Source organism: Bradyrhizobium sp. T-12, from assembly GCF_058314695.1.
In genome coordinates this window covers 171,505-229,175 of sequence record NZ_JBZFQJ010000002.1, presented here as the reverse complement: position 1 = coordinate 229,175, position 57,671 = coordinate 171,505, and the positions used below count along the sequence as shown (strand labels likewise).

The 57,671-nt window shown below is 58.7% G+C and carries 50 protein-coding genes and 5 pseudogenes (1 of these 55 running past the window's edge); 17 read left to right on the top strand and 38 right to left on the bottom strand.

The features are described from left to right. On the bottom strand, positions 1–630 hold the 5' portion of the coding sequence (locus AC0WRY_RS35340; RefSeq protein ID WP_128929664.1) for a LysR substrate-binding domain-containing protein. The gene continues 306 nt to the left of window position 1, outside the view; only the first 630 of its 936 coding nucleotides appear in the window; the start codon lies at positions 628–630; its stop codon lies off the left edge, out of view. Positions 631–722: 92 nt separating this feature from the next. Between AC0WRY_RS35340 and AC0WRY_RS35335 the strand changes: the two genes are divergently transcribed. Beyond that, complete coding sequence (locus AC0WRY_RS35335) at positions 723–1,571, top strand: HTD2 family dehydratase (RefSeq protein WP_128929665.1); 849 nt, start codon at positions 723–725, stop codon at positions 1,569–1,571. Between the two features lie 13 nt (positions 1,572–1,584). Beyond that, entirely contained in the window at positions 1,585–2,736 is a 1,152-nt protein-coding gene (locus AC0WRY_RS35330) for a CaiB/BaiF CoA transferase family protein (protein WP_128929666.1), read from the top strand. 137 nt (positions 2,737–2,873) lie between these two features. Here AC0WRY_RS35330 and AC0WRY_RS35325 read toward each other — a convergent pair whose 3' ends face one another. The 21 genes from AC0WRY_RS35325 to AC0WRY_RS35225 form a co-directional block, all read right to left on the bottom strand. Next, on the bottom strand, positions 2,874–4,238 hold the full coding sequence (locus AC0WRY_RS35325) for an acetyl-CoA carboxylase biotin carboxylase subunit (protein WP_128929667.1): 1,365 nt from the start codon (positions 4,236–4,238) through the stop codon (positions 2,874–2,876). Continuing rightward, positions 4,238–5,005, bottom strand: a complete 768-nt coding sequence (locus AC0WRY_RS35320; RefSeq protein WP_128929668.1) for a LamB/YcsF family protein — start codon at positions 5,003–5,005, stop codon at positions 4,238–4,240. The genes AC0WRY_RS35325 and AC0WRY_RS35320 overlap by 1 nt, the downstream gene beginning before the upstream one ends. Positions 5,006–5,033: 28 nt before the next feature. Then, entirely contained in the window at positions 5,034–5,447 is a 414-nt protein-coding gene (locus tag AC0WRY_RS35315) for an acetyl-CoA carboxylase biotin carboxyl carrier protein (protein WP_128929669.1), read from the bottom strand. After that, on the bottom strand, positions 5,444–6,448 hold the full coding sequence (locus AC0WRY_RS35310; protein ID WP_128929670.1) for a 5-oxoprolinase subunit C family protein: 1,005 nt from the start codon (positions 6,446–6,448) through the stop codon (positions 5,444–5,446). The genes AC0WRY_RS35315 and AC0WRY_RS35310 overlap by 4 nt, the downstream gene beginning before the upstream one ends. Next, positions 6,445–7,149, bottom strand: coding sequence for a 5-oxoprolinase subunit B family protein (locus AC0WRY_RS35305; protein ID WP_128929671.1), 705 nt, complete (start codon positions 7,147–7,149; stop codon positions 6,445–6,447). The genes AC0WRY_RS35310 and AC0WRY_RS35305 overlap by 4 nt, the downstream gene beginning before the upstream one ends. Beyond that, entirely contained in the window at positions 7,146–7,622 is a 477-nt protein-coding gene (locus tag AC0WRY_RS35300; RefSeq protein ID WP_164933834.1) for an acetyl-CoA carboxylase biotin carboxyl carrier protein, read from the bottom strand. The genes AC0WRY_RS35305 and AC0WRY_RS35300 overlap by 4 nt, the downstream gene beginning before the upstream one ends. Positions 7,623–7,879: 257 nt before the next feature. Then, positions 7,880–8,680 carry an ABC transporter permease gene (locus AC0WRY_RS35295; RefSeq protein ID WP_128929673.1) on the bottom strand — a complete coding sequence of 267 codons (801 nt, stop codon included), beginning with the start codon at positions 8,678–8,680 and terminating at the stop codon, positions 7,880–7,882. Between the two features lie 9 nt (positions 8,681–8,689). After that, entirely contained in the window at positions 8,690–9,586 is an 897-nt protein-coding gene (locus AC0WRY_RS35290) for an ABC transporter permease (RefSeq protein WP_206733165.1), read from the bottom strand. A 26-nt stretch (positions 9,587–9,612) separates the two neighbouring features. Then, complete coding sequence (locus AC0WRY_RS35285; RefSeq protein WP_164933833.1) at positions 9,613–10,659, bottom strand: extracellular solute-binding protein; 1,047 nt, start codon at positions 10,657–10,659, stop codon at positions 9,613–9,615. After that, a complete protein-coding gene (locus AC0WRY_RS35280; RefSeq protein WP_128929675.1) occupies positions 10,656–11,813 on the bottom strand; it encodes an ABC transporter ATP-binding protein in 1,158 nt (385 codons plus the stop codon). The genes AC0WRY_RS35285 and AC0WRY_RS35280 overlap by 4 nt, the downstream gene beginning before the upstream one ends. Further along, positions 11,806–12,567, bottom strand: a complete 762-nt coding sequence (locus AC0WRY_RS35275) for a maleate cis-trans isomerase family protein (protein WP_128929676.1) — start codon at positions 12,565–12,567, stop codon at positions 11,806–11,808. The genes AC0WRY_RS35280 and AC0WRY_RS35275 overlap by 8 nt, the downstream gene beginning before the upstream one ends. A gap of 317 nt (positions 12,568–12,884) precedes the next feature. Continuing rightward, on the bottom strand, positions 12,885–14,120 hold the full coding sequence (locus AC0WRY_RS35270; RefSeq protein WP_128929677.1) for a pyridoxal phosphate-dependent aminotransferase: 1,236 nt from the start codon (positions 14,118–14,120) through the stop codon (positions 12,885–12,887). Positions 14,121–14,365: 245 nt separating this feature from the next. After that, positions 14,366–14,869, bottom strand: coding sequence for a hypothetical protein (locus AC0WRY_RS35265; protein ID WP_283814997.1), 504 nt, complete (start codon positions 14,867–14,869; stop codon positions 14,366–14,368). A 292-nt stretch (positions 14,870–15,161) separates the two neighbouring features. Beyond that, positions 15,162–16,028: an urea carboxylase-associated family protein gene (locus AC0WRY_RS35260; protein WP_128929678.1), complete on the bottom strand. Its 867-nt coding sequence runs from the start codon at positions 16,026–16,028 to the stop codon at positions 15,162–15,164. A 44-nt stretch (positions 16,029–16,072) separates the two neighbouring features. After that, on the bottom strand, positions 16,073–16,852 hold the full coding sequence (gene ehuA, locus AC0WRY_RS35255; protein ID WP_188637407.1) for an ectoine/hydroxyectoine ABC transporter ATP-binding protein EhuA: 780 nt from the start codon (positions 16,850–16,852) through the stop codon (positions 16,073–16,075). Continuing rightward, positions 16,852–17,511, bottom strand: a complete 660-nt coding sequence (gene ehuD, locus AC0WRY_RS35250) for an ectoine/hydroxyectoine ABC transporter permease subunit EhuD (protein WP_128955088.1) — start codon at positions 17,509–17,511, stop codon at positions 16,852–16,854. Before ehuD ends, ehuA begins: the two co-directional genes overlap by 1 nt. After that, positions 17,508–18,191, bottom strand: coding sequence for an amino acid ABC transporter permease (locus AC0WRY_RS35245; RefSeq protein WP_128929681.1), 684 nt, complete (start codon positions 18,189–18,191; stop codon positions 17,508–17,510). Before AC0WRY_RS35245 ends, ehuD begins: the two co-directional genes overlap by 4 nt. Before the next feature lie 28 nt (positions 18,192–18,219). Then, positions 18,220–19,065, bottom strand: a complete 846-nt coding sequence (gene ehuB / locus AC0WRY_RS35240; RefSeq protein ID WP_164933832.1) for an ectoine/hydroxyectoine ABC transporter substrate-binding protein EhuB — start codon at positions 19,063–19,065, stop codon at positions 18,220–18,222. Positions 19,066–19,342: 277 nt separating this feature from the next. Then, positions 19,343–20,266, bottom strand: a complete 924-nt coding sequence (locus AC0WRY_RS35235; RefSeq protein WP_128929683.1) for a LysR family transcriptional regulator — start codon at positions 20,264–20,266, stop codon at positions 19,343–19,345. Between the two features lie 83 nt (positions 20,267–20,349). Further along, a complete protein-coding gene (locus AC0WRY_RS35230; protein ID WP_206733164.1) occupies positions 20,350–21,255 on the bottom strand; it encodes a TrmB family transcriptional regulator in 906 nt (301 codons plus the stop codon). Between the two features lie 782 nt (positions 21,256–22,037). After that, positions 22,038–22,922, bottom strand: a complete 885-nt coding sequence (locus tag AC0WRY_RS35225; protein WP_232995588.1) for a LysR family transcriptional regulator — start codon at positions 22,920–22,922, stop codon at positions 22,038–22,040. Positions 22,923–23,014: 92 nt separating this feature from the next. On the opposite strand from AC0WRY_RS35225, the gene AC0WRY_RS35220 reads away from it, so the two are divergent. From AC0WRY_RS35220 to AC0WRY_RS35210, 3 genes are all read left to right on the top strand, one after another. After that, positions 23,015–24,073: a YeiH family protein gene (locus AC0WRY_RS35220; RefSeq protein WP_128929685.1), complete on the top strand. Its 1,059-nt coding sequence runs from the start codon at positions 23,015–23,017 to the stop codon at positions 24,071–24,073. 185 nt (positions 24,074–24,258) lie between these two features. Next, positions 24,259–25,500 carry a CaiB/BaiF CoA transferase family protein gene (locus tag AC0WRY_RS35215; protein WP_128929686.1) on the top strand — a complete coding sequence of 414 codons (1,242 nt, stop codon included), beginning with the start codon at positions 24,259–24,261 and terminating at the stop codon, positions 25,498–25,500. Positions 25,501–25,524: 24 nt separating this feature from the next. Then, positions 25,525–26,394, top strand: a complete 870-nt coding sequence (locus tag AC0WRY_RS35210) for an HpcH/HpaI aldolase/citrate lyase family protein (RefSeq protein WP_237866327.1) — start codon at positions 25,525–25,527, stop codon at positions 26,392–26,394. Between the two features lie 54 nt (positions 26,395–26,448). Here the strand turns inward: AC0WRY_RS35210 and AC0WRY_RS35205 are convergent, their stop codons facing one another. The 5 genes from AC0WRY_RS35205 to tcuA form a co-directional block, all read right to left on the bottom strand. Then, positions 26,449–27,282: an ABC transporter ATP-binding protein gene (locus AC0WRY_RS35205; protein WP_128929688.1), complete on the bottom strand. Its 834-nt coding sequence runs from the start codon at positions 27,280–27,282 to the stop codon at positions 26,449–26,451. Further along, entirely contained in the window at positions 27,272–28,039 is a 768-nt protein-coding gene (locus AC0WRY_RS35200; protein WP_128929689.1) for an ABC transporter permease, read from the bottom strand. The genes AC0WRY_RS35205 and AC0WRY_RS35200 overlap by 11 nt, the downstream gene beginning before the upstream one ends. A 71-nt stretch (positions 28,040–28,110) precedes the next feature. Then, complete coding sequence (locus AC0WRY_RS35195; RefSeq protein ID WP_128955089.1) at positions 28,111–28,980, bottom strand: ABC transporter permease; 870 nt, start codon at positions 28,978–28,980, stop codon at positions 28,111–28,113. A gap of 10 nt (positions 28,981–28,990) precedes the next feature. Continuing rightward, positions 28,991–29,986 carry an ABC transporter substrate-binding protein gene (locus tag AC0WRY_RS35190; protein ID WP_206733163.1) on the bottom strand — a complete coding sequence of 332 codons (996 nt, stop codon included), beginning with the start codon at positions 29,984–29,986 and terminating at the stop codon, positions 28,991–28,993. A gap of 54 nt (positions 29,987–30,040) precedes the next feature. Continuing rightward, positions 30,041–31,549, bottom strand: coding sequence for an FAD-dependent tricarballylate dehydrogenase TcuA (gene tcuA, locus AC0WRY_RS35185; RefSeq protein WP_128929691.1), 1,509 nt, complete (start codon positions 31,547–31,549; stop codon positions 30,041–30,043). Between the two features lie 130 nt (positions 31,550–31,679). Between tcuA and AC0WRY_RS35180 the strand changes: the two genes are divergently transcribed. From AC0WRY_RS35180 to AC0WRY_RS35160, 5 genes and pseudogenes are all read left to right on the top strand, one after another. Next, on the top strand, positions 31,680–32,429 hold the full coding sequence (locus AC0WRY_RS35180; protein ID WP_128929692.1) for an electron transfer flavoprotein subunit beta/FixA family protein: 750 nt from the start codon (positions 31,680–31,682) through the stop codon (positions 32,427–32,429). Further along, entirely contained in the window at positions 32,429–33,367 is a 939-nt protein-coding gene (locus AC0WRY_RS35175; protein WP_128955090.1) for an electron transfer flavoprotein subunit alpha/FixB family protein, read from the top strand. The genes AC0WRY_RS35180 and AC0WRY_RS35175 overlap by 1 nt, the downstream gene beginning before the upstream one ends. Before the next feature lie 296 nt (positions 33,368–33,663). Then, positions 33,664–34,524, top strand: a complete 861-nt coding sequence (locus AC0WRY_RS35170) for a tyrosine-type recombinase/integrase (RefSeq protein WP_128929693.1) — start codon at positions 33,664–33,666, stop codon at positions 34,522–34,524. 9 nt (positions 34,525–34,533) lie between these two features. After that, on the top strand, positions 34,534–35,712 hold the full coding sequence (locus AC0WRY_RS35165) for an IS91 family transposase (protein ID WP_128955091.1): 1,179 nt from the start codon (positions 34,534–34,536) through the stop codon (positions 35,710–35,712). Positions 35,713–36,086: 374 nt separating this feature from the next. After that, positions 36,087–37,099 (top strand): annotated as a pseudogene (locus AC0WRY_RS35160) (IS701 family transposase); the annotation flags it as partial. A 50-nt stretch (positions 37,100–37,149) separates the two neighbouring features. Here the strand turns inward: AC0WRY_RS35160 and AC0WRY_RS35155 are convergent. Further along, on the bottom strand, positions 37,150–37,386 hold the full coding sequence (locus tag AC0WRY_RS35155) for a response regulator transcription factor (protein ID WP_128929695.1): 237 nt from the start codon (positions 37,384–37,386) through the stop codon (positions 37,150–37,152). Between the two features lie 2,008 nt (positions 37,387–39,394). Between AC0WRY_RS35155 and AC0WRY_RS35150 the strand changes: the two are divergent. After that, positions 39,395–40,509, top strand: a pseudogene (locus AC0WRY_RS35150) (IS630 family transposase). Between the two features lie 411 nt (positions 40,510–40,920). On the opposite strand, the gene AC0WRY_RS35145 reads toward AC0WRY_RS35150, so the two are convergent. The 4 genes from AC0WRY_RS35145 to AC0WRY_RS35130 all read right to left on the bottom strand — a co-directional run bounded on the left by AC0WRY_RS35145 (position 40,921) and on the right by AC0WRY_RS35130 (position 45,100). Further along, the gene (locus AC0WRY_RS35145) at positions 40,921–41,715 is read right to left on the bottom strand and encodes a phosphosulfolactate synthase (RefSeq protein WP_206733162.1); all 795 of its coding nucleotides are present in this window, start codon (positions 41,713–41,715) and stop codon (positions 40,921–40,923) included. Then, a complete protein-coding gene (locus AC0WRY_RS35140; protein WP_206733161.1) occupies positions 41,715–42,992 on the bottom strand; it encodes a 2-methylaconitate cis-trans isomerase PrpF family protein in 1,278 nt (425 codons plus the stop codon). The genes AC0WRY_RS35145 and AC0WRY_RS35140 overlap by 1 nt, the downstream gene beginning before the upstream one ends. Continuing rightward, entirely contained in the window at positions 42,937–44,349 is a 1,413-nt protein-coding gene (locus AC0WRY_RS35135; protein WP_128929697.1) for an MmgE/PrpD family protein, read from the bottom strand. The genes AC0WRY_RS35140 and AC0WRY_RS35135 overlap by 56 nt, the downstream gene beginning before the upstream one ends. Before the next feature lie 574 nt (positions 44,350–44,923). Beyond that, on the bottom strand, positions 44,924–45,100 hold the full coding sequence (locus AC0WRY_RS35130; RefSeq protein WP_164933831.1) for a hypothetical protein: 177 nt from the start codon (positions 45,098–45,100) through the stop codon (positions 44,924–44,926). A gap of 355 nt (positions 45,101–45,455) precedes the next feature. Here AC0WRY_RS35130 and AC0WRY_RS35125 point away from each other — a divergent pair, with 355 nt between their 5' ends. The 6 genes and pseudogenes from AC0WRY_RS35125 (at position 45,456) to AC0WRY_RS35100 (ending at position 54,702) form a co-directional block, all read left to right on the top strand. Further along, positions 45,456–46,382, top strand: coding sequence for a Bug family tripartite tricarboxylate transporter substrate binding protein (locus AC0WRY_RS35125; protein ID WP_164933830.1), 927 nt, complete (start codon positions 45,456–45,458; stop codon positions 46,380–46,382). A 189-nt stretch (positions 46,383–46,571) separates the two neighbouring features. Further along, positions 46,572–47,372 (top strand): IclR family transcriptional regulator domain-containing protein, encoded by an 801-nt coding sequence (locus tag AC0WRY_RS35120; RefSeq protein ID WP_164933829.1) that lies wholly within the window; start codon positions 46,572–46,574, stop codon positions 47,370–47,372. A 25-nt stretch (positions 47,373–47,397) separates the two neighbouring features. Continuing rightward, positions 47,398–51,153, top strand: coding sequence for a hydantoinase B/oxoprolinase family protein (locus tag AC0WRY_RS35115; protein ID WP_128958244.1), 3,756 nt, complete (start codon positions 47,398–47,400; stop codon positions 51,151–51,153). Positions 51,154–51,169: 16 nt separating this feature from the next. After that, on the top strand, positions 51,170–51,871 hold the full coding sequence (locus AC0WRY_RS35110) for an RraA family protein (protein ID WP_128929700.1): 702 nt from the start codon (positions 51,170–51,172) through the stop codon (positions 51,869–51,871). 46 nt (positions 51,872–51,917) lie between these two features. Continuing rightward, positions 51,918–53,119, top strand: a pseudogene (locus tag AC0WRY_RS35105) (pyridoxal phosphate-dependent aminotransferase). Positions 53,120–53,355: 236 nt separating this feature from the next. Continuing rightward, positions 53,356–54,702 carry an IS5 family transposase gene (locus AC0WRY_RS35100; RefSeq protein ID WP_128929701.1) on the top strand — a complete coding sequence of 449 codons (1,347 nt, stop codon included), beginning with the start codon at positions 53,356–53,358 and terminating at the stop codon, positions 54,700–54,702. A gap of 174 nt (positions 54,703–54,876) precedes the next feature. Here the strand turns inward: AC0WRY_RS35100 and AC0WRY_RS35095 are convergent, their stop codons facing one another. From AC0WRY_RS35095 to AC0WRY_RS35070, 6 genes and pseudogenes are all read right to left on the bottom strand, one after another. Then, positions 54,877–56,286, bottom strand: a complete 1,410-nt coding sequence (locus AC0WRY_RS35095; RefSeq protein ID WP_128929702.1) for a DUF2130 domain-containing protein — start codon at positions 56,284–56,286, stop codon at positions 54,877–54,879. Positions 56,287–56,393: 107 nt separating this feature from the next. Next, positions 56,394–56,714, bottom strand: a complete 321-nt coding sequence (locus AC0WRY_RS35090) for a hypothetical protein (protein ID WP_128929703.1) — start codon at positions 56,712–56,714, stop codon at positions 56,394–56,396. Positions 56,715–56,881: 167 nt separating this feature from the next. Continuing rightward, entirely contained in the window at positions 56,882–57,061 is a 180-nt protein-coding gene (gene tnpB / locus AC0WRY_RS35085; RefSeq protein WP_128929704.1) for an IS66 family insertion sequence element accessory protein TnpB, read from the bottom strand. Next, positions 57,039–57,227, bottom strand: a complete 189-nt coding sequence (locus tag AC0WRY_RS35080) for a hypothetical protein (RefSeq protein WP_232995589.1) — start codon at positions 57,225–57,227, stop codon at positions 57,039–57,041. The genes tnpB and AC0WRY_RS35080 overlap by 23 nt, the downstream gene beginning before the upstream one ends. 65 nt (positions 57,228–57,292) lie before the next feature. Further along, positions 57,293–57,391: pseudogene (locus AC0WRY_RS35075) on the bottom strand (hypothetical protein); the annotation flags it as partial. Then, positions 57,370–57,638: pseudogene (locus AC0WRY_RS35070) on the bottom strand (IS110 family transposase); the annotation flags it as partial. The pseudogenes AC0WRY_RS35075 and AC0WRY_RS35070, both read right to left, overlap by 22 nt. Positions 57,639–57,671 lie beyond the last annotated feature (33 nt).

Here is a 57,671-nt window from a genome sequence, read left to right as displayed (position 1 = left end):
CGCATGATCGGCGAGATATGTCTGAATGGATGCCTGCTCATCTAGGCCGATGAAGTGCTCGTTCAACACCTCGGCGAACCCTATTGAGGTGTAGTCGGCGAGCCAATGCCCCGGAGGAACCAGTACGACAAGGCGGTCCACTCCGAATGGCTCCGTTCGCAGCCCTTCAAACTGCGCATTCTCGGCGGCAATTCCGAGGTCTGCTTCACCCGCTCTTACCGCCACCGCGATGAGATCCGACGTCTGCTCCTGGAGATCGACCGTCACGTCGGGATGCCGGGCGAGATAGCTCGCCAAGACATCCGGAAGGAAGCTTGCGATGGCATTCGAATTGGCCCGCATCCGTATCAGGCCCCGTTCGCGCTTTCTCCACGATCGGACCGCCCCGCTCAGCCGCTCTGCCTGCATAAGTATGCTGCGGGCGTGCCCGGCGAACTCCAGTCCCGCTGAGGTCGGTCGTGTCCCTTTGACCGTACGCTCGAACAACTGCAGGCCAGCCCGCTCCTCTAGCGATTTCATGCGTTCGGACAGCGCAGAAACAGAGAGGTTGGCATGTCTGGCTGCCGCGGCAAGCCCACCTCTGTCCACGACGAGCACAAGCAGCCGCAGATCCACCAGATCGAAATGCATGCCTTTCTCCAACTCCGAATGCTGTTGCTGGATAATACGACTGTTGGTCCACCAGCGATATCCAATAGGTTCGACCAGAACGAGAGGTCTAGATGGTTGACGGACACGACTACCAGGAATGGATCGGGCGCACAGTAACCCAGGAAGACATGGTGACAGCCAGTCCGATTGAGCGTCTGGATGCGACCCTCGAAACCGACCACCAGCTCTATTCAACGGGGGTTGCGCTGCCTCCGCTGGCCCACTGGTTGTATTTTCTACCTAACGAACGGCAATCGACATTAGGGCCTGACGGGCATCCCAAGCGCGGGGGCTTTCTTCCTCCCATCCATGACCTTCCCCGGCGGATGTGGGCGGGCAGCAGGCTCACCTTTAAGAGCCCGCTGCGCGTGGGCATGCATGTCAAGCGGACATCGACGATCGAAAGCGTGACGTCCAAACAAGGTACGACCGGCCCTCTGGTGTTCGTCACGGTAGGGCACGCCGTCCACGACGAGAACGGCCATCTACTTCTGACGGACCATCACGACATTGTCTATCGAGATGTCACAGCGCCCGCCGACAGAGCGAGATCAACTGCACCGAAAGGACCATGGCATCGCAGCATCGTGCCGGATACCGTCATGCTGTTTCGCTATTCGGCTCTCACGTTCAACGGCCATCGTATTCACTATGACCGAACGTACGTCTTTGCGGTGGAAGGTTATCCAGGCCTGATCGTCCATGGTCCGCTCATTGCTACTCTCCTGATCGATCTCGTTAGGCGCAGTCTCCCTTCCTCAGTGGTGGTGAAGGCATATTCCTTCCGCGCGGTGTCGCCGCTTTTCGACGGCAGCGAACTTCATCTGAATGGCAGTCCGCCGGACGAAACCGGAAAAATCCTGCTGTGGGCCACGAACGATCGGGACGAGCTTATCATGAAGGCGGAAGCTACAATCTAAGGTCGGAGGTGTCGTGACGCGGCCACTGGACGGGGTATTGGTCATCGCAATCGAGCAGGCAATCGCGGCTCCCTATTGCACGCGTCAGCTTGCCGACCTCGGCGCCCGAGTCATAAAGATCGAACGGCCCGATGGTGGCGACTTTGCTCGGGCCTATGATACGCGTGCGCGTGGTCTTGCCAGTCATTTCGTCTGGACCAATCGGTCGAAAGAGAGCGTCACCTTCGACCTGAAACGGCCGGGAGCGTTGGAAGCCGTGCAACGGCTCATCGCGCACGCAGACGTGTTTGTGCAAAATCTTGCTCCAGGGGCAGCTGCCCGCCTAGGGCTCGCCGATGGCGTGCTGCGCTCCACATACAAGCAGCTGATTACTTGCAACATATCTGGATACGGTCCGAATGGGCCGTGGGAGAAGCGCAAAGCATACGATCTACTGATTCAGGCGGAGGCCGGCTTTTTGTCAACGACCGGCACGCCGGACGCCGTTGCAAAGGCCGGCATCTCGATTGCTGACATCGCTGCGGGCACAATGGCTTTTCAGGGCATTTTGGCCTGCTTGCTGCGTCGAGCCAAAAGCGGACAGGGCGATCATGTCGAAGTCTCGATGCTGGAGGCCATGGTGGAATGGATGGGATATCCGCTTTACTATGCGATGGACGGAGCACAACCTCCGGCTCGGGCGGGAGCTGGCCATGCCACGATCTTCCCATATGGGCCCTACGAAACTGCTGATGGCATGGTACTTTTCGGACTTCAAAATGATCGCGAGTGGGCCGCGTTCACGACGATCGTCTTACAACGGCCCGAGTGGGCCAGCGAAGCACGCTTTAAGGGCAATGCGGGCCGGATGAAAGAGCGAGCTGAGATCGATGCCGTCATCTGTGACACGTTCCGCAAGCTGCCGTCGAACGAAGCCATCTCGCGCCTCGAGACCGCCGGGATCGGTACGGCTCGCGTGAATGACATGTCCGCCGTGTGGGATCATCCGCAACTGCGCAGCCGCAAGCGCTGGGCTTATATCGAAACCCCGGCGGGCCCGATGCCATCTTTGCGACCAATTAGCGGTGAGTCCTGGCAGCCGCGTATGGACCCGGTGCCGTCCCTCGGACAACATACCGAGGCCGTCTTGAAGGAATTCGGTCTGACCGAGTTCCGCGAGAGCTGATATCTTCCTGGGACCCGAGCCCGAAGTCATCGACTCGATCGGACGCGATCTCGCACTGCACGAATTCGCCCAAGGCTGCCCGCCTTTGATGCGTGCTCGATTGCACATTAGGTTCGACGGGCCGTCGCCTATCACGCTCACCGTCGATCGGACGAGGCGCGCCGTCGAAGGATGTCTTCCAAGGAGTGGATGCTAAGGCGCGCGTCCCGAAAGGACGCGTCCTTCAATACCACCGAGTGAAGCTCGGTGTTCAACCGGATACCCTCTGCGCGCAGGTCTGCCAAGGCCGAAAGCATGCGCTCGATACACTCCGAACGATCCTCGCCCCTAGCGATCACCTTGGCTATCAAGGAGTCGTAGTGTGAAGGGACTTCCGAACCTGCCACGATATGGGTATCGACCCGAATTCCCGGTCCGCCCGGAGCCAGCCAGCTCTCAACACGACCAGGAGAAGGAATGCCGTCGAAAGGATGTTCCGCATTGATCCGGCACTCAATAGCATGGCCTCTGCAGGTGACCTCGGATTGACGAAGTCCGAGCGGCTCGCCCAATGCCACCCGAATCTGCTCGCGCACGATATCGATGCCGCTGGTTTCCTCGGTTATTGGATGTTCGACCTGTATGCGCGTATTCATCTCGATGAAAGCGAATATCCCGTCCTGGTAGAGAAATTCGAAGGTGCCTACGCCGCGATAGCCGATCGCCCGGCAAGCGGCTACACAGCGCTCCCCAAGTTCGGCGATATTGGCCTCAGGCACGCCTGGCGGCGGCGCCTCTTCAATTAATTTCTGGTGGCGGCGCTGCATCGAGCAGTCGCGGGCGCCGAGCCATACTCCCTCGCCTCCCCCATCGCAGATGACCTGGATCTCGACGTGCCTCGGGTGCTCCAAAAATTTCTCCAGGTAGATCGTCGGATTGGCAAATGCCCGCCTCGCCTCCTCCCGCGTGGCTCCGATCGCTTGGTGGAGACTTGCGCTGTCTCGTACGATCCGCATGCCGCGACCGCCGCCGCCGCCCGCCGCCTTAATGATAAGAGGGTACCCAACCTCGGTCGCACACGCTTGGCAGAGCTGCGGATCATCGGGAAGCGCGCCATGACTTCCCGCAACGCAAGGCACGCCGAGCTCGCGCATTTTCGCCTTCGCGGCGATCTTATCCCCCATTAGCCGGACAACATCGGAGGTCGGACCAATGAAGATGAGCCCAGCGCCTTCGACCGCTTCCGCGAAGTCTCCGTTCTCCGACAAGAACCCGTATCCGGGGTGAATTGCGTCGGCACCAACGGCGGCTGCTGCGAGCATCACCGCCCCAATATCCAGATAGCTCGTATCTGCCGCCGCGCCGCCGATGCAGACCGCTCGATCGGCAAGAGCAAGGTAAGCCGCCCCTCGATCTGCCTCGGAGCAGACAGCGATTGTTCGCAGCCCCAGCGTCCGACACGCGCGAATGATCCGGAGCGCTATCTCGCCTCGATTAGCGATCAATATGGACCGCACCGACATTACGCCGCAAGCTCCGTTAGCGGAACGATACGTCCTCCGCCGTCTTCGACCACCGTCCTTACGGCTCTCGCGATTTCCACAGCGCCCGGAGTATCGCTATGGACCAGGACACATTTTGCGTCGACCTTGATCCGCTTTCCCGACACGGACGTGATAGTCCCGTCATCGAGGAACTGGCTCATTCTCCTCGCAACCTCGGTCAGATCGGTGATAAGTGCGCCCGGATGTCGCCGATTAACCAAGCGAGCCTCGTCGTCGTATGCCCGGTCAGCAAAGATCTTGCCTACCACCCGCAATCCGAGCGACTTCGCGAATGTGCCTGCGTGACTCTTGACCGAAGCCGCGATGATCAGATCCCTGTCGAACGCCGCGAACACTTCGAGAATCTTCTCGATATATTCCTTGTTTTCCTGTGCCATCTGGCCCAGGGCGCCATGGGTCCCCGCGTGGGTAACCTTGTAGCCATTGACCTTCGCGATAGCAGAAAGCGCACCCAGTTGATAAAGCGCATGCTTCTGCATGTCACGCGGATCGATCTTCATCGGGATACGCCCGAAACCGAGTATGTCCGGCAGCCCGACATGTGCGCCGAGAGCTACGCCGTTCTCTTTCGCTGCCTCGACCATGCGCGTCATGATGACCGCATCGCCCGCGTGAAAGCCGCAAGCGACGTTCGCTGATGAGACCAGCTTCATCAGCGCCTCGTCGTCTCCCATCCTCCAACGGCCAAGGCCTTCGCCAAGATCAGAATTGAGATCAATCTCCATGGGTGCTCCTTTCGGCAGGACCTTCGTTTCAGCCCGATGCCATTATGCGGTATAGCGTCGTTCCGTATTCGACGTCGCTCTCACTGCGGCAGACCTGCTCGATCACACGACCGGCGACGGGCGCGATCACCGGCCTGAAGATTGGTCCGATAGCGATCACCCCGAGCAAGTCACCTTCTTGAACGTGATCTCCTACGGTCGTCGCCTCTCCCAACGGGTGTCTATTCGAGAACCTACCCACAGCAGGAGCCCGAACGAACGTGGCTGCGTCGGTCCGCTCGACGCCAGCCAGCTCTAGCGCTCTCGTCCCCACCATTTTGCGGTTGTGCCGGCCCAGAGAGAGGCGGATCGAACTCTCTCCGCGTTGCGCCTCCAACTCTTTCACGCCTGCCCGTTTCATTTGGGCGATCAACTCCGCTAATTCCCAAGACTCGATGCTCATGGGAGCTTCGCTCGCGGGGAACACCTACAAAACTTTGCCAACCGTCGGATCTCCTCGATGTAGCTGCGCGTCACCCTCTCGACATCGCGAGCTTCGGCGAAGCTGCACCGAACGAAGTGAAGACACTGGCCTGGCCTTGCTTGCCCAATCCGCCAAAGATCGGGCTCGATGACGACACCAATCTTCGGGTAACCGCCCGCAGAGTTACCGTCCGCCAGTTGTATCACCGGATCACCGGAAGGCGGCACCTGAATGACGCCAGGTACGATCGGGTGCGACCTCATTTCCACGTCATGCGTCCGGCACAGTGTCGCGCCCGTAAGATGATAGCCCATCCGGCTGCTTTTCGTGGAAATCGTCCAAGGTGTGGTCCAAAAGGCGGTTTTGGAGGATTCGTCGAACAGGTCGTACTCCGATGCCGTAATGACGCGGAGGATGACTCCCCCCGGGCTGCTGCCCGCCCACGTCGCCGACGGCAGCTCAGACAAGGCTGGACTGGCGCCATATCCTCCTAAATCCCGCAGAGTGACCGGAGCGGCGTGCCCTACCTCCAATTGGTCTCCGGCCTTAAGCGAGCGCCCTTCAAAGCCGCCGAAGCCATCGCGCAGCTGCGTACTGCGAGATCCGAGTATTACGGGAACTTCGACGCCACCGGCGATCGCCAAATACGTCCGCAAACCGTCCACCGGCTCGGACACCACAAGCTTTTGGCCGCCGCGAGCCGGCGTCACCCACCAAGGAAGTACCGCCACGCCATCGAGCTTTGCACGAGCTGTCGCGCCTGTAAGCACAAAAAGAGTGTCAGAATGAAACTTCACCGCGAACGGATACAATTGCAGTTCGATGGCGGCCGCGTTCTCCTCGTTTCCCAAAAGCGCATTGGCCGCCGCCAAGGCCACGTGATCCATCGCCCCGGATCGTCCAATCCCAAATCCTCGAAAGCCGACACGGCCGTCATCCTGCACGGAGTTGAGCGGCGGAGTCTGAACAACCTCAATCATCTCTCTATGCGCTCCACGCGGAAGCGAATTCGATCACCGACATCGAGAAGATTTGGCGGATTGCGACTTAGATCAAACGGCACCGGCGCCTCCGGTACGTGCCCGATGACGTACCAGCCGGTCGGAAACGTCGGTGGCCCACCGGCGCCGCGAGGATTTCCAAGATTTGATTGCCCGCCCCCGATCGTCACATTTCCCCCAAACGGACGCACCACGGGCACCTTTCTTCGAGGTGTGAAGAGACGTGGGTCTAAACCGAAGAGATAGCCGAATCCCGGCGTCGTGGAGGGCGCGAACACGACATATTCCGGAGTGGAATGCAGCTTTACGACGGTCTCCGGATCGATACCGTGATGAGCAGCCAGTTCACCAAGGTCCATGCCGCGATCGCCTCCATAAACGACACCAACCTCAAGAAGCTTCCCTTGTGGACCGCCCGGTTCAACTTTCCTCCAGCTCTCCAGAAGTCTCGATGCAAGTGCTTCCGGATCGGCCTTCGAAGAGTCGAACAGGACGAGAAGATTATTCATACCGACTTGAGTATCGACAACCACGTCCCATTGACCGACCTGCTTGCTAAGAGTCCAGATACGCTCCTGTGTGGGTAGACACATCGGCCCCTCCGCATCGAACAAGAGCGCCGCACTTCCGCACAAGCTCACCTGCGGGTTTGCAAACTCTATCGGCCTGGAAGGCTTCATGTCGCTTCGCCATCGCTACTGGTATTGCTATTGCACTTCACCTTGAACAATGGCCGTTCGGCCTGCACTTCCACTCCGTTTTCCACCAATATTTGCTCGATTACACCGGCTGTCGGAGCGAGCAGTGGAGTGAAGAGCTTCATCGCTTCGATGATGCCGACCTGCTGACCTGTGGAGATCCGGCTTCCAACTACTACGAAAGGTTCGGCACCCGGCGCGGGCGCGCGATGGAAAATGCCCTGCATTGAAGCGCAGACGAACGACGTCGTTTCGTCGACGGCTTCGTTCGACACGGTCGCATCAACTGGCGGATCGGAAGGCGCCGCCCCATGCATTTCCTGCCTACCCTGTGCGGCCGCAAACATCGTGATCTTTACGCGCAAGTCTCCGTCGGATGCTTCCAGCTCCTCGACCCCTGATCCATGCATCAAGCCAATGAGCTTTGAGATCATCTTGAAGTCTTCGCTTTTCATGGCTCCTTTTCGTCTCCAAGACTCATCTTCTTGCGTCGCAAACGTCGAAGCCATTCAGCCATCGATCCTCGATGGAGCTGCGTGCCAGCCATATGCTGGGCAACACTAAAAACAGTTCGCCAAAACAACGCCAATAACAAAAGTACCTACTTTCATGCATATGATGCATATAGCCCCGGCTGACGGCAGCTTCTTTTTTCCGCCGTCAAGCACCTCCTGTCGGAAGAGACCGGACGCCTTCTACACAGCAGCCGTTGCTATCGCCGGCCTGGCCCTCCCTCGGCCTCAGCAAACGCCTCCAAGCCAACCAACCTCTGCACAGCGATCAGTACAAAGACGGTTGCTCCGATCAACATCGTCGAAATTGCCGATATAATCGGACTTGCGTCCTCCTGTATCGCGGCAAAAATCTTGACTGGCAGAGTTGTGGCGTCGGGTCCGATTAGGAAGAGCGTCACGGTCGACTCGTCGAACGAAATGATAAAACTGAAGATGAGTGCCGTGACAATGCCCGGCCGCATCAGTGGAAGAATAACCTTGAAGAACATCACGACGGGCGTCGCGCCCAGATTCATCGCCGCCTCCTCGACATCCTTCTCAAGGCTCCGCATGTTGTTCAGGATCGGTCGATAAGCGAAGGGTAACGCTAGGATTGTATGGGCCAGCACAATGCCGCTATACGTTCCATTCCAGCCGAGCGATCCGATCACGGTCAGCATCACGACACCCATTGCGGCGTGCGGCAATACCAGCGGCACCAAAATCATGAACTCGAATGATGCGCGGCCCCAAAAATGGCGGCGCGCGGTCACCAATGCGGTTGTCAGCGCTAGGGCAGTGCTCGCCACCGCGACAACAAAAGCAATGACGACGCTGTCGGCCGCCGTTAAAATCCACTCGTCGCTACTGAAGAATTGACTGTACCACTTCAGTGAAGGCTGGCTGAGCGGAACTTCGATGAATCCCGACTCGAAGAATGAGGACAGCACCACGACCACAATCGGTGCGAGCAAAAAGGCGAGCACTAGGACGGCGACTATGCGGCAAGCGACTTTCATCCTACCTCCCTAAGAGGCCGCACTTTTCTTCGCACGAGCCTCGAGTAGCTGCAGAGGCAGCACGACCGCCAGGGCAGCGACGCAAAGAATCATCGCTAGCGCCGCGGCCTTCGGAAAATTGAAGAGTTGAAAGACATCTTGATAAATTTGCGCACCAAGCATCTTGTCACGCATGCTGCCGAGCAACAGAGGAGTGACCACCGATCCCATTGACATCAGAAACACGATGATGCTGCCCGTCACGATCCCAGGAAAGCTCAACGGCAACAGTACCCTGCGGAACGTTTCAAACGGTCCCGCGCCGAGACTGGCTGCCGCCTCCTCCAGTGATTTGTCCAGCCGGATCAGAACTGTCACTATCGCAAGGATCATGAAGGGTGAGAATACATGAACCAGCCCGATCACGATGGCGGTCGGACTGAACAGGATTTCTAATGGACCCGCGATCAGGCCTGATGACATCAACGCCTGGCTAATGACCCCTTTCTTGCCCAGGATCACTATCCAGCCGTACGTTCGCACGACGACGCTTACCAACCAGGGCATCATCAGAATGATGAGAAAGATGTCGCGCCTTCCCGGATATCGCGCGATCCAGTAGGCAGTGGGATAGCTTATCAGGAGCGAAATCGAGGTCGTGAGACCGGCCAACCAAATCGTTCGATAAAGAGTCTCAATGTAATCTTTACGCGCCAAGACTGCCTGGTATTGCGCGAAGCTCAATTCGTTGTTCGACGTGAACGAGCCGACCACGAGTGAGATGACACCGATCGCCAGAAGCATCAACGGTACGCTAGTTGGAACGAGAAGAAGAAATTGGGAGTCGACTTTTACCGGCCGCGCCTTGAACAACATTCCGCTGCCGCTGTGCCGCCGGGTCGTCCTCTCAGTTCCGACATCCGTCATTGACCCGCCGCTTTCCAATTTATTGCTTACTTGACCTGAGAGTAGATTTGTTCGACCAAATTGACCCGCTTCTCCTGGTTCGCGGCAAGCACCGAACAGTCTGGCTGGTAAAGTTTCGAACGCAACGATTGCGGCGAACCAACCTCCTTGAGCTGTTCCTGGCTAAGCGCGGCAGTTTGATTGAGCGGTAGGAAGCCAGACGCATCAAGCATGGCCAATTCTGGTGCTGGCCTTAAAGCATAGTTTATCCAGGCTTTCACGGCGTCCAGATTCTTCGCGCCTTTCGGCACGATCAAGAAATATGACAGCAGCAATCCTCCTTCGGAGGGTATTGTGATATCGACGTTCTTTACACCGGAAGCCCGCATGGTCCAGACGCGGCTCGAATAGTAGGCTCCCGCCGTGACCTCTCCGCGCGACAGCAGGGCATTCATCTGAGCAGTGGAGTTCGTGACAGTCAGAGCATTACGCGCGATCGACGTAAGCAGAGGAATGCCGGGCTGAATGTTGTTTTCGTCGCCCCCTCCGACTTTCGCAAAGAGAACCAAATCATTGGGAGCAGCATAGATCGGCCGGGCGATAGCGACTTTATCCTTGAATTTCGGGTCGGCCAATGCCCGCCAGGACTCGAAGTCTGACGCTTTTGCCTGATCGCTGTTGAATGCGGCCCCGTAATACTGAAAGTAGATGCCGAAAGCGTAAACTTCGCCGTTCTGGTCTATCAGATAGGACGACTTCTCGAAATTAGCCAGTTCGGGGAAGTCTTCCTTCTTAAAGCTTTCCAGCAATCCATCCTTTTGGAGATTTGCGGCGTTGTAGCAGGTGCCCAGTGCGACGTTGAACTGAGGTTTTCTCGCTTGGGCTCTTAACGTCGGCTCCGGATCCGACCAGTCGCGGATCTTGACCACGATACCGGACGACGCGGAGAACGGCTTGCCGACTTTCTCTCGCCACATCTCGCTGTTGCCTCCTCCCCAGGTGCCCATGACAACTTCTCCGTCGGCGGCGCACGCAACCGTCGTCGAAAGGCTGAACAAGCTCAGGGCCATCAATAGACCGGCAGCGTGCTTCACTTCCGCACCTCCTTGTTCGCGAAAACGATGGCGTCCTCCAAATCCCATGCCAACTTGACCTGAGTTCCCGGAAGCAGGCCTTGCTGCTGCACATGCCGGGCCGTCGTATCCACCACCACGACCTTGTCGTCGACCACAACGCTTTGACGGACGGTCGCGCCCATATAGATGTTCGCCACGATCTGGCCGACCATAAGACAACTGTTACCCCACACTTCGCGTCCCACACGTACGTTCTCGGGACGAATCGATATCGCGACTTCTGCGCCGATTTTCATCTCTGGAGTTGCCACTATCAGAGCGTCGGCCGAGACCTCGCTCAGGTGCAGACTCGCACCGTTTTTCTCGAGAGACTGCACGTGGCCGACGAAGATGTTGATATCCCCGAGGAAGCCTCCGACGAATGCATTCTTCGGGTTCTCGTAGACCTCACGCGCGCTGCCCAATTGTTCGAGCTTTCCATGATTGAAAACGGCTATCCGATCCGACAGGATCATCGCCTCTTCCTGATCATGAGTCACGAATACGAATGTTGTGCCGACTTGGTGCTGGATACGCTTCAATTCGATCTGCATCTGGCGGCGCAGCTTGAAGTCCAGTGCACCGAAGGGCTCATCCAGCAGGAGAACGGACGGGCCAGTGACCAGCGCGCGCGCCAGGGCCACGCGTTGACGTTGACCGCCCGATATCTGTTGTATCCGACGTCGTCCGAGCTCGCTCAGATCCACCAACGCGAGCGCCTCGCGTACTCTTGCTACGATTTCGTCGCGTTTGACCTTTTTCACCGCCAGCCCGAAGGCGATGTTCTCCTCGACAGTAAGGTGCGGAAATAGCGCCAAACCTTGGAAGACCAAGCCGACGGGACGCCGATAAGGCGCAACGCCCGTCATCACATGGCCGCCGATCTTGATTGATCCCGCGTCCGGCTGCTCGAACCCCGCGATCATGCGCAAGGTCGTTGATTTACCGCAGCCTGACGGTCCCAAAAATGTCAAAAATTCGCCCTGCTTGACCGTCAATGACAAGTTGTCGACGATCGAGTTATCTCCAAATCGTTTCGACACTTCGATGATTTCGAGCGCGGCCACTCTATCCGCGTCGGAATCGATCGAGCATGCTGGCGGTTCGACGATCCTGACGGCGCGGTTAGGCATTGCTCAACTCGAATACCGGTGCTTCTTGTGGCCGCCGCTCCTTGAACAGGCGGCCTACCCCCGTTGAGGTGACATCGATCTTCATCCTTCGGAGTGCCGCCCAAAGAGAGGCTTGGTTCGAGGTGACAACCGGCAGGTTCAATTCCCTTTCCAATCGGTCGATTTGATCCATCACCAGCAAATTGGTGCAACTGACAAACACGGCGTCACACCTTGAAATGACCTCACGGCTTGAGAGCACCTTGGAGGCAACGTCCGCCGACGAGATGGTCAGGATCTGTCGTCCATCTGCGCAAAAGAAGGAATCGACGGCCTCCACGCCGAAGCCATAGTGCTGCAGAAAGAGGGCCTCTTCCTTGTTGATTAGATCCGGATAGGGAGTGAGCATGAATACTCTGGTCGCCCGAACGGCCTTCAAGGCTTCGATGACGGCTGTTGAAGTGGTGACAGCGGGAATTCCGGTCAACATCGTGATGCGGTCGGCTAGCTTGGCTTCGTTGCCTAGCCCCTCTAGGAAGCTGGCACTCGTACATCCGTAAACTATCACCTCCGGATTCGCCTGTGCGAGATCCGAGGCCGCTCGATCCAACGAGTTGGCCATAGCGAGCTGCGCTTCCTTCGCTATAGCGGTGCCGGGTTTGGTGAGCCTGTTGTGATTGAGCTTGACATTGGGAGGAACGTAGGACGGTAGCTCGGTTTCCATAGCCACATTTATCGGCGGCGCGAGGATACCTATCCGTCGAATGGCGGCCATTACTTCCTCCCTTGTCGATCGCTTTGAGGCTAGCCATTTGGTAGTATTATTTCAAGCTACCAAATACCTCGACTTTCGTGGAGGCGGTTTTGCAAGACCAGCTCAGCGGCCAGCTCGATGAGTTGATCTTGGCGGTTCGCCCGTTTGGCCGCGATACAGAACGCTGGTTAGAGAGCTCATGCGGCCCTGGAGCAATGATGACATCATGTCGCAGATCTCCATTTCGCATCACGGACCCGATGAACCGCAAAACGATATGAGCTGCTCGAATGTGGTCCGACATCGCTCCACACGTATTGTCAGGGCAGCGAGCTGCATCAACTCAGTCGACTGCATGCCCGGGCTATGCGGACACAGGCCTCCTTTAAGGTTTCGTCCGCAGTAGCATATGAGATTCTGAAGTGGGGCGATAAGCCATAGGCCGCTCCGTGCACCACCGCCACCCCTTCGGCATCGAGGAGATACTTGCAAAAGTCCTTGTCATCGGCAAGGACGGTTCCGTCCGGGGTCCGCTTTCCGATCAGGTCGCGGCAGGAGGGGAAGACGTAAAAGGCGCCGGACGGCTTGTCGCAAGCCAACCCGGGCACGGACGCGAGTCCTTCCAGAACCAGATTGCGCCGTCGTTGATATTTCTCTGCTCGCTCTCGAAGCCCCTCTTGCGGCCCGTTCAAAGCCTCGACGGCCGCAGCTTGGCTGATGGACGATGGATTGGCCGTGGCCTGAGATTGCAATTTCGCCATTTGGGATATCAACTTCGCCGGACCCGCGGCATAACCGATGCGCCAACCCGTCATACAATAGGCCTTCGAGACGCCATTGACGACCAGGGTTCGCTCCGCGACGGACTGATCGATCGCCGCCGGCGTACAATATTCGAGCCCGTCATAGACAAGATGCTCGTATATGTCGTCGCTAAGGAGCCAGACGTGCGGATTTCTTCGCAATACATCGATGATTGGCTCCAGCTCCCTGCGCGTGTATACGGCCCCCGTGGGATTAGAAGGCGAGTTCAAGAGGAGCCACCGAGTCCTCGACGTGATCGCACGTTCCAAATCGATCGGATCGAGCTTGAAGTTCCTCGCCGCCGGGCAAGCGACGATTTTGGGTACCCCACCGAAGAACGACACCATTTCCGGGTACGACACCCAGTACGGAGCCGGGATGATGACCTCGTCTCCGTGATCCAACGTCGCCGCCAACGCATTGAATAAGATTTGTTTGGCGCCGTTGGCGACCGAAATTTGACTGACCTTGTAGGAGAGGCCGTTCTCACGCGCGAATTTCTTCGCAATTGTCTCTTTCAGGACTGCCGTACCATCCGTGTTGGTATACTTCGTCTCGCCCCTCTTCATGGCGGCGAGCGCAGCCTGCACGACATTATCGGGTGTGTCGAAGTCGGGTTCACCCTGGGTCAGATTGAGAATTGTTCGCCCCTGAGCCTGCAATTCCCGCACTCGCTGGGCCGCAGCACCACTCTGCGACGGTTGAATTCGATTCACGCGTGCGGCAAACTCGGAGCGGTTGGACGCAGACGCGGCGTCGAAGACTGTCATTGGTAGTTCCTCTCGTCGTTGTCATCTGCCGGATGTGCAGCAGGCCATTCGCGAGCCGATTTCGATTTCAAACCTATCGGCGCAGGAGCGGCCCCCTCATCGATATCGTCCGGATGCACAGGTAATCGCGTCCGTAAAACGGTCCGCACACGCTGGATCAGATTTGCCGGTCTCTCGATCTCGTATGTGCAGAACACCGTTCGCAATCTCGAAATACGATCCATGCAACGTGAGCTGCTTGCGACCTACGCGATCGCACACCACGGAAAACTCATTAGATTGAGCAAGGACTGATCGATCGCAGCCAGCTCCAAGTCGGTGTGATCGTCGTCCAGGCCGCCGCAACACGGCCAGCTCTGTGCGCCACCGGGACCAGACGTTGCATCCATGGAGTCGTGAAGCTTTCTGGTGAGGCCGATACCTTGCCTTTGGCATAAGCGGGGACGCCCCACACCGGGCGTGACCGAGCACAACCAGAGCAGCCCCGGCGGCGTGGAATTCTCCCTCGACACCGAAGGGCGGTACGCGCTGCAACGTTTCTGATGACGAAGATTTCCTCGGGTCTCGCATTGAATATCAATTCGGGTGAAACGCGGCTGTCGCAACATCCGATCACCAGGGCTTCCGGTGACTGCCCCGCGCGCGGCCAATGAATCGAACCTTTGTCGTTCCTGAGGAAAGCGGTCCAACATGAAAGCGGCGTAGCCCTGCATCAATTGTGCGGGAAAGCTCGACACGTCACTGGACATTCCGGATCCTACCACCGATGAGCAATTGCTGTCGGCCTGGCCACAGCGGACAGGATTGACCGATCGCTTATGGGGCCAAATTATCAATCACGCCTCGCCACGACGCCAATTACTAAAGCGCCTGCAACCATGCATGACGAGAATAATCTCGAAATTCGCTGTCGCGGTTGCACTTCAAACCCAAACGCGGCGTCAACTTGGCACGGCTGACGCCATTCCGGTCGGCGCCTAGCTGCCGACGGTATTTCCGAGCGCCTTGATGTTAATCGGCTCTTACAATGCGCTCCGCAAATCAGCTCATCCCGTGCTTGCCTTTGTAGGGCGAGGGTTCAGGCGACTTCCAACCATTCAGCGCGCCCTTCGCGGGACGAAGGATTTCCACCTTCAGGGGATAGCACTTGGGGGTCTGCCCTGGGACCCGCGGCCCACAGTCGCCGCCGGGACAGGCGGATAGCGCACCAAGGAGATTGATCTCCGCGAAGAATTCGATGAAGTCGCCTGGACGAACCGGGCTTGCCTTTTTGATATACTCGTGACTTTCGACATCGAAGCCTGTGCACATAAAGACGTTCATGACGTCGTGCACGTAGCCCTCGGCTTCCTTCGCCGAAATCTTTCTGAAGGCAGATAGGGCTCGAACGAGATTGGAATGGCAACAGTGATCGTAATCTTCACCGGTTATCATTCTTCTCGTGTAAGGGTCGCAGCGTGTTCCGATCACATCGTGAATTCCACAACCATCGGAATCCCACCCATACCATCCCAGACTGTCGTAAGTGATAGTCGCCATCGGCCTCAGGTATGGCATGCTGCTCCACAGGCGATCACCAGTAGAAATGTGCGTCGCATGAATCGCCCGCGTCTTACCGCTGTAGAAGTGTTCAGAAAGATTGTCGCTATTCCAAAGATTAAAATCACCAACCTGCGATCCCTCCACGCTCACGATCCGAAAGAGGTGCCCGGCAGGCACTTCGAACGCGCCGCCATCCCGAGCAGGGATCGTCAACTCCGACACTTTCTCAGCACCGGACCCAACGTTCTGGTAGAATTCCATATCGAGCGCCGGAATTTGTCCGACGGCGTAGACCGTTTCTTTGCGCGCCGACCGGCGAGTCTGAGCATTCTCCGGCTCGGGCATCGAAATGGATCTGGAAGTCATTTGAGTGTCTCCTAAGAGGAATTCGACTGCTGAGACTAAGATCGTCAGGCGTCCAGGACCGACTTTAGAAACGCCTGGGTTCTCGCGCTTTTCGGTTGAGAAAAGAACTGGTACGGCTCTCCTTCCTCGACAATTCGGCCGTGATCGAAGAAGCAAACCCTGTCGGCGATCTCTCGCGCGAAGGACATCTGATGCGTTACCATGATAACCGTCAGTTCCTTTTGGTGAGTCAGCTCCCGAATGACCGCTAGCACCTCGCCAACGAGTTCAGGATCGAGCGCCGAGGTCACCTCGTCGAATAGGAGTATTTTCGGTCTCATCGCCATTGCTCTCGCGATCGCAACCCTTTGTTGCTGACCGCCTGACATCCTCGCAGGGTAGTAGTCGCACCGATCTTCCAGTCCCACCCTTCGAAGCAGCTCCTTTCCGAGGCTCACGGCTTTCTCCTTCGGCATCTTGAGGACGCGAATCGGTCCCTCGGTCACGTTTTCAAGCGCCGTAAGGTGAGGAAAAAGATTAAAGCTCTGAAAGACCATGCCGACATCGCTCCGAATCGTACGTGTTTGCCGGGCCGATGCTTGGCGTGCTGCGCCGGTCGAATCGCACGACCACAACTCACGGCCGCAGATAGAGACACTGCCTCTGTCGATTCCCTCCAATGTCATGAGAACCCTGAGGAGAGTTGATTTTCCCGATCCACTCGGACCGATGACCACAAGCTTTTCACCCTGTCCGACTTCGAGATTTAGGTCATTTAGGACCGTGGACGCCCCAAAACGTTTTGTAACGTTCCTTAGCTGTACTGAGAACGGTCCGGCCGACATTACCGCCATCCCTTCTGGGACAGTCGCTCGAGCCTGTTGATGAGAAACGCGCCGGCAATGCTGAGGACGAGAAACATTATCCCAACCATCGTTATGGGTTCAAAGTACTGAAACCGCCTGGCTCCTTCCGCCTGAGCAACGGCCATGAGTTCCCAAACGGATATGGATGCGAGCAGCGGCGTGTCCTTCAGCATGTAGACGAAGTAACTTCCGGCATTTGGAATGATGAATGGGATCATCTGTGGAACAATGATCCGCCGATATGTGTCGAACGTTGAGAGATTTATGGATGTTGATGCCTCCCATTGCCCGGCCGGAACACCGATCATTGCGGCACGGTAGACCTCGGCCATATACGCACTGTAGTGCAAGCCGAGAGCAATGACGCCGGTCACCAGCGGGCTGATCACGACGCCTGCCGAAGGCCCCACGAAGTACAGAAAATAGATCAGGACCAGGAGCGGCACCCCTCTTGCGAATTCGACGTAGCCGCGAACTAAGATTTTGGTCAGACGGTGCTTAGCGCTGTACAGCGCAAAGAGAAGGAGGCCGCCAAGCAGGGAGGCGATAAAACCGAGGACGGCGGCGAGCAATGTGGTTTGCGCCGCGACCACGAGTTGCGGAAGCAACTCCCAGGCATATTGGAAATCGACCTTCATGCCGACCAGCCCCTGGTTGCGCCGTGCGTTGGCTTACCCTGCCATAACCCGAGACGTCGCTCTGCGTACGCGATTGCCGCTCCTATCAATTGCGCCGCAGCCACATAGAAGATCATGACAACGAGATAGATCGGCACGGTCTGAAAGGTTCTGATATTGAGAGAGTAGGCTTCAAAAGTCAGTTCCGGAACGGTCGCCAAGGCGGCAACCGAGGTGGCTTTCAATACCAGGATGCTGAGGTTACCGAGAGGTGGTATCATCGACAGCATTGCTTGAGGAAGAATGATCCGGCGCATCATCATTGATGGCACCATATTGATCGCCAAGGCGGCGTCATACTGGCCCCGCGGGATAGCGCCGATCGCCGTCCTGACGACCTCAGCTCCATAAGCCCCGAAGCACATGCCTATGGCGAGTGTGGCCGCCCAAAAGGCGGAAATCGCAACCCCGAAGAACGGCAAAACAAAGTAGAGCCAGAACAGGACGACCACCAGAGATATGCCCCTGAAGATCTCGACATAGAGCAAACTGATGGTTCGGATCCACCAGCTCTTGGATGTCCTGGCGATACCGAAAACGAGCGCGCAAGCGAACATCAATACTGTCGAGAGCGCGTAAAGGGCCATCGTCGTTACCGCACCAGAAAGGAGCAGCCATCTACCCTCGTAGAGCGCCGACATCTGTCACCGTCCGCTTCGGGCACGAGTCCTACTGCTTACAAAGAGTATCGAGCTTGACGTCGGCCGCCGGCACTTCGTTCTGCGTCATGCCGTACTTTTTCAGGATCTCAACATATTCCGAAGAATGCACGATCTTGAGCATCTCGGCATTAAATGCGTCCCGAAGCTCCGAATCCTCCTTACGGAAGGCAAATGCGCCGTAGTCTTGCTTCGGCTTGCCATCTATGAGCAGGCCCGTGTATGGTTCGGCGACTTCCAGGGTCGGATCGTTCTTTGCGTTCCAGCGTGCAGTTACCGATATAAGCAATGCCCCGTCGATCCTGCCCGCTTTCAGGCTCGCGACATTGGAGGGGATGTCCGGAAAACGCGTGATTTGGCTATCCTTCACGCCGGCCTTGACTGCATTCTGTGTCGGCTGGCCACTTATGTTGCCACCAACCTTGATGTCCTCGTGTTTGACGATGTCGTCAAGACTATGGATTTGCTTGGGATTGCCTTTGCGAACGAGAAGACCTTCCTGAACGGTGAAGTTGGGCTCGGTGAAGAGAACCTGAAGGCAGCGCGCGGGAAGGATATAGAGTCCGGTCGCGATAAAATCGAAACGTTTGGCTTGAAGTCCCGGGATGAGCGATCCGAACGCAACCACCGTTCCTTCGATCCGCTCTACTCCAAGGCGGTTGAATGCGAGCTTTGCGAGATCGTAGTCTGACCCGGCCAATGATCCATCGGCCTGCTTGAACGCGAAGGGCGGCTCGTTGCTGAAGCCGAGGGTAAGGCCGCTCTTCTTTGCGTCGTCCAGCCTGGCACCGGCAAAACTCGATGACGAGAAAGTCAGGAAAGCGAGTGCTAGAAAAATATGCAAAGTTCGTAGCATGTGTTTCCTCATCTGTCTCGAATGCGTCGCCATTGACACACCGGCATCTCTTTTGGCTTCTGCTCAGTTTGGATTGAGCCAGACTCGCATCCTACATATCTGAAGGGTTATTCGGAACCGCAGCAATTCAATTAGCGTAATGGATGCATTACTTGCTGTAATATCGAGGACGCGCGACTTGCCGGATCCTCCCGATTCCTCAGGAAAACGTGGTCAAGTTGGCTGTGCGTACCGCCGCGACCCGCGCGTCTACAGCACTGCACGGAAGAAGTGCAATTTATCGAATTGTTTGCCCTTGCACGAATTCGAACCGCCCCATCAAATTCTCCAGAGTGCTCCTCACGATTTCGGAAAACCGGACCGCCTGCGCCGTCTTCTTCGAATGGCGCGGATAGACGAAAGCATAGTTGAGCCTTGCCGACGTCTTGCAAGGGCGAACCACGACATCTCGCTCTGCTAGCAGCGCTGCGCTGAATGGATCCGATATCGACACACCCATTCCGGCTCCCACCATTTGGCACGCGATGAACGCCGACGACACTTCAACCCAAATGTTCGCGGCAAGGCCAGCTTGTACGTACATTCCATCAACGATCTGCCGCAACAACGTCGTCCGGTCCAGCGCAATAAAACGGTCCTCGATCAGATCACTGGGGAGAATCGTCTTATTCGCCGCAAGTGGATGATCGGGATGAAGCACCGCAACGGGAACCAATTCGGCGAAGGAATGCGACGTCAACATTTCAAATTGAGTCGGGAGCATTACTATCCCAACGTCGAACCTAAGTCCCGAAGCCCAACGTTCGACTTCGCGTCTTTCCCTGACTTCCAAAGAAATCGAAACACTCGGAAACTCCTTCGAAAATTGGGCCAGTGCCGGCACGAGTAGACTTCGGGCGAGTTGTGGCATTGCCACGATCCGAAGGCGACCGCCTCGATTGGCGCGGATTTCTTTGCCGATGCGGGTAAGATCGTCGATATCCAGCAGGATACGCTCGCATTCCCGCGAGAAGGCTTCTCCTTGAGGAGTCGGAACCAGGCGCCCACCAAGCCGGTTGAAGAGCTTGAATCCCAGCTCCGCTTCAAGGGCAGACAGCGAACGGCTTACCGCTGGTTGGGTCAAATGAAGTCGAGTTGCGGCCCCGGTGACCGAACCGGTCACGATTACACTATGCAGCGCGCGCAACTTTTGAAGGTTCAAAGCCAACTCCCCCTTAAGATTGCTGCTCCTTGCAGGCGCGCGAAACACGCCGGCGAAGCGTGCCAATCGCCGCGACAGACGCGTTAGATCTTTTCTTCTTTCAGCTTGGATTTTTTCTCAACTCGACTCGCGGTAAGCCCTAGAAGGCTTTCCAGCGCCGCAACTTGCGGTGCGGGAAGATACTTCCTTCGAAGCTCGATAATAGCGGGGCCGAACGTCTTCTGGATCGGTTGCCCGAACATTTCGAATATTTCCGCGAAGTAGATCTCGTGCCGCAATAGGGAGTCAGCAAGATTAACTATCGGCTTATTTCGCGTGTAGGAGCCGCCTTGCGCACGAATCTCCGCCACCAGAGCTTCTTCGAAATCCACTGTAAGGGTTACAAGATGCGGTGCGATTCCCACGGGAATGCCGTTTCCCTCGTGGAGATAAGTTCGCGACTTCGCACCGAATTGAAACTTCTCGACTTGAGTCCCGAAAAGGATGATGAGAATCGCAACCCCGCGGTCTGCAGCACGTCGAAGCGCGTCGCGGTGCGGCAGCAGTATTTTCTCTTCTGTTTTTACCCAAATGTGTGATTTCGCTCCGTCGATCATAGCCTCCATCTTGGCGGCGATCGCGTCCTCGCCGTTAATGGTCCATACGTAGCCACCGTCGTTGGACTGTGAAACAGCCGGAATCGTTCGGATCAACTTTGCGCAGCGCTTGCTCGTCGCTGTCGCAATTCGCTCAAACAGAACCTTGGGCGCTACCGCCACATACCGCAGTGGAGTTTCGGAGATCGGTTGAGCCGCCTCCTTCTTTGCCAGACTCTCGAGGACAGAATATGCGTTCGCCTTGGGTAAGCCTGCAAGTTTGGCTACTTCGTAGGCAGTCGCCTGCGAAAGCTCATAGAGCGCGAGGTAGGCACGCGCTTCGTACTCGCTAAAACCCAGAGCGAGCAAGTCTGGCATCAACTCACTTAGATTAGCTTGCTTATCGCCGCTCACCCGATTTTTCCTGATTTGAGCCAAGCAGCGCCCCCACCCGTCGACAAGAAGTGCTTTGCCTCAGTTGATCAATTCGCCTTCGAAGCTTGATTGTCACGCCCTAGCTGACCATTCCGACGTAGCTCCTTGCCGCTCGACGCCGTCGGCGCTCAATTTTGATAGAAGCGCAAGTCTTTGATATCCAGCGGGCAAAGCGAAACTAACATGGGTAGCAGCCTTTATGACTATGGCTTTCGTGTCAAGTGCATGACTTGATCGCGATGGCGCGTTCGACCAGATCGCGACCAGCCGATCGCAAAGCCAGCCAAAGCGAGCGCTCGAGATGAGATGGCCACAATCATCGACCTAATCAGGCCCACCCGACTCGCCAGATTTTCCGGAGAGCGGACTGGGGGCACAGTCTCAGCCTCCAAGCAACAGAGGACCCTGCCCAAAATATCCTGTCGGGGCGCCCCCTCGGAGAACATATTCCCATTACGGCCGCTCAAAACGAGACCTCGCTACCATTGCATCCAACGGCCAACCACCAATAATTTGCGCGTCGGCACAAGAACCGCGATGGGATGTCCTGACTACGGACCCCTCGGACGTTGATCGGATTGCAGTGCAGCAGACATCTGGCGAACTGTCTCGCTATCTATGGTGGATCGGATAAGTTGCTCTCTGGATGTTGCTGACGCAAACTGGGTTTATCTCGCGCCGCTCGCCTTTTTTGATCCGCCGTCACGTCCAGCAAAGCCTTCCGAATGACGAGACGATCCCGCGACTCCATCATATTGATGTCATGGGGCGACACCTATGATTCGCTCAAAGGCAATCGCGGCAGGAATTTTGGTTCGTCCCCGTACTTCCACGTGCCAAAGCGTGCGCGATATCTGCAGATCCTTCATTTTTATCGCCTTGAGCCGGCCAAGCTTGATCTGATCGCCAATGGTTGATGTTGAGACGATCGAGACACCAAGACCGCATGCGACAACTTGCTTGATCGCTTCCGTGCTGCCGATTTCGAGGGTTTTGCGCGGCCGCACGCCATGGTTCAACAGCGCCTGCGCGACGATCTCCCGTGAGCCGGAGCCTGGTTCCCGAACGATCAGGATTTCATCTTCGAGGGCCGCCGCATACACGTGATTTTCCGATAATGCGAAGGCGTGAGTCGGACCTGCTATCAGGCTCATCATGTCCGTCCGCCAGGCCGTACTGACGAGATCATCGTCTTCGACCGGTCCTTCCACGAGGGCGATCTCTATTTCATGCGCGCGCATCATTCCGGCAATATCCCGCGTGTTGGCGCTTACCAGATGCACATCGATGCTCGGATACCTGCGCCGGAAGCTGCCTATGTACTCAGCGATCATGTAGGTCGCGATCGTGGTGCTTGCCCCGATGTGAAGCGATCCGCTCGCGAGGTTGCGCAGCGACGACAGTTCCTCTTCGGCGGCCCGCTCGGCAGCGAACAGATTTTCTGCGTGCCTGAGAAGTGCCCGCCCCTCGCGGGTCGTACGTACTCCTTTCGATGTACGATCCAGCAAGCGACAGCCCACTTGCAGTTCGAAATCGCGTACTCCTTTCGAGACCGCGGGCTGGCTAACGCGCAAGATGTCCGCTGCTCGCGAAAAGCTTCCAGCCTCAGCGACGGTGGTAAAGAAGCGGAGGAAATGCAAATTCATTGGCATAACGCCTGCTTATCGGCCTAGATCAAAATTCTACTGTTATGAGCCCTTGGTTCTCGGGCATAGCCTTGTCGGCTGGCGAGGGACTCATGGCTCCATGCAAAGATCTTCCCAAATCGAGCAAGGTAGACGCGCCTGCCGGTCGTTTGGTTGCATTGCTTCCCGGCATCCTCTTATGCGTGCTCCTGACGCTGCTGTCGATTGGAATCCAGGAGGCCGAGGAGCACATCTTCCAACATCCCTATGTTGAAGCCTTGGTCATCGCCATCCTGCTCGGGATGATGATCCGCAGCGTCTCAACTACTTCCGAGCGCTGGAAGGTCGGAATCGCCTTCAGCGCGAAACAACTTCTCGAAGTGGCCGTGATGCTGCTCGGGGCCTCGATCAGCTTTGGGGCAATCCTGCCTTCCGGATTATTTCTGATTGCCGCGATCGTCGGAACGGTTGCGGTCACGCTTGCCGTGAGTTTCGGCCTCAGCCGCATGCTCGGCCTACCCACTAAGCTTTCGCTCCTGATCGCCTCCGGAAATTCCATTTGCGGCAATTCCGCGATCGCCGCGGTCGCCCCCGTTATAGGGGCAGATGGCGATGATATCGCGTCATCGATTTCCTTCACCGCGGTCCTTGGCGTGCTGATGGTGCTCGGGCTTCCACTGCTCATTCCACTCTTGGAGCTCTCGGCTACTCAGTACGGGATTCTCGCCGGCCTCACCGTGTACGCCGTTCCCCAGGTGCTTGCCGCGACCGTTCCGGCAGGAATCGTCAGCACTCAAATTGGCACCGTGGTGAAGCTCGTTCGGGTCCTCATGCTAGGGCCGTTGGTGGTCGGCTTGTCGCTTGTCGCACCACGCCTGCGTGGCGAAGTCGCGCCCGGCAAGCGCATTAACCTCATCAAATTGGTACCTTGGTTCATCATCGGCTTCTTGGTACTGGCCGGCCTTCGTTCGTTGCAGATCATACCCAGCAGCGTTGCCGCCCCCGTTGCGAAGCTCGCCAGCGTGCTAACCGTAGTCTCCATGTCCGCACTCGGGCTGGGTGTCGATATCCGGGTGCTTTCGAAGGCCGGCGGGAAAGTCACGATTGCGGTGACCTTGTCTCTGATACTTCTGCTCGCGATGAGCCTCGGCCTGGTTCAACTCTTCAAGTGAGGGCACTCTCTGCTTAACTTCGGGTTGCCAGCTGCGGTGAACATCGGGTTCACCGAAAGGATGTTGCAGGATGTGGTCGTATCACTTAATACTACCCCATACAAGTCAGCTTGTTGAGGATCGATGGGGACCTCCGCGGGTACTGTACAGGCACTACTTCCGCCTTGCATCGTTAAGTCGGCGCAATGAAGGCCGTACCTAAGCAGTTCGAGCCAGAGGCTGCTGGCGCGCTTAACGGCGTCCGTGTCGTGGACCTTTCGCGTCTGGTCGCCGGGAATATGCTCACCCTGCAGCTCGCCGACTTCGGAGCCGAAGTCATCAAGATTGAGGACATCGTCTCGGGCGACCCTCTGCGCGCTTGGCGGGTCAACGATGTCAGCATCCATTGGAAGACCTACGCCCGGAACAAGAAGAGTGTCGCGCTAGACCTTCGCGACGAGAGAGGTCGGACGATCCTATCGGATCTGCTCGCGACGGCGGACGTGCTGGTCGAGAACTTCAGACCCGGAGGTCTGGAAAAGCTGGGTTTGTTGCCCGAGGTCCTTCGAGCACAGAATGCAGGACTGATCATCGTGAGAATCTCGGGATGGGGGCAGACCGGTCCCTATCGGGACAGGCCCGGCTTCGGCACTCTGGTCGAAGGCATGTCAGGCTTCGCTTCCCGCAACGGATTCCCTGATCGACCTCCGCTGCTGCCACCCGCCACGCTCGCCGATATGGTCGCGGGCATTTACGGATTTGGGGCAACCATGGTTGCGCTCAGGCATCGAGAAGTGAGCGGGGGTAACGGCCAGGTTATCGACTTGCCCTTGTTAGATCCGCTTTTTTCCCTCCTCGGTCCCGAAGCCGGAATCTATCAACTAACACAGCAGGTACGCCCGCGGACCGGCAGTCGATCGCTTACCGGAGCGCCGCGCAACACATTCCGTACCAGCGACTCTCGCTGGATCGCAATCTCCGCCTCGATGCAAGTTGTGGCCGAGAGGTTGTTCCGGACTATCGGTCGCCCTGACATGATCGTGGATCCCCGATTTTTGACGAACTCTGATCGCATCAAAAACGCCGATGCTTGCGAGGAGCCTATCGCGGAATTCATTGCCGCGCGGACGCTTGAAGATAACATGAGTATATTCGAGCGGGCAGACGTAACTGCTGCACCAATCTACGACATCGATCAATTCTTGGATGACCCCCATGTTCAAGCTCGCGAAATCGTCGTTGGGTTACCGGACTCCGAACTCGGAACGGTTTTAATGCACAACGTGGTCCCGAGGCTCGAAACTACGCCCGGAAGGATTCGGATGCCCGCTCCGGATCTCGGTCAACACACGTTTGCGATTCTGCGCTCCCTCGGCATCACGCAGGCCCGGTTGGAAGAACTGCGCGAGGCTGGCGTCATCGTGCAGGCTAAGCCATCATCCCAATGACCCGTAGGCGACCGGAAGACACCAGTGTACCGATCTCTGCTTTATGTCCCCGCCTCATCTGAGCGCTTCATTGCAAAGTCGGCGCTTTGTGGCGCCGATGCCATAATCCTGGATCTTGAAGACAGCGTCGCGCCCGCACAGAAGGAGGGGGCACGCAATAGGCTTGCGTCGTCGATAAAACGATGCGCTGCCGCAGGAGCTGACATTTGGGTGCGTATTAATCGACCTCTGTCGGCTGCCGTCCGAGATATCGAGGCTTCGGTGCTCGGTGGTGCCAAGGGCATTCTGATGACAAAAGTCGAGGGCGCCGAGCACGTGCGGTTGCTTCTAGAGGTTGCTGAGCGAACCGAACGGGATCATGACCGTCGCGAGCCACTCCAAGCGATCGCAGTCATCGAGTCCGTCAAGATTTTGGCCAAAGCGGACGACATCGCACGCGCCCACGAGCGGGTGATAGGCCTGATGGGCGGTAGTGAGGACTTAGCGCTATCGATGGGAGCTAATCCCACTCATGAGGCACTTAAGATACCCAAGATGCTGGTTCACATGGCCGCTGCCGGAGCCGGAAAATACTCGTTCGGATTGTTCGGCTCCGTTGCGGACTACAAGGATGTCCGACTAATGCGCGAGCTAGCGGAGGAGGCATTCGGTCACGGAGTTACGGGTGCGACCTGTGTCCATCCTTCAGTGGTACCGATCCTAAACAATGCCTTTGCACCGTCCGACGCTGATGTCGCAAGGGCGCAATTGATCATCGAGACCGCCCGTCAGCAAACCGAACGTGGCGTCGGCGCCTATTCGCTGGAAGGCAGGATGGTCGACGAGCCCGTCGTCGAACGTGCCCGGCAACTCTTGGAGCGGGCGCGGCGCCACCGGCGTGCCGACGCAAGCTGATCAGAGCGTTAGAGTGTCGGCCTGCGGTAATCTGGGCTATTGATTCACAGCGCTCTATGAGCGGCCAGCAAACGTCTGGCGTTCGCGCTTCATCGCCTTGTCGACTTCCGCCGACAGAAGAGCCGTAACCTCGTCTTCGTATCGCCGGACCTGCGGGTCCCTTAAGTCCCGAGGGTGGGGTAGCTTGATCGCCACGTCCGCAATTATTCGCGAGGGCCGTGAGCTCAGAATAAGCACTCGATCGGCAAGCTGAACGGCCTCTGATACACTATGAGTTATCATCACGATAGTTCGATTGGCCTCGACCCAGAGGTTTTGTAGATCCTGGATCATGTAGTTCTTTGTTTGCACGTCGAGTGCGCCGAACGGCTCATCGAGTAGCAGCACCTCCGGATCGTAACTAAGTGCCCGAGCGATGGCGACGCGCTGTTTCATGCCGCCCGACAGAGACGATGGATAGGCATTCTCGAACCCCGAAAGGCCTGTCAGACGAAGCCACTTCCTCGCCCGCTCCTCAGCTTCCTGCCGTGGCACACCTTTGATGTCCAGGCCCAGCGTCGCATTACGCAACACCGTAAGCCAGGGGAACAGCACGAACTCCTGAAAGACCACGCCACGGTCGGGTCCTGGCCCCACCACGAGTTCGTTGTTGATTAGCAGTTCCCCCTGGCTTGCCTTCTCGAATCCAGCGATCAGGTACAGAAACGTCGACTTGCCGCAACCGCTTGGACCGATGATAGCCACGAATTCCCGTTCGTTGATCGTGCAAGAAATGTCCTCCATCGCCAGCACGTTTCCGAAATACTTCTGGACATTCTTGGCGACAATCTTGGGCTTGGTACCGGCACCGTCGCGCAGCGGGAGTATTTTTGCCGTTTCAACGCTCATTGAGTACTCCCCATTTCTCGATGGTAGCAGCTTCGATCTTGCCAACCAGAACGTTCTCAAGAAGATAGCCGAGCGCCGCAATCATCATCACGCCACCATAGATGACGCCAATGTTCATGTATTCGGAGGCGTCATAGATCATGAAACCCAGGCCATAGCTGCTGGCGGCCAGCATCTCGGCGGCGATCAGAGCGCGCCAGGCGTAACCTGTACCGAGCCGTGTGCCGGTGATCAGGCAAGGAAAAATGCCGGGAATAATGACGCGCCAAAATACCTGCCGTCGGCTCGCGCCCATCGACCAAGCCACCCAAAGCATTTTGACGTTCAGCATTTCGATGCCGCTCGCGACGATGTATATCATTTCGAAAACCGCTGCGAGAAATACGACTAGGATGGTCGTGCGGTTATCGATACCCATGACCAACAGCAGGACGGGGGTCCATGCTAGCGTCGGCACAGGCATCAAGATGCTAATGATTGGCTGAAACACCAGCCGCGCCCGCTGACTCATGCCAAGTCCAACCCCGAGCAGGGTACCTATGATTACCGCAAGTGATAATCCCGAGAGCAAGCGCAGCATGCTGTCTGCCACGTGCCACAGAATTGCATATGGCGGGTTTCCGTTTGGGCCGGATTGCACCCAAAGCTTGTTGAGGATCGCGGACGGCGCCGGAAACAAGAAGCCGTTTATCAACCCTAACCGCGAGCACACCTCCCAAGCCACCAGCGGCACCAGGATCAGCGCGATACGAGCCATCGGTATCGCGAGACCGGACGAGGCTGGGGACCGAGTATATCGCTGCAGACGGATGCCGGATGTGTCCACGCTCATCGATGGCTACCCACTTTTCCGTTACCGTGCCAGCGGTGAATGGTAAGTGCTTCGAGCGAGCCAAACACGCCACGTTCGATAAGGAGACCGATCAGGGCCAGGCATACGATGCCGACGAACATCGTGGATACGTCCATATAGGAACGCGCCGCGAATATCATGAATCCGAGGCCATGGGTCAACGCAGCTAGCATTTCGGCCGCGACCAGCGTGCGCCACGAATGCGCCATTCCAAGCTTCAGCCCCGAGATCAGCGCCGGCAGCGCACCGGGTAACAGCACACGCCGAAAGATATCAAACCGGCTTGCGCCCATGCTGCGCACGACCCACAAGGAGTGTCGGCCGATTGCGCGCACGCCCTGGATAGTACTGTACAGAATCGGAAAGAAGGCACCGAGGAAACAGACAGCAATGATCGTGATATCGCCTTGACCGAAAATGACCAGGAAGATCGGAGCCCAGGCAACTGCCGGTAGCGGCAGTAACAGGCTCAGGAGTGGGGAAGCAATCAGATAGGCCGTCCTGTTGAGGCCCAGGAAGAGGCCCATTGGGATGGCCAGCACGCATGCCAGAGCGAACGAACTCAGCGCACGCCACAAACTAACGACAATATGCGTCAGCAATATGCTCTTGGCGGGATCGGCTGGATCAAGCAGCACCCACGCGCGCCGCGCGATATTTGATGGCGAAGGCAGGATCGTCGCATTGATCCAGCCGAGACGTACCGTTGTCTCCCATATTAACAGGAAGACGATGATTGGCAGCGCGAACAAGAATGCCGATGCCGCCCCGCGGTACAAGATGCTACGCAGCCTCTGCTCGTCGGCAACACCCGCGAACGGCGCCGACGGCGTCGCGTTAGACATGATGGAGCCCTTAGTTGGTAGATGACGCGAGTTTCGCCGCTTCCTCATAGAATTGATTGCGCACGAGGCTCTTGAAGTCCGGAATGTTGGGAATCTTTCCGGCCGCCTTCATAGACTCGGCAACCGGCATGAGCTCGTCGGTCATCGCGTCGGTCAGCTTTGGATCGACGTTGATCCGCGTCAAGGCAAGCTCCAGCGCCTTTGGATCGATGTCCACGCCCTGCTTGCTGATATCGGCTGCAACCTTGCTGGCGGCATCGTCCGGTTGCGTCTTCATGTACGTGCCGGCATCGATCAACGTGGCAAGATATCGCGCCACGGCCTCGGGATGCTCATCAGCAAACTTGCGGCGCACCAGCACAAGGTTCGGCGATTCACTTACGCCCTTCATCGACTGAATACGCTTTACCACGCCCATCGTCTCGCCAATCGCAACATGCGGCTCCCATGCCACTGCAGCGTCGACAACACCTTGCTGCACGGCGGCTCGCAGGTCCTCAACCTTCATATTGACGATCTGGAAGTCGCCTTCCTTCATCCCGTTCTTGTCTAAAAAGACACGGAAAGTGCTGAAAGAGCCGGATCCGGCAACCGCGCCGATCTTCCTTCCTTTGAGTTCAGCCACCGCTTTGACAGATGAATGGTTCGCGACAATTACGCCGTAGCGATCGCCCCCATACTGATCGGCGGCAATAATGTAGAACAGATTGGGCTGCATCGCAGCCATAGTGATTAGTCGACCTGAGCCTCCGTTGCCGATATCGATTTGCCCGGCGACAAACGCCTTGAGTATTTCGCTTCCAGAGCTATAGCTCCCGATGTCAACCTTAAGGTTGTACTTTGCGCCCCAATCCTTGGTGCGATAAACGTCGTCGGTTGGAACGGCTTGCAGACCTATCTTTATTGTCAGCGCATCTTTGGACGTGGCGTGCGCTGGAATCAGCATCACGCAGGATGCCACAACAAATGCTACACGACGCAACTTGTTTTGGATTGAGCGAGCCATTTTTGTGCCTCCCTGTCGGCAGTTTATGATGCAGTTTGTTCTGCAACTTATTGATCAGGCCGCTGAACGGCTCTTGCTTGCAGCGACTGCCGCAGCAGCGCTCTCACCTGCGATCTTCCCGAATACAGCGCCTGAAGTGAGCCCCGTGCCACCTGGATAGTTATGATAGAACAGCCCCCCGACCAGCTCTCCAGCTGCGAACAAGCCGGGAATCGGAAGGCCGGCTGTATCCTGCACCTGACCGCTCTGGTCAATCTTGAGTCCACCGAATGTGAAGGTGACACCGCACGTGACGGCATAAGCCTCGAATGGTCCTGTATCAATCGTGTTGGCCCAATGGGACTTGCGCGGCGAACTCTCCGCGGAGCGGCCATCTTTCGCATTCGGGTTGAAGGGAACGTCCTGCCGCACCGATGCGTTAAATTCAGCGACGGTCTTGAGAAAGGCGTTGCGATCAACGCCTTCGAGTTGGTCGGCGAGACCCTCCAGGGTATCCGACGTAATCTTGGTGATTTGCCGGATCCTGTATTCGTCGCGCAAAAGGTGATGCACCTTAGCATCGAATACCTGCCAAGCGAACTGGCCGGGTTGCGCTAGGATTTCGCGACCATACTTGGCATAGGTATAATTGCGAAAATCGGCTCCCTCATCAAGGAAGCGTTGGCCTCGGGAATTGACCATGATGCCGAATGGGTAGCTGTGCTTCTGGTAGGCATCCCCTACTGCGAGATCGCCGAACGCCGGAGCATTTTGGTCCCAGCCGACGGCATGTGCTCCGGACCAATGTCCACATGGCATTGCACCAATCGCAAGCGCCATTTGGATTCCAGCGCCGGTATTGAAGCGTGTGCCACGAACTTTCGCCAGGTCCCAGTTTGGTCCGAGATACCGCGCGCGCATTTCCGTATTAGACTCGAAGCCTCCGCACGCCAGGATGACAGCATTTGAATGCAGATCGCGCTCCTTGCCTTGATGCCGGACGCGAACTCCAACGACCCCGCTATTGTCATTGATCAAACTGACCGCGGCAGTTTCGTAAAGAAACTGGATACCCTTCCCTTCCGCGGACTCTAGCAGCATGTCCACGAGACCGGGACCACCACCCCACACTTCCACACTGAGCCCACCCCAGAATTGGAACCGTCCGTTCACTTTGTAGGCTTGCCGCCCATGACTAGTTTGAAACCTAACGCCTTGCTCTCGCATCCACCGAAGCGTCGGCAAGCTGCGCTTGACTAAAATCTCGCATAAGTCAGGATCGGTCCTGAATTGCGTCACGCGAAACATGTCATCGAAAAATTGGTCCTCGGTGTAAGTGCCGAAATCAGTATTGGCTAACGTATCGGGATTGATGTCCGGCACTACGCTTAGCACGTCCTCCACACCATTGAAGACGTATCGCATGGCGCCCGCCGTATAGGTCGAGTTCCCTCCCCGCTCGTCCCGAGGCGCCGCCTCAAGCATGAGGACAGTCGCGCCATTATTGCTGGCGGATATGGCCGCACAAGCGGCAGCATTTCCTGCCCCTACCACGATGACGTCAGCGTCGAATTCACGAGGCATAATACGAGTTCTTTCCTGGCGGGGTCTTGGGCTCGCAGATTCCGCCTTCCCTGCTTCCTGGAATATGGTAGTAGCATGAGATACTATCCTTCAACAGATGTCAACTGCTGCAATTGTTGAGGAAACCCTGATGAAGGTCTTAGTGCCGGTAAAGCGGGTGGTCGATTACAATGTCAAGGTCCGCGTCAAGGGCGATGGATCGGGCGTTGAACTCGCCAACGTCAAGATGTCGATGAACCCCTTCGACGAAATCGCGGTTGAGGAAGCGCTGCGCCTGAAGGAAGCCGGCAAGGCGGCCGAAGTCGTGGTGGTCTCCATTGGACCGGCGCAGGCGTCGGAGACGATCCGCACCGGTCTTGCCATGGGCGCCGATCGCGGCATCCTGGTGAAGGCCGAAGGCACCGTCGAGCCGCTCGCCGTCGCCAAGATCCTCAAGAAGGTTGCAGAAGAAGAGCAGCCCGGCCTGATCATTCTCGGCAAGCAGGCGATCGACGACGACAGCAATCAGACCGGCCAGATGCTGGCTGCGCTGCTGGGCTGGTCGCAGGCGACGTTTGCCTCGAAGCTCGAGGTCGAAGGCTCCGACTTCAAGGTCACCCGTGAAGTCGACGGCGGCCTGCAGACCGTCAAGCTCAAGGGACCGGCGATCGTCACCACCGATCTGCGTCTCAACGAGCCGCGCTATGCCTCGCTGCCCAACATCATGAAGGCCAAGAAGAAGCCGATCGCGGAGAAGACCGTTGCCGATTACGGTGTCGACGTCACTGCGCGCCTCGAAGTTTTGAAGACGGCTGAGCCCGCGGGCCGCAAGGCCGGCGTCAAGGTGAAGGACGTCGCCGAGCTGGTGTCGAAGCTCAAGAACGAAGCCGGGGTGCTCTGATGACTGCGTTGTTGATTGCTGAACACGAACAGGAGGTCCTCAAGGACTCCACCAACAAGGCGCTGACCGCGGCGTCCCAGCTCGGCGGCGACGTCCACGTGCTGGTCGCTGGCGGCGGGCAGGGCACCAAGGCTGCGGCCGAGGTCGCCGCGAAGCTCGCTGGTGTTGCCAAGGTGCTGGTCGCCGAAGGCGAGGCCTACGCGCACGATCTGGCCGAGCCGCTGGCCGCGCTGATCGTTTCGCTGGCCCCGTCCTACGATGCGATCGTCGCGCCCGCGACCTCGCGCTTCAAGAACGTGATGCCGCGCGTCGCGGCGCTGCTCGACGTCATGCAGGTCTCGGAGATCACCAAGGTGGTCGCGCCCGACACCTATGAGCGTCCGATCTATGCCGGCAACGCCATCCAGACGGTGAAGTCGAAGGACGCCAAGAAGGTCATCACGGTCCGCACCTCGACCTTTGCGGCGGCAGCTGCCGGTGGCAACGCGCCGGTCGAAAGCGTCGCTGCCGCGGCCGATCCCGGCCTGTCGACCTTTGTCGGTGAGGAAGTTGCCAAGAGCGACCGTCCCGAGCTGACCTCGGCCAAGATCATCGTCTCTGGTGGCCGGGCCATGCAGAGCCGCGAGAACTTCGCCAAATACATCGAGCCGCTCGCCGACAAGCTGGGCGCCGGCGTCGGTGCCTCGCGTGCGGCGGTGGACGCCGGCTATGCGCCGAACGACTGGCAGGTCGGCCAGACCGGCAAGGTCGTGGCCCCCGAGCTCTATGTCGCCGTCGGCATTTCCGGTGCGATCCAGCATCTGGCCGGCATGAAGGACTCCAAGGTGATCGTCGCGATCAACAAGGACGAGGACGCGCCGATCTTCCAGGTGGCCGATTACGGCCTGGTCGCCGACCTCTACCAGGCGGTTCCGGAGCTGACCGACGCGCTCTCATAACCCCGCTCCACAAGCTTGGTGAGGCGACCGAGAAACGCCTGCAAGTTAAAGTCTGCTGGTGTCTCAGAACAGCCAAACGCCATCCGCGACCACCTCAAAGGCCTCTCGCTCCTGCGCAGGCCACTGTTATATCGACGGCGCCTAGCACTACTTTGGCAGATTGTTGATTTTGCCGCGTTTTATAGGATTGAACGAAGCCGCTGGCGCGGCATGTAGGGAGGCATAGCAAGGATTGCCTCCTGTCTGAGAGGATTGCGGGTTTTCGAAGCCCAACCCTTCAGACAGGAGGTTTTCCGATGGCTGAGATCAGCCCACTTCGCCGCCGCATGATCGAGGACATGACGGTCCGCAATCTGTCACCGGCGACGCAGCAATCCTACCTCAACGCCGTAGCGAAGTTGAGCCGGTATTTCGGTCGCTCTCCCGACCGCCTTGACCTGGAGGATATCCGTGCCTTCCAGGTTCATCTGGTGGCGACGGGGATGTCCTGGCCGGCGCTGAACCAGATCGTGTGCGCGCTGCGGTTCTTCTACGGTGTGACGCTTGGTCATGACACCGTTCCGGAGCGCATCGCCTATGCGCGCCAACCGCGCAAACTTCCGGTCGTGCTGAGCGCCGACGAGGTCGTGCGCTTCCTGGAAGCAGTCCCGAGCCTGAAGAGCCGTACCGCGCTGACCACGGTCTATGCCGCCGGACTACGCGTATCGGAACTGGTCCTCTTGAAGGTTGTCGACATCGACAGCCAACGGATGCTGATCCGGGTCGAGCACGGGAAGGGCGGCAAGGACCGTTACGTTATGCTCTCGCCGCAGCTTTTGAGGATTCTGCGGACGTATTGGCGGCTCACTCGGCCAAAGCGATGGTTGTTTCCCGGCCGCGACGACGAGCGTCCGCTCGTCCCGAACGTGCTGCACGCCGCCTGCCGTTCAGCTTGTGCGGCGGCCGGCTTGAGCAAGTCGGTGACGGTGCACACGTTGCGGCACACATTCGCGACCCATCTCCTGGAGAGCGGGGCCGACGTGCGCATCATCCAGGTGCTGCTCGGCCATGCCAGCCTGGCCAGCACGGCGCGCTATACCCAGGTCGCCACCAAGACCATCAGCAATACGCCAAGTCCGCTGGACCGGCTCCACCTGGAGGTCGTGCCGCCCGGCTGAGCGGGCGCCATGGCTCCGGTTCTGGAAGTGGCGGATATCTTCCGCCGCCACGGCGAAGTGTTTCGACAAGCCCGTGCCGAGCATCTGGGCCGCGTCGAGCGGCGCGTCATGGGCGCGATCACGGCATGCCGGACGGCTGTGCTCGGCGGCCACGTCGAGCAGTGCGATGACTGCGGCGCCACACGCATTGCCTACAACTCCTGCCGCAATCGGCATTGCCCGAAGTGCCAGGGCGCGGCGCGCGCGCAATGGCTCGCCGAACGGCAAGCTGAACTCCTTCCCGTACCGTATTTCCACGTCGTCTTCACCATGCCGGCCCTCGCCGGAGGGATCGCCTTCCAGAACAAGGCCGTCGTCTATGCCATCCTGTTCCGCTGCGCAGCCGAAACGCTCACCACCATCGCAGCCGACCCCAAGCATCTCGGCGCTCAGCTCGGCGTGACTGCCGTCCTCCATACCTGGGGCCAGACCCTGCAACACCATCCGCATATCCACTGCGTCGTGCCGGGCGGTGGACCCTCGCTCGACGGCACACGCTGGGTCGCTTGCCGGCCCGGCTTCTTCCTGCCAGTGCGCGTCCTCTCCCGGCTGTTCCGCCGCCTGTTTCTGCAAGAGCTGCAAGCTGCCTACGCGGCTGGCCAGCTGAGCTTCTTTGGCGCTCTCGCCCATCTCACCGATCCCGCTGCATTCGCCGCGCGCCTTAATCAACTTCGACGGACCGACTGGGTCGTCTATGCCAAGCCACCATTTGGCGGGCCCGAACAGGTGCTGGCTTATCTCGGCCGCTATACGCACCGCGTCGCCATCGCCAACAGTCGGCTGATCTCGCTTGCCGACGGCAAGGTGAGCTTTCCCTGGAAGGACTATCGGCAGAATCGTAAAGCCAAAGTGATGACGCTTGATGCCGATGAGTTCATTCGGCGCTTTCTGCTACACACCCTGCCGGACGGCTTCCATCGCATCCGCCACTATGGCTTCCTCGCCAATGGCGGACGCAACGATAAAATCGCTCTCTGCCGTCAACTCCTTGCTGTCCGCAACGCGCCGACTGATCAAGAAGCCGGCGACGATCCCCTCACCACATGTCAGATCCCCGTCTGCCCGCATTGCGGCGGCACCATGCGCCGCGTCGATGTCGTCCCGCGAGCCCGTGCCCACGACCATCCGTTTCGTTGTGATACGTCATGACCAGCGCCTGCACCATCCACCTCTTCTGTGATCACCTTCGCGGTGGCAACGTCCGAAGTCGCCGTGGCCGCACTCGTCTCCGAACACCCGGCCAATCGTTCGGCCACGCATCCCAGCGCAGCAAATCGCTCGCTGGATCGCGCCCTTGGCCCGATCAATCCGGCCGCTCACATCCGATGAACGTCTCGCCGACGCCCGGCGACCACAGGCGCGCCTTCCCCGCAGCCGCACCCGCTGCACTATTCCCATAGCGCCCACAACTCCGCAGCTTCGTTCAATCCGGCTTCTATGAGGTCGCACCCACGACCGAGCGCGCGGCTCGCGCCTGCCACGCGACCTCACAGAACCCTCAAGATTCCCGAATCAATTTTTCAATGATTCATGGGTGGTCGGCTCTTGGAGGGCTGACCATGCCAGGATGGGAAGACGAACTCGAACGCTGGTTGATGCCGTTCTTGGACCGGCTGGGTCATAAGACCCGGCAGCGGATGTGTCCTCTGTATGTTGCGGGATTGATCGGTCCCGGCGATCGTAAGAGCGTTCAGCCGATGGCGGAACGCCTTGCCACCAGCACCTACGACCAGTTGCACCATTTCATTGCGGACGGTGTCTGGGACGCGACGCCGCTGGGGACAGAGTTGCTCAACCAGGCGGATCGACTTGTCGGCGGCAGGGCTGCGGTGCTGGTTATTGATGACACCTCACTTCCCAAGAAGGGTGAGCGCTCGGTCGGTGTTGGGGCTCAATACGCCTCGGCACTCGGTAAAACGGCAAATTGCCAGACACTGGTGTCTTTGACGCTTGCGAGCGGCGAAGTGCCCGTGATGGTCGCGTTACGTCTCTTTCTGCCTGACAGTTGGACAAGCGACGTATCTCGTTTGAAGCGCGCTCGCGTGCCAGTCGAACATCGAACGCCACGGTCCAAGCCGGAGATTGCTTTGGCCGAGATTGACCGCGCGATAGCAGCCAACGTGCGCTTTGGATATGTGCTGGCGGTGCAGGATACGGTCTCAGCGTACCGTTTCGACTAGGGCTAACAGAGCGCGGGCTGGTCTGGGCTGTCGGAATCCCTCGGCACCTGAAAGTGTACCCGGTCGATGTGAAGCTCATTTGGCCGATTACCAAAGCCCGCGGGAAACCACGAAAGCACCACGTGCCTGATATCTTGTCGATTGGCGCAGAACAAATGCTGGCCAGCGCCAAATGGAAAGCCGTGAGCTGGCGCAGCGGGACCAAAGGTCGGCTGACAGCCCGCTTTGCTGCTCTCCGTGTCCGCACCGCCGACGGCCCTCCTCAGCGGATTTGGGATAAGGGTCAGCAGCATCTCCCGGGCGACGAAGCTTGGCTCATTGGCGAGCAACGTGCCTCAGGGGATCGGAGGAGGTTCACATTCCCGGGACTTGAGGACGTCGCAAAAGCTCGACGTCGCGCTAGTCCTTATCCTCGTCGCGTTTCCTGCGACGGATCTGGGATCAGCTTGAGGCGTATCGCCTTGATGATACCCTGGACGCGGGTCCTCGTAGCAAGCTTTCGCAGGGCGTTCTTATGATAATTGACCGTATTCTCGCTGATCTTCAGTTCCCTCCCAATTGCCCAAGACGATCTCCCTTCTGCCGCGAACTGCAGGCATTGTTTTTCGCGCTCGGATAGCTTTATTGACGTATCGTGGCTCATGTTTGAGGCGCTCCGTATCAAGATCAGATCGCAATGCCGAGACAGCAAGCCCCATGCCAATGGGGGGTTGAGAAAATCAGGCGGGAGGAAATGATTGAGAAAGGGCGGACGATCGATTTGCGTCCCCTTAGCGGTCGAAGCATTACGACATAGGTCGGAAGCTCAACGTCCCCTTTGCAGCATCGGCTACAATGATCGATATCGATCAAGAAGAGCGCGGCCTAGAACGGGACCGTTTTGCTCTCTTCTTCTGCGGCGACAGCGCGGTGTGTAACTGAACAGTGTCCGCTGCGTTCACGAGGATATGAAAGCTCCCTACCACGATACGTGCTGGAAGATGCGTCGCACCATCATGAGCAAGTCGCGAACTCGGATCGTCTCGAGGCTGACCAGAGCTAAGACTGCTGAGTCGATTAGGATTACCGGTTGCCGAATGGATGCGCCTTTTTGACTTTCTGCCACCCAGATCCACCATCCTGTCATCCGCCGCGATCGGCTCGCGGCGGAAATACGCCATGCTTGGGTCATAGGGCATATGGTGCAGCTGCATAAGGCCGGATGCTTATAGTAGGGGTAGACGTTCGCGCCCGTGGTCCACAGCACGATCCTGGCGTCGACCCGGTCCGCAAGCTCACAAACCTGCCAAAGCGCGATTGCGCCGCCTCCTGGTCCGGCTTAAGTTGCGGAAGCCGTGGAAATACCAGGAAGATTTGCTCTATTGGCTTGGCCCTGGACTTGCAATTCAGAGAAGTAGCAGGATTCTCCACCGTCTTGAGCTCGAGGTTGATGAAGGTGTCGGTTCGACGTTCGGCGAGCTCCCGTCGTGAAGTTCGACCTCGACAGCAGCGCCGCTTAGTTGGTGTAGGAAGGTCAGTGGGTTTCCTTCATCGCGTTGGCATAGACGCCGCTGAATGTCCTCCGGCGTTATGGCATGAAAGGCGCGACGTTCTCCTCACGAACTCCGAATCCGAGTAGTCGTGGATTGCCTAAAATCGCTGGTGCAGCTTTGAGTCCGGCTCGGACAGGTTGGTGCGGTCCTCGGCAAGCGCAGGTCCTTCCTTTCCGTGTAACCGGACAGGCAGACGTCGGCGATCAGTGCGGTCAGGATCTGTAAGGGTGCTTGCGCAGCCAGCGAAGCGACAGGAGCGTTGAGCAAGCGGGCGATCCTGCTTCTGGCTCTGCTCGCATCATTATCAATGCGGAAGGGGGTTGCCGAAACCTCGAAGGTGTCTAGTGCATGCGCCCTATTGCATTGTCGTATATCCTGGCAAAGAAACCGAACCGCTTCGGCCATGGGAGGGCCGCGGGCTATCGGCCAAAGTGCGGTACCGCTGACCTCGCCCTGTCCCTTGACGGCAGCGTGAGTAAGCGCCAGCACAATGCATATGCTCCCATCGGCATTCCCATTGTTAAAACGGAAAGCAACTTCGGTTGGTCATGTGAAGCGTACGATACAATTTTTGCTGAGCTAACTCAGAGCGCAGCTGGCTTCTAAGAGCGTCTTGCGCCATTCGTCGCAGATCAAAGCATGATCGAGATCTCACATGATATCAAACGCTGGTTGCTGGTCCTGGTTTCCAAATTGCTTTACATCTCCCGCCATGTCGACGAGTTCAGAATGTTGCGCTTCAAATCTCGCAGATCAAGCGCGTCTCATTGCGACGAGAAGCCAAAAAGCCGGAAGGTCTAGTGGCTCTGCACAGTGATTTTGACGTGTTGCGCGTCCGGCGGTCAGATTAGCTCCGGCAGGCTCTTGGGATCAACGAGGACCTCGATGCCGCGGGGTATCCTTGGCTGCCGTCTGATTAGGCCAGCTCGTTCCAGAGTCAGCACCATCTGGTGAACCGAAGGCGGGCTGACGCGAAAATACTCTTGCATGTCGGTTTCCGCCGGGGCCCTGCGGTGCAGCCGCGTATAGAGGTGGATGAAGGCAAGGTATTGCCCCTGTTTGGGCGTGAAGGTTTTTGCCGAAGGACTCACGCCGGCCATCCGATTCAGTTGTACGTGCGTGCCTCGATCAAGGAAACTCAGCCAAGTCGAGCGCACCGAACTCAAGACCCTGCTCAGCGGCGGCAAGCATGCGTCCCGCAAGCTCAAGCGAGCGCAGATTTTGCTGGCTGCCGATGCCGGGGTCGGCGACGAGGAGATCGCCAGAAGTGTCGGCGTGGGCGGCTCGACCGTGTACCGGACTAAGCGACGCTTCGTGGAACGCAATCTGGAGCGGGCGCTGAGCGAAGAGCCGCGTCCCGGGGCGGAGCGCAAACTCACGGGCAAGGAAGAAGCCTTGCTGGTGGCCACCGCCTGTGCCGGTCCGCCGGAGGGCCGTGCCCGCTGGACGCTCAAGCTGCTGGCAGGTGCGCTGGTCAAGCTCACCGAGCACAAGAGCCTGTCGCACGAGACGGTTCGGCGGCGCCTGGTCGAAAATGACCTCAAACCCTGGCGCAAGGACATGTGGTGCATTCCGCAGATCGATGGCGAATACGTCGCCCGCATGGAGGACGTGCTGGATCTTTACGCCAAGCCGTCCAATCCCGAGCGGCCGGTGGTGTGCTTCGATGAAAGCCCGGTGCAGCTCATCGGCGAGGCGCGCTAGCCAATCCCGGCCGAGCCCGGGCGGCTCAAACGTTACGATTACGAGTATCGTCGCAACGGTACGGTCAGTCTCTTCGTCCTGCTTGACGTGCATCGTCCCTGGCGCAAGGTCAAAGTCACCGAGCGGCGCGCGGCAGAAGACTACGCCCAATGCATGCGCGAGCTCGTCGACATCCATTATCCGACGCCGAGACCATCCGGGTCGTCCAGGACAATCTATCGACTCATTCTGCCGGCGCCCTCTATCAGGCGTTCCCGCCTGCCGAAGCCCGACGGATCTTGCGGCGGCTCGAGTTCCACTACACCCCCAAACGCGCAAGCTGGCTCAACATGGTCGAGATCGAGATCGGCGTCTTGCGGGGACAGTGCCTCGATCGCAGGATCGATGACCCCAAGCGGCTGCGCCGCGAAATCGCCATTTGGGAACGCCAGAGGAATGCCGCACGCTCCCGCATCAAATGGATGTTCACGACAGACAGGGCCCGCGCCAAAATGGGCCGCGCCTATCCCGACACTTCCAAAGAGTCATAATAATTGTGCAGAGACACTAGTACGGCCAGCACACTATCTGGCAAACGGGGACGAACTCGCAAAAGTTCCGCAGCTGACCGCCACCCATTGCGCGCGCAGTCAAACCGGCTGGCCGCCGCAGATTCCGAGTGCGTACGTCAGATCGTGGACGGCATGCTGCGAGAGGCCAAACCCGACAATAACACGATCTACAGCCTGGCTGGCAAGGAGATAACCACAGCGCGATCTGCCGAGCTGGCGACTAAGCCTAACGCATTCAAGCGTGGAGCACGGAATGGCGGCGACGATAGAGCACGTCGCCACCTTCATGCGCCGAGGACTCGGCCCTACGTTGCAAACAACGTCAATTTCCTGCGCGCCGCATTTGCCGTCGCTGAACTTTGTTCGCAGTGATGCTGTGACTTAAGCGTATCACTCGGCGAGAATGGAATAATTGACAGCGCGACCTATCCCGCGACGCAAACCCTCCAGTCTCAGGGCCTGCCCGGGCGCGATATTGGCAAGATTGACATCCGGGCCGAAATCCTGCAGCAGGCCGACATGTTGTTTTGGGTAGCGGTACGGATCAGCCTCAATCAAAATTCGTTCGAACCAAGGCGCGGCCGCCAGCGCCTTGAGCAGATCGGGCGCGCTTTTTGCAGCCATGTCTATCTCGGACTGCTCCACGATAATATGGTCGACGCCTCGATTGGTTAACGAAGTGACGAGACCTTCAAGTTCTTCCATCCGCATCGGCTGCTCGGGGTTCTTACGCCCAAATTCGTAGATAACCGAAAGCCCAAGGCGCTGAAAGCGCTCGATGAACGAAAGACGCTCGTTGTCGTTCAGCGTGATGTAATTTTCCGAAATCTCCAGAGAAGTGAAGCCGATCGAACACAGATGACTACTGAAGCGATCGATTTCGTTGCGCTGATAAGCATATTCGAACAGAATGCCGCCTGAATAGCAGTTCACTCCCGAGTCGCGGTACAGTTTGACGATCCGCTGCACGACCGGTTTTGGCAAAAGCAGTGCGTTCATCGCATAGATCTTGGCGAAGTCGATATACTCGGCCGCGCAATCAAGCAGATCGGCCACGCCTCGCTCTCCCGTCCAACCGAAGCCGTCCGGACCGTAGTCGATAACCGCTGTCATCCCTCGCTTGCGGGGTTTCCCCTGGCGCGCGGGGGGAACAAAGCCATCGTCGTGCGATTGCATCTCACTCATCAAGCTATCTTTCTGGCCAGAGCAGCGGCCAGCTCCTCAAACTTCCGTCGGCGAATATACACGGCCCCATCCATAATGATCCGTGCCGTACGCTCGATTTGCGCGCTCTCGATGATCGGGCCACTTGCTCCCTGAGCGATACTCGAGGCTACTCGCAGCACGCCGCTCGGATGGCCAAGTCGGACGTTCTGCAACGGCTTGCCGATGGCTGCCGCAACTACCGAGTTCGGGACCGAGCAGGCCACTGCGGTACACACCGCACCGGTGACGGCGAGCGCCTTGTGGGGGCGCTGCATGGCGAGCTGCCGAACGCAGATATCGATGTCCGATGCCGCGACCTCATGGCCACCAATAGCCGAATAGGACCTCGGCGGCGAGACCATTATTACACGCGGAATGTTTGGGCTTTTGGTGCGGGCCTCGGCTTGATCTGTCACCAGACCGAGTTTAACAGCCGCCCATCCCCTAACCTGCTCCAAGCGGGACATTAGCATTTCGTTGATGCGTAGCGCGTCCGGCGACTCGGTGCCGACTGCCCCGACATCGACCGCGTTGACAAAAACGAATGGTGTGGCCGCGTCGATCAGTGACACTTCAATGGTCTTGCCATCGATCGATATAGCTTCGCGAGCGCGCCCCGTGGGCAATAGCTTGCCTGATACGGCGCCGGCACAATTGCCGAAATCTAAACGGATCGGCGCCCCCGTATCGGGCACACCGGCGATTGCGCAGTCGCCGTCTGACAGCGGCTCACCATCGCGAACCGGAATGCGGGATACCACGACCTGCCGAGTATTGGTGTTATATATCCGCACAATCGTTTCTGGCTCGACCGCATCGATCAAACCGCGACGGATAGCGAACGGCCCGACCGCGGCAAGCATGTTACCGCAGTTGCCACCTGTCGAAACCGAAGGATTATCAATGCCGACTTGGTAGAATGTATACTCGATCTCGGCATCCGGGCGCGACGACAACTTCACGACGGCGGCCTTGCTGGTCAGTGGATCTGCGCCACCGATACCATCGATCTGGCGGTCGTCCGGCGATCCATACGCCGCGAGCAGGACGGCAGCCCGTTGGACTTCATCCTGCGGCAGATCGTCGTCCAGGAACACGCCCCCCCGACTGGATCCCCCGCGCATAAATGTGCAGCGGATCGGGATTTGATCTCCGCCGCCCGCATTCATTGCGGACGGCATGACCGGATCGACGTTTGCGTTATGCTGCTCGAAGCGACGGCCCATTATCCACCACGGCAGCTTGAGGAACGACATCGGCCTTGGGTTGCTTTTCGAGCGACATCATGAGGTCGCTGATTCGACGTGCTTGCTTCTCTTCGATCACCATAGTCGTCATCGCCAAGAACTTCGCTTCCAGCTCGTCGGAGGTGAGAGGATTGGACGGTTCACCCTTCGGCTCGAGGGAGCTGCGAGTCACGACTTTGCCGTTCTTCAGCGCGATGTCGATCTGAGCCTGACGTCCGCCCAGTCCATAGGCCGCCTCCTTCTGCAACTCGATCTTCCCCATGCCCTCGTGGACAGCCGCCTGCTTGTAGCCGTCCCAATATTCCTTCAGGCCATTCTTTCCGGAGGCCAACGCCAGCGCGATGCTAAATTGCGTGCTGCCCATCGCCGCATTGAGGTTGGTAACTTTTGGCTTTGACGCCTGACGAATCGCAAGCTCGCTCATATGAACGGTAACACGATCGACATTGTCGAGACGCACGCCGTCGAGCGCGAACGCATCCTGCGCGAGGTCGATCGGGCCGTGGGCATATCGGCACGCCGCATGTGGCTTGAATCCGACTTCCATGATCGCGAAATGCTTGCCGAGGTTGTCTTGCAAGTCGTCGAGGCGGACACTGTCCGTGAAGGCATTCAAGAAGCCCTCGCGCGACTCTAGCACTTTCTTAGGACCGCTGAAGCCGCGGCTCGCCATGATCGCCGCGAGAACGCCGTTAAAGGCGGACTTACCGGGGCTAAAGGGTTTTGCCATGCAAGGATCGTCGAGATATGACTGAATGCCCGCCGACTGCATGCAAGCCAATCCGATGGCCCAGGCGATCTGTTCAGCATTGCAGCCCAGAAGCTTCGCGCACATAGCAGCAGCACCGATGGCTGAAACGGTTCCAGTCGTGTGATAACCGCGCTGGCGGTGACCGGGATTGATCGCTTTCGCGATTCGGATTGCCACGTCATAGCCTGCAACAACCGCCGTGAGGACGTCTTTACCTGAAGCGCCCGACAGTTCCGAAATTGCAAAGGCTGCCGGAACGAGAACGGAACCGGCCTTTATCAATCCAGAGCCATGCGCGTCGTCCAGCTCGATTCCGTGCCCCATCATCGCATTAACGAGCGCAGCATTGGGCGTCGGCACTTTCATGCCATGGCCAATGATGGTGCTCTGCGGCGTGCCGGCCCACTCTTTGACAAGCTCGATGACTTTATTTGCTGGCTCGCTGATAGCGGATGCAGCAATTTCATTACCAACGCCATCGCGCAGGATCAGCTTCGCCTTGTTGCTGACGTCAGCGGGAATTTCCTCGAACTTGAGCAAAGCAACGTGCTCAGCGAAACGCATCGTTAGGCCGATGAGGGCCTCAGATTGCTGGGGGGTCGACACAGAGGTCATCGAAAGGCTCCACAAAGATGATGGTAGTAGTGCATAATACTATCATTTGGCGATGTGTCAACGCTATCGGGTCTGAGCTCATGATGCGATCTCGCCCGCGGATTTCAGACGTGGCTCTGCTACAACTACTCATCTTGGCCTTTTAAGCTATCGGAACTGAACTTCCCGATGACGAAGCCATTGAAGGAGACGTCGCAAATCTAAGAAAAAGAGCGTGCGAGCGCCTTCAGGCAAGCATCGGCGGATATCGAAAGCTCCGCTGGGGCCGCTCTTTGATGCGTCGTTGCTGTGATTTTTCTGTGCGCATCCAGAAGACCCCAGATAGCGCAGGTAACGCTCGTCAGGGAGCGACGATGGCTTGCTGAGAGGCCTTCAATTCCACAGCAGCTGGTCGGCGACTCTGTTGGCTGGACGCACAAGTAGCCGCGCAGGACGTCCGAGAGCCACGCTTTGGGATCATCATCGGTCATCTTGCAGGTTCGATGATCGTGTAGACGCCCTCTAGCACGGTGATTACCGGCGTCTGAGCCGGCGAAGGTCGAGTTTCATCTGCCGGCCGACACCCTCGCGCTGTTCAGCAGCGTTGTTGGTGAGGGAAGCGGGTGAACGCGGCCCACCGGTTCAGCAGCAAGTTGATCGCTTTCGCGATGTCGGCGCGGTGCGCCGTTCGCCGGCGAATCCCTCGATCACCCCCGCGGTCGCCAGCGCAGTCGACGAACAGCTTGTCGCCGGCCGCACGCGACTGGCGCATCGCAAACCTCTCCGTCAGCATCCCGGAATTGTAGCGAGATCGTGTCGGCATCTGAGCGACCGGCGAAGAAGCTGCGCTATCGCCGCTCCTACCAACAGCGCGGAGGTCGGCATGCGCGCGAGGACTGTGCGTAATCTCGATACTTCGCTCAGCCTCTTCATCCTGGAAATGGATTCCGAGATTCTATTCTCGGGCGACGTCGGCATACCAGGGCGGGCACGGGACGACGTTTTTAGAGTTTGACGATCTCGTGCAATCTGTGCTCCACTACGTACAAATGTACGCTGAACGTACGAGCGGAGACAGCATGATTACGCGACGGTTATTCCACGTCGGCGTTATTGGGACGGCCGTCATGGCCAATGCGCCTTTTGCCCGGTCTGCCAGTTATCCGACCAGAACGATAAGGTTGGTCTGCCCATTCCCTGCCGGCGGCGTTGTCGACGTGCTGTCTCGGTCGCTAGGACAAACCCTTTCGACCGAGCTTGGCCAGACGGTGATCGTGGATAACCGCGCGGGAGCTGGGGGCATGATTGGCTCTTTAGAGGTCGCGCGCGCTAACCCTGATGGCCACACCTTGCTCTTCAATTCGTCGAGCCTTGTACAGGCGCCGGCCGTTGCCGCCCAGAAACTCTATGATGCGGTGGACGATTTCACGACGATCGGCTCGCTCGGCCGGACCGTGATGCCACTCGTGGTCCCCGCCCTGTCTCCCGCCAACACGATGGAAGAATTTGTCGCCTACGCTCGCGGCAAAAGACTTGCATACGGCACTTTTGGCGCCGGCACCACGAGCCATGCTTTTCAGCAGCTATTTTCCGACTATAACAAGCTCGAGATGGTTCATGTGCCCTACAAGGGCGAAGCGCCGATGCTCAACGATCTGTTGAGTAACCAAGTGGCCTGCGCAATGGGCACGATGAGCACGATAGCGCCTCAAATCGAGGCCCGTACGGTCAAAGCTTTGGCGATGCTATCGCCCGATGAAGTCGACGGCTTTGCAAACATTCCGACATTTAAGAACCTGGGCTATCCTGCCGAATTCGATTGGCGAGGCGGCTTCATTGGCCTGTTTGGTCCGGCAAAGCTTCCCGCGGAGATAACGGATATCCTCGAGAAGACTTTTACCAAGATCGTTTCAACCAGCGCGATGCAAAATATCATGAAGCAGAATTTCGTCGTCGGCAAGCCAAGCGTTGGTCGTGATGCCGCCTCCGAGGTCGCCGCGACGCAAGAAGCATGGACAAGTCTTGTCTCGCGGCTTGGCCTGGTTATTAACTGAAACTCAACAACCCGCCAGGAGTGAACTCCGTAATCTCGTAGAACGCCACGAGCGCAAAATGGACTTTGGCTGGTTGTCAGACGTCAGCTTCGACCCATGCAGGCACCTGCCGAATCACTGCACGCCGCAGATCGTCGTAGCCGACGCGGCAGAGACCCGGGGCTTCCGTCCAGCCGCGGAGAATGCAATATGACGAAGTTGCGAGCCGAAGACACCGAAAGACGTCAGGCAGCGGGCCGCGGGCCCGATTTCCTCGAAGTGCTATCGCGCAGCCTGAGCGTCATCGAGACACTTGGCAATCATCGCGAGCCTCCGACTATCAGCGATCTGGCAAGGGCGACGGATCTTCCCAAGCCGAGCGTCCGCAGGATCCTGCACACCCTGACCACGCTTGGCTATGCAGAGACTTCGGGTCGTACTTTCAGGCTGACGCCAAAGGTCGTCCGTTTTGCGACGTCCTACCTTGCGAGCGGCGGTCACGCCCAGGTGCTGCAGCCTGCCTGTGAAGAGCTCTCGCGGATCACAGGACAATCCTGTCTGGTCGGCGTCCTCGACGGCGCAGAGGTGCTCGTCGTCGCCTACACGATGCCCGAACAACTGATGTCGCGATCGCTAGGGGTGGGCACGCGGTTTCCCGCCTACTGCACCGCGGCCGGTCGCGTGCTGCTGGGCCAGAAGACCGAAAACGAGCTCACCTCCTACTTGGCGAAACTGAAGCCGGTCGCACAGACAGAGGCGACGCAGACCGATAAAGCAGTCATCAAGTCCGAGATCATGGCCGCGCGCAAACGCGGCTACAGCGTGATGGAAGACGAGTTCGTCATGGGATGGCGCACAGTTGCGTTCCCTTTGTATCGGCACGACGGCTCGATCTTCGGAACGCTTAATCTCAACTGCAAAAAATCGCCTACGCTGACCAATGACGAATTCGACCGCTTCGTCGGATTGTGCGGACGGAAAGCGGAATCATTGAAGTCGCTTCTCATATGAGCACCGGATCTGTCGGAGACATTCCTTGACCAAGAAGATCGAAACCCGCCTTGCCATTGACATCGGCGGCACGTTCACCGACGTGGTGCTCGATGGCCCCTTCGGCAGGGTCACCCGCAAGGTCCTCACTACGGTTGCGCAGCCCGAGGTCGGGTTGATGAACGGCGCGAAGCAGCTTCTCGCGACGGTCAACCTCGACTTCTCGAAAGTCGACGTCTTCATCCATGGCACGACGCTTGCGACGAACGCGGTGCTCGAACGTAAAGGCGCGAAGACGGCACTAATCGCGACCGCTGGCTTCCGCGACGTGTTGGAAGTCGGCAGTGAGGGGCGTTACGACCAGTACGATCTGCAACTAACCAAGCCTCTGCCGCTGATACCCAGAGAGCGCCGCTACACCGTGGCCGAGCGCATCGACGCAAAGGGCGACGTCAAGCTCGAACTGGATCTCGCGGAGCTCGCCGAAATCGTCAACAAACTCAGGAAAAGCCTTGTCGAGAGCGTGGCGATCGCTTTCCTGCATTCATATGCGAATTCGGAGCATGAACGGAAGGCCGCGCGCTTCCTCGCCGGGCAGATGCCCGACCTGTCGATCACAATGTCGTCCGACGTCTGCCCGGAAATCCGGGAGTACGAACGCACGTCAACAGCGGCCGCCAACGCCTACGTGAAGCCGCTCATCAACGGCTATCTTGAAAGGATGGAGGCGGCGCTCACGGCAGCGGGCTTCACCGGTCGGCTTTTCCTAGTGACGTCCGGAGGCGGTCTGACTTCCATCGAGACCGCCAAACGCTATCCGATCCGGCTGGTCGAGTCCGGCCCCGCGGGCGGAGCGATCTACGCCGCACAGCGCGCCCGCAGGCTTGGGGACAAGCGGGTCGTCTCTTTCGATATGGGCGGTACGACCGCAAAGGTCTGCCTAATTCAGGACGGCGAGCCGGTCACCGCCAACTCGTTCGAGGTCGACCGGACGCACCGCTTTATGAAGGGCAGCGGGCTGCCGCTGCGGATCCCAGCCGTCGAGCTCGTCGAGATCGGAGCGGGCGGCGGATCCATCGCAGGCGTCGACCGGCTCCGCAGGGTCACCGTCGGTCCGCAGAGCGCGGGCTCGCAGCCGGGGCCGGCCTGTTACCCGGGTGGTGGGTCCGGGGCGACAGTGACCGACGCCGACCTCGCGCTAGGGCTCTTGGATCCCGGCGCGTTCGCGGGCGGACGAGTTCAACTCGATCCGCAGGCAGCCTCCCGTGCGCTCGACGCCGCCGTTGGCAAGAAGCTCGGCCTTTCGAGCAAAACGGCGGCCTTCGCCATCACCGAGACCGTGTGCGAAAGCATGGCGAGCGCGGTCCGCGTGCACGCAGCCGAACGCGGCGAGCCCATCGCCGACTATACGATGATCGCATTCGGCGGTGCGGCCCCACTGCACGCCGCTTGGGTTGCCGAGAAGGTCGGCATCCGCAAGGTGGTCGTGCCGCGCAACGCGGGCGTCGGCTCGGCGGTCGGATTCCTAGAGGCGCCGATCTCCTTTGAACTGATCCGGAGCAAGCACGTCAATCTCGCTTCCGTCGATCCAGCCGAGATCGGCGCTTTTCTCGACGCCTTGGCGGCCGACACCATCGCCCTGGTGAAGACCGAGGGCGCAGAGCTCGTCGAGCGTTGCGTGGCGCACATGCGCTACGTGGGCCAGGGTCATGAAATCTCGGTTGTCCTGCCGGACCGGTCCAAGCCTCTGACGGGCACCGTGCTGCGCGAATGGTTTGAGGATCTCTACGGACGCCTCTTCACCCGGTTCATTCCGGGCGCTGCCATCGAGGTCCTGAGCTGGTCGGTGACTGTCTCGACGACGCGCAAATCCGTCGAACCGACAGCTCTCATTTGGAACATCGGCGAGCCATCGGATGCAGGCGTGCGCGAGGTCTTTGATGGCACGGCCTCGAAGTCCATCGTTGTCCCCGCCTACAATCGTTCGCAGATGGCAAATGGATTGACCATCCGCGGCCCGGCACTCATCGTGGAGGACGAGACCACGACCTTCATCACATCACGCTTCTCCGCCTCCATCGACGGGGACGGCAGCATCGTCATGCAGCGGATCGCCGCCTCGGAACAGGCGGTCGAAACCCGAAATCTAAATTCCGCGATCCACCATCAAGTCCTCTGGAATCGTCTGCTGGCCCTCGTTGAGGAGCAGGCGCAGATTCTGATCCGCACCGCCTTCAGTCCACTAGTCCGCGCCTGCGGCGACGTCTCGGTCGGCGTATTCGACCTTTACGGCCGGATGTTGGCGCAGGCCGTGACCGGCACGCCGGGCCACGTGAACACGATGGCAGAGTCCGTGAAACACTTTCTGGGTCGCTTTCCGACCACAACGATGAAGCCGGGCGACGCCTATATCACCAACGACCCGTGGCTCGGAACCGGCCACCTCAACGACTTCGTCGTTGTCACGCCTTGCTTCCACAAAGACAAGTGTGTCGCTCTGTTCGCCTGCACCAGCCATCTCATGGACATTGGCGGGCTGGGCGCGGGGACTGAAGCTCCGGACGTATTTGCGGAAGGTCTCTACATTCCGTTGATCAAGCTAATCGACGCCGGCACGGTCAACGAGACGCTCATGGCGGTGATCGAAGCTAACACGCGGCTTCCGGTCGACACCATCGGGGATACCTACTCGCTCGCGGCGTGCAACGATGTCGGCGTCAGGCGGCTTCAAGAGACAATGACAGAGTTTCGCCTCGATGATCTTTCGGAGCTCGCCGACTTCATTCTCGAGCGCTCCCGCCAAGCGGTGCTTAAGGAGATCGTGTCGCTTCCGAAGGGAACTTGGAGAAACGAGATGATCGTCGACGGCTACAACGAGCCGCTGACGCTCCGGGCCGCACTGACGATTAACGAGGACGGCATCGTTGTCGACTTTGCCGGCAGCGCCCCCGCGGTGATTAAGGGCATCAACGTTCCCTTGACTTACGCGACCGCCTACACGTCCTTCGCCATCAGTTGCGCCATCGCTGACGACATTCCCAACAATGCCGGATCTCTGTCCCTGTTGAAGGTCCTCGCGCCGGAGGGTTGCATCGTCAACGCCAGGAAGCCCTCGCCCGTCGGAGCGCGGCACGTGATCGGCCAGATGCTGCCGGATCTGGTGTTTGGCTGCCTCTTGCAAATCCTGCCGGAGCGCATCCCCGCCGAGGGCAGTTCGTGCATGTGGAATATCGCACTGCGCGGGACCTTCACAGTCGGAGAGCGCAAGGGGCGCAACTACTCGTTGACGGTTACCACCAGCGGCGGTATGGGAGCCCGCTTCACAAAGGACGGCTTGTCGGCGACAGCGTTCCCAACGGGCATCCAGTGCATGCCAATCGAGATCGCGGAAACGCAGATCCCCTTCGTGTTCTGGCGCAAGGAGCTCCGCATAGACAGCGGCGGTCCGGGGCGCACGCGCGGTGGTCTCGGCCAAATCATCGAGGTCGAGAACGCCGACGGCACCGCGTTCCGGCTCAGCGCCGCCTTCGAGCGCGTCAAGAATCCGGCGCGAGGACGCCTGGGCGGCGAGAACGGCGGGGCGGGCTATGTCGGCCTCGCGTCCGGACGGCCGATCGCCGGCAAGGGGCTTCAGACGATCGAGGCGGGCGACCGGCTGGTGATCCATACGCCCGGCGGTGGTGGTCTCGGCAACCCGAAGGAACGACCGGCGGCGTTGATCGAGAGGGACGTCTTCGAAGGACGTCTGTCGCAGGAAGCGGCCGCTCGTCTTTACGGCCACCGCGACCGCGAAGCTTCATGATCGAAAGAGAGCGGCGATGACGAATATTTCGACTGAGGCCCTGCTAACCCTCGAAAAGACGGCCGTCGCGACCGTCTCGACTGTCCTTCGGCAGAAGGGCTTCGCCCGTGTCTCGCTGCGCGGACCGCGGGCGCTGGTGGAAGGGCAGAAGCGCATCGCGGGGCCGGCCTACACGATGCGTTTTGTGCCGGCGCGCGAAGATATCACGACGACCATGGCCGTAGCCGGCCCCACGTCGCCGCGCACGGTCATGGAGAAGATTCCCGCCGGCGCCGTGGTGGTCGTGGATGCGATGGGGCTGCGGTCGGCCGGCGTGTTCGGCGACATCATCTGCGCTCGGATGCAGACGCGAGGCATCGCAGGTCTTGTCACCGACGGAGCGATACGCGACCTCGTCGGCATGAAGAAACTCAATTGGCCGATCTGGGCGGACGGCACCACCGCGCCGCCCTCGCCGTCCGAGTTCTTCTGTGCCGACACGCAGGTCGCGGTGGCGTGCGGCGGCGTTACGATATTTCCCGGCGACATCGTGGTTGCGGACGACGACGGTGCCGTCGTCGTGCCGGCCGCGATCGCAGAAGCCGTTGCGGTCGAAGCCTTCGAGAAAGATCGCTTCGAGGAGTGGGTCTACGATCAGGTGAAGGCGGGAGCATTGCTCGACGGTCTATATCCACCGAACGATGCGACCAAGGAACGCTACGCGAAAGAGAGGCGCTGATTCTATCGTCAGCGCCCTAATCAAAGGATTTTTCCAGGAAAGCAAGATGTCATTCGTGTCCGACGCGCTCGAGCGCATTCAACCCTCCGCCACTATCTTCGTCACGCGCAAGGCGCGCGAACTGAAGAAATCCGGCTGTGATGTCGTCTTCCTCTCCGTCGGGGAGCCCGACTTCGATACGCCGGACAACATCAAGGAGGCCGCCAAGGCGGCGATCGATAGGGGCGAGACCAAGTACCCAGGTACGCCCGGCGTGCCGGCGCTGCGGGAGGCAGTTGCCGCGAAGTTCAAACGGGAGAACGGGATCGACTACAAGCCGAGCGAAACCATCGTCGGGACGGGTGGCAAAAACGTGATCTTCAACGCGCTCCTTGCGACGCTCAACAAGGGCGACGAGGTCATCATTCCCGCGCCGTATTGGGTCAGCTATCCGGATCTCGTCCTGTTTGCTGGCGGCAGGCCAGTTTTGTGCCAACTTGTCTGTCTGACGGTTTCAAGGTGACCGCGGCGGCGCTCGAGGCGGCCATTACACCGCGCACGAAATGGCTGATTCTGAACTCGCCGTCGAACCCGACCGGTGCCGCCTACAGCGGCGATGAATTGAAGGCTCTTTCCGAGGTGCTGGTCCGGCATCCGCACGTATGGACGCTGTCGGACGACATCTATGAACATCTCACCTACGGCAATTTTGTCTTTACCACCATGGCGCAGGTCGAGCCGGCTCTCCGCGACCGAGTCCTCACGGTCAATGGCGTCTCGAAATCCTACGCGATGACCGGTTGGCGCATCGGTTACGCGGGTGGGCCCGAGAGGCTGATCAAGGAGCTCGAAAAGCTGCAGAGCCAGCAGACGTCGGGTGCCTGCTCGATCGCGCAATGGGCGGCTGTCGAAGCGCTAAACGGCCCGCAGGATTACATTGCCAAGAGTCGTTCTGTCTTCAAGGAGAGGCGCGATCTCGTCGTGTCGTTGTTGAACGAGGCGGATCATCTCAAATGCCCGGTTCCCGACGGGGCCTTCTACGTCTACCCGTCCTGTGCAGACGCGATCGGAAGGAGCACCCGCTCCGGTAAGTTCCTCCGGAACGACGAGGATTTTGCCGCGGCACTCCTCGAGGAGGAAGGCGCCGCGGTCGTGCATGGCGCCGCGTTCGGCCAGGGGCCGAATTTCCGATTGTCTTATGCGACCTCGACCGAGGTTCTCCTTGATGCCTGTGCACGCATTCAGCGGTTCTGCTCAGGGCTCAAGTAGGTCGGTTGTTGCGGGCGCCCAGGGTACGCACCTCAAGCCGCTACTCGCGCAGTTCGTCGCAAAAGTTAGTCGTCCGTGAAGAGCGGCTAAACGACTGAGCTGGGATCGCATTATTCGTTGTTGCCTGTTTTGGGATTGCAGGGTTTTGATGCTTCGGGCATCGGAACCCTGCAATTTCGTTTTGAGGATTCCATCGAATCGCCAGTCATGATTCCGTCCTCGCATCGGAGGTGGCGATGCGACCGAAGAAGCCCAAAGCGACGGGATCGGGCGATCTGTTCCGGGCCAGGCTGGACCAGATCATCAACATGAAGCACGAGCTGGTTCAGCTCGCCGGCAAGGTCGACTGGGACTGGATCGACGGCGAGATCGCGCCGCTCTACAGCGAGAACGGTCGGCCGGGCATCGCGACCCGCTTCATGATCGGGCTCTTGCTGCTCAAGCACATTTACGGCCTGTCCGATGAGGGGGTGTGCGAGCGCTGGGTCCACGACCCGTATTTCCAGTACTTCACCGGCGAAGAGTTCTTCCAGCACGCCTTCCCGCACGAGCGCTCGGACCTGAGCCACTGGCGCAAGCGGCTCGGCGACAAGCTGGAGCTGCTGTTGGCCGAGAGCCTGCGGGTGGCGCACGAGGCCGGCGCGTTACGCAGCCAGGACCTCAAGCGGGTCACAGTCGACACCACGGTGCAGCCAAAGGCCATCACCTTCCCGACCGATGCCAAGCTGCTGCACGCGGCAATCAAGGGGCTCAACCGCCTGGCGAGGAAGCACGGGGTCAAGCTGCGGCAGTCCTATCTTCGCATTGCCAAGACCGCGGCGATGATGGCGGGACGCTACGCCCACGCCAAGCAATTCAAGCGGCATCAGCGGCAGTTGCGCATCCTGCGCAGCCGGTTGGGCCGGATCATCCGCGATATCCGCCGCAAGATCGAAGGTCAGGCCGTGCTCGAGAACGCCTTCGCCCTGCCGCTCGGCAGGGCCTCGCAGATCCGCTCGCAGCAGCAGCGCCAGCGCGGCTGGAAGCTGTATTCCTTCCATGCTCCAGAGGTCGAGTGCATCGGCAAGGGCAAGGCCGCCGCACCCTACGAGTTCGGTGTCAAAGCCTCCATCGTCACCAACAACCGCCGTGCTCCAGGCGGCCTGTTCGTGCTGCACGCCAGGGCGCTACCCGATAACCCGTACGACGGTCACACCTTGCGGGACGTCATCGACCGCACCGAGACACTCACCGGCTGTGCGATCGAGCGGGCCTATGTCGACAAGGGATACCGCGGCCATGACGCGCAAAATCCTCGTCGCGTCTTCATTTCCGGCCAGAAGCGCGGCGTCTTCGGTGTCATCAAGCGCGAGTTGCGCCGCCGCTCCGCCATCGAGCCCATCATCGGACACCTGAAGACCGATGGTCACCTCGGCCGATGCTACCTCAAAGGCCGCCCCGGCGATGCGGCTAACGTCATCCTCTCCGCCGTCGGTCACAACTTCCGCCGGGTCCTCGCCTGGCTGAGGGCTCTTTGGTGCCTGATCCTGACCACCTTCATCGCGGCCGCCAGCGACCGCTCATCGCTACAATCGGCTTCTTAACGGACGACAAGTTAAGGACAATGTGATTGCGACCGCGCCGCCGGCCGCCATTGCGGCAATCGTCGCCTTGTTTTTGGTCATATCTTCGGCTAACGGCCCGCCTTCTTCAGTCAGGCCGTGACATCGTGAATTCGAAAACACGATTTTACGCGCAGACTCAATACTTCGACCGCCTCACTCCGCGGCTTCGGCAGGCGCGCTCTTAAGCTCCGCAAATTTCGCAGCCATTGTCGGATTGCCCCGAGTTAGCTTCTTAATCGTCACGTCCTGTGCCTTGTCATTGGCAAGACGCAGGTTGCGATCCGCACCGATCAAGGCATCCTTCGTCTTCTGCAGATGATCGATCGACTTGTCGATCTCCGTAAGAGCCGTCTGAAAGTGCCGGGAAGCAAGATCATAGTTCTTTGAGAATGCGGTTTTGAACGATTCGAGCTGGTTCTCAAACTGGGTTATATCGACATTCTGCGCTTTCACGAGCGCAAGCTCGGTTTTGTACTTCAGCGAATTGACTGCCGCGTTCCTTAGGAGCGTAATCATAGGCAGGAAGAACTGCGGCCGGATGACATACATTTTTGGGTAGCGGTGGAAGACGTCGACGATGCCGGCATTGTAAAGCTCGTTGTCCGGTTCAAGCAATGAGACCAAGATAGCGTACTCGCAGCCCTTCTCGATGCGATCCCGGTCAAGTTCTTTGAGAAAGTCTTCGTTTTTGCTTTTCGTCGCGGTCTTATCGCTCTCGTTCTTCATCTCGAACATGATCGAAATGATTTCAGTGCCTGCCTCGTCCGAGTCGCGGAAAATGTAATCGCCCTTGCTGCCGGTCCGCGCGTCGTTGTCCTTCTCGAAATAAGCGCGCGGAAAAGCCATCGACCGGACCCGGTTAAACTCAGTCTCGCAGTGTTGCTCGAGGGTCTCGCCCACCATCTTGGTCGAGAGGCGGGCCTTCATATCCTTGAGACGCTCGATGGCGTCGTCGCGATCTTTGATCTGGGTTTCGTACTTATCCTTCAACGATTGCTCGGAGAGCTGCTTTTCGAGCTGTACTCGACTGATGCCGCTTTTCAGCTCATCACGCTCTTTTTCGAGGGCACCTACCGCTTCAGTCACGGCGAGCTTCTTCTCAAGCTCAACTGCCTGAACCTTCGCCTTCAGATCCTGGATCTCCCTTTCCTTGGCAGTAGCAATCTTGTGCTGCTCGCTCGCCAGGAGCGCGTCAGCAAGCTCCGAGGCCGCCTTCTTTTCGCGCTCGGACTCAGCTAGCGCGTTCGCGAGTCTATCCCGCTCCTTTTCGACGGCGCTGAGCGCTTCAGCAACCGCGAGCTTCTGGGCAACGCCGCTCCCCTCAAGCTTGGACTTTAATTCCTGGATTTCAGCGTCCTTAGCAGCCGTGGTCTTCTGCAGATCGCTGCTTACCTGGGCCTTGGCCAATTCAACGGCGCTCTGCTTGTCACGCTCGGCCAGCTCCAACCGTTCGTGGAGCTGCTGAGCGAAATCCGCGTCACGGACTTGCTTCAGGATGTCCGCGTAACCGGCTTCATCAACCTTGAAGGCCTTGTCACAGTGGGGACAGATGATCTCGTGCATGGTTCCTGGCCGGATCGTGGCGCTGCTGTTGTCATTGAAAAGGGACGGACCGGCAGAATCGGACCCCAGGAGAACAAAATTAGAACGAGCGAACTTGGAACGTCAAGTCAAGCCCAGCAAGTTCTGGGCGCTTTGCTTGGACTATCCCCCGCTTTCATGAACGCCATAGGTCGGCCCAGATCACGACATTCGCTTTGATGACCACCAGTGCTCATGTCAATCAGAGTGTCCATTCCGAATCGTCCTTGCGGCAGGGCGGTATTGATCCCGACTGTGTTCGCGTCGCTGCTTTGCGCCGCGCTAAAACACGACACGGCCACGCTCCCCTCCGGCCAGCGCATCCAGATCGACCTTCGCCTGGCGGCACGAGCATCGACAATAAGTACGCCTCGATCGCGCGGATCGTCGCGCAGCGCCGCGATGCTCATGCGCTATTTCGAGCATATCGCGGCCGCGCCTGCTACGTTCAAAGTAGCTTTCGAGTCATTCTGCCGCAGTTGTCCCGCCGCCTGCGGGCGCCGTGCTTCTTCCGGACGGACTAACCTCCAATCCAGCCCCTCGAAAAAGGCCGCGAACATCGCCCGCGACATCCGCATCACGCCGTCCGCAATCGTTGGCCTCGGTTCGATCGGAACACGAAGGCCGCGCCGAGGAACGGGTCGAGACGAAGCATCTCCTGCACCTCCGTCGCAAGCCCATCATGGCCGCCGCGGAAGTCGATCGGCCGCGTTGCAAATCCGCACCAGCCGCGATCATCGTGACGCTCGCACCGCACGGATTACCCGGGACAGCTGCTCGGCATCAATGGCCATATCCGTCCGCAGCACGACATCGCCGATCGCGATCTCAAGCTTGATCGCCGGAACCTGACGCTCCTCCAACGCACCTTCCACGACCAGCGGCGCGAATGTCGGCTGCGACGCTTCGCACGGCGGCAACATGTCTCGCTGTCGCAACCCCCTCGCCAATCGTAGATCTGCCAGCGCGTCGCTCCGTGCTTGCGCGCCACCTCGGACACCTGAGCACCGGGCAACAGACTCTCGGCGACGATCCGAGCTCTCTCTGTCGCGCGGCGATCAGGGTGGATGGCGCCACCACCGTGCATTCGTGGCCGAGCGATTGGATCAGACGATAAAGGCCATGGCCCGTCGGGCCGGCCTCGTAACAGAAGTGGATGCGATTAAACCGGCTGGCGAATCCACACTATAATACAATACGGCGCACGTTAACGTCCGAAGCATCGACTTCACCGAAGAAGCGAACCCCTCCCTCCCAGCCTGCCTCCGCAATCGCGACGGCATTTCTCAGTTTGGCGACACGATTCCAACAAATGCTTCCCTATAATCCGCCACGGCGCCTCGGCTCGGACCTAAGCAACCTCGGAC

Excerpts from the sequence above, each read along its gene's own strand:
- AC0WRY_RS35335 (WP_128929665.1), top strand. The coding sequence starts at position 723 with ATGGTTGACGGACACGACTACCAGGAATGGATCGGGCGCACAGTAACC.
- AC0WRY_RS35325 (WP_128929667.1), bottom strand. The coding sequence starts at position 4,238 with ATGTCGGTGCGGTCCATATTGATCGCTAATCGAGGCGAGATAGCGCTC.
- AC0WRY_RS35320 (WP_128929668.1), bottom strand. The coding sequence starts at position 5,005 with ATGGAGATTGATCTCAATTCTGATCTTGGCGAAGGCCTTGGCCGTTGG.
- AC0WRY_RS35315 (WP_128929669.1), bottom strand. The coding sequence starts at position 5,447 with ATGAGCATCGAGTCTTGGGAATTAGCGGAGTTGATCGCCCAAATGAAA.
- AC0WRY_RS35310 (WP_128929670.1), bottom strand. The coding sequence starts at position 6,448 with ATGATTGAGGTTGTTCAGACTCCGCCGCTCAACTCCGTGCAGGATGAC.
- AC0WRY_RS35305 (WP_128929671.1), bottom strand. The coding sequence starts at position 7,149 with ATGAAGCCTTCCAGGCCGATAGAGTTTGCAAACCCGCAGGTGAGCTTG.
- AC0WRY_RS35300 (WP_164933834.1), bottom strand. The coding sequence starts at position 7,622 with ATGAAAAGCGAAGACTTCAAGATGATCTCAAAGCTCATTGGCTTGATG.
- AC0WRY_RS35295 (WP_128929673.1), bottom strand. The coding sequence starts at position 8,680 with ATGAAAGTCGCTTGCCGCATAGTCGCCGTCCTAGTGCTCGCCTTTTTG.
- AC0WRY_RS35290 (WP_206733165.1), bottom strand. The coding sequence starts at position 9,586 with ATGACGGATGTCGGAACTGAGAGGACGACCCGGCGGCACAGCGGCAGC.
- AC0WRY_RS35280 (WP_128929675.1), bottom strand. The coding sequence starts at position 11,813 with ATGCCTAACCGCGCCGTCAGGATCGTCGAACCGCCAGCATGCTCGATC.
- AC0WRY_RS35275 (WP_128929676.1), bottom strand. The coding sequence starts at position 12,567 with ATGGCCGCCATTCGACGGATAGGTATCCTCGCGCCGCCGATAAATGTG.
- AC0WRY_RS35270 (WP_128929677.1), bottom strand. The coding sequence starts at position 14,120 with ATGACAGTCTTCGACGCCGCGTCTGCGTCCAACCGCTCCGAGTTTGCC.
- AC0WRY_RS35265 (WP_283814997.1), bottom strand. The coding sequence starts at position 14,869 with ATGTCCAGTGACGTGTCGAGCTTTCCCGCACAATTGATGCAGGGCTAC.
- AC0WRY_RS35260 (WP_128929678.1), bottom strand. The coding sequence starts at position 16,028 with ATGACTTCCAGATCCATTTCGATGCCCGAGCCGGAGAATGCTCAGACT.
- ehuA (WP_188637407.1), bottom strand. The coding sequence starts at position 16,852 with ATGTCGGCCGGACCGTTCTCAGTACAGCTAAGGAACGTTACAAAACGT.
- ehuD (WP_128955088.1), bottom strand. The coding sequence starts at position 17,511 with ATGAAGGTCGATTTCCAATATGCCTGGGAGTTGCTTCCGCAACTCGTG.
- AC0WRY_RS35245 (WP_128929681.1), bottom strand. The coding sequence starts at position 18,191 with ATGTCGGCGCTCTACGAGGGTAGATGGCTGCTCCTTTCTGGTGCGGTA.
- ehuB (WP_164933832.1), bottom strand. The coding sequence starts at position 19,065 with ATGCTACGAACTTTGCATATTTTTCTAGCACTCGCTTTCCTGACTTTC.
- AC0WRY_RS35225 (WP_232995588.1), bottom strand. The coding sequence starts at position 22,922 with ATGAATTTGCATTTCCTCCGCTTCTTTACCACCGTCGCTGAGGCTGGA.
- AC0WRY_RS35220 (WP_128929685.1), top strand. The coding sequence starts at position 23,015 with ATGGCTCCATGCAAAGATCTTCCCAAATCGAGCAAGGTAGACGCGCCT.
- AC0WRY_RS35215 (WP_128929686.1), top strand. The coding sequence starts at position 24,259 with ATGAAGGCCGTACCTAAGCAGTTCGAGCCAGAGGCTGCTGGCGCGCTT.
- AC0WRY_RS35205 (WP_128929688.1), bottom strand. The coding sequence starts at position 27,282 with ATGAGCGTTGAAACGGCAAAAATACTCCCGCTGCGCGACGGTGCCGGT.
- AC0WRY_RS35200 (WP_128929689.1), bottom strand. The coding sequence starts at position 28,039 with ATGGCTCGTATCGCGCTGATCCTGGTGCCGCTGGTGGCTTGGGAGGTG.
- AC0WRY_RS35195 (WP_128955089.1), bottom strand. The coding sequence starts at position 28,980 with ATGTCTAACGCGACGCCGTCGGCGCCGTTCGCGGGTGTTGCCGACGAG.
- AC0WRY_RS35190 (WP_206733163.1), bottom strand. The coding sequence starts at position 29,986 with ATGGCTCGCTCAATCCAAAACAAGTTGCGTCGTGTAGCATTTGTTGTG.
- tcuA (WP_128929691.1), bottom strand. The coding sequence starts at position 31,549 with ATGCCTCGTGAATTCGACGCTGACGTCATCGTGGTAGGGGCAGGAAAT.
- AC0WRY_RS35180 (WP_128929692.1), top strand. The coding sequence starts at position 31,680 with ATGAAGGTCTTAGTGCCGGTAAAGCGGGTGGTCGATTACAATGTCAAG.
- AC0WRY_RS35175 (WP_128955090.1), top strand. The coding sequence starts at position 32,429 with ATGACTGCGTTGTTGATTGCTGAACACGAACAGGAGGTCCTCAAGGAC.
- AC0WRY_RS35170 (WP_128929693.1), top strand. The coding sequence starts at position 33,664 with ATGGCTGAGATCAGCCCACTTCGCCGCCGCATGATCGAGGACATGACG.
- AC0WRY_RS35165 (WP_128955091.1), top strand. The coding sequence starts at position 34,534 with ATGGCTCCGGTTCTGGAAGTGGCGGATATCTTCCGCCGCCACGGCGAA.
- AC0WRY_RS35155 (WP_128929695.1), bottom strand. The coding sequence starts at position 37,386 with ATGAGCCACGATACGTCAATAAAGCTATCCGAGCGCGAAAAACAATGC.
- AC0WRY_RS35145 (WP_206733162.1), bottom strand. The coding sequence starts at position 41,715 with ATGAGTGAGATGCAATCGCACGACGATGGCTTTGTTCCCCCCGCGCGC.
- AC0WRY_RS35140 (WP_206733161.1), bottom strand. The coding sequence starts at position 42,992 with ATGTCGTTCCTCAAGCTGCCGTGGTGGATAATGGGCCGTCGCTTCGAG.
- AC0WRY_RS35135 (WP_128929697.1), bottom strand. The coding sequence starts at position 44,349 with ATGACCTCTGTGTCGACCCCCCAGCAATCTGAGGCCCTCATCGGCCTA.
- AC0WRY_RS35130 (WP_164933831.1), bottom strand. The coding sequence starts at position 45,100 with ATGCGCCAGTCGCGTGCGGCCGGCGACAAGCTGTTCGTCGACTGCGCT.
- AC0WRY_RS35125 (WP_164933830.1), top strand. The coding sequence starts at position 45,456 with ATGGCCAATGCGCCTTTTGCCCGGTCTGCCAGTTATCCGACCAGAACG.
- AC0WRY_RS35120 (WP_164933829.1), top strand. The coding sequence starts at position 46,572 with ATGACGAAGTTGCGAGCCGAAGACACCGAAAGACGTCAGGCAGCGGGC.
- AC0WRY_RS35110 (WP_128929700.1), top strand. The coding sequence starts at position 51,170 with ATGACGAATATTTCGACTGAGGCCCTGCTAACCCTCGAAAAGACGGCC.
- AC0WRY_RS35100 (WP_128929701.1), top strand. The coding sequence starts at position 53,356 with ATGCGACCGAAGAAGCCCAAAGCGACGGGATCGGGCGATCTGTTCCGG.
- AC0WRY_RS35095 (WP_128929702.1), bottom strand. The coding sequence starts at position 56,286 with ATGCACGAGATCATCTGTCCCCACTGTGACAAGGCCTTCAAGGTTGAT.
- AC0WRY_RS35090 (WP_128929703.1), bottom strand. The coding sequence starts at position 56,714 with ATGAGCATCGCGGCGCTGCGCGACGATCCGCGCGATCGAGGCGTACTT.
- AC0WRY_RS35080 (WP_232995589.1), bottom strand. The coding sequence starts at position 57,227 with ATGTTGCCGCCGTGCGAAGCGTCGCAGCCGACATTCGCGCCGCTGGTC.